Below are 57671 nucleotides of genomic sequence, written 5' to 3'. Positions count from 1 at the left end.
ACCGCCCCCACCGGCCGCTTCGCGACCCAGCTGGCCCACCTCGCGGCGGCGGGCCGATGAGCGGCGCCCCGGAGCTGACCGCACGGATCGGACGCCAGCCGGCCCCCGGCACAGCACACGCCCGACCGGCCGGGCAGACGGACGGCTCCCCATCGGACACGCGACCGCCGACCCCCGGCACCGACGCCGAGGCGGCGAGCGGCCCCATGGCCCTCCGAAGGCCGGCCGCGGAGACCGACGGCTCCGGCTCAGGCACCGACGCCCCGTGGCGCCACGCACCGAGCCCCGCCACAGTCCGCCCGCGCCCCGGCGCCGTCCCTCCGGCACCACTCGCCCCCGCGGACGACGGCACCTGGTCCGCCGACCCCTATGCCTACGCCCTGCGCACCGGCCGCGGCCCGCTGTTCCTGCGCCGGGCCGACGGCTGGCTGCTCCTGCTGGAGGTCGAGCGGTGGTGTGCGGAGGCCGACGCGGTGGATCTGGAGGTGTTGCGGCGGTGTGAGGGGGCGGTGCTCGACGTGGGGTGCGGGCCCGGTCGGCTGGTTGTCGCGCTGGGTGCGCGGGGGCTGCCGGTGCTCGGCATCGACGTCAGTGAGGCGGCCGTCGCGCGGACGGTCGCGCTCGGCGGGCAGGCCCTGCGCCGCTCCGTCTTCGAGCCACTGCCCGCCGAGGGCCGCTGGGGCACCGCACTCCTGCTCGACGGCAACGTCGGCATCGGCGGCGACCCGCGCGCCCTGCTCGACCGGATGGCCGGGCTCCTCGCCCCCGGCGGCCTGTTGATCGCCGAGACGGTCCCGGACCCGGACCTCGACGAACGGGTCCGGGTCCATGTCACCGACGCGCGCGGAGCCGCCGGCAGCCCCTTTCCGTGGGCCCGGCTCGGCACGCCGGCCCTGCTGCGGCACGCGCGCCGCGCGGGCTGGCGTGCCGTCGATCAGTGGACCGCCGGGGGCCGCTGCTTCGTCGCCCTGCGCAGCCGCAGCACGAACAGCACCGCCGAGCCGCCGAAGAGTACGGCCGTCAGCAGCAGCCAGCGGGACAGGAAGCGGTCCGCGGACAGGCCGGTGGCGGACGCGTAACCCGCCGTCACCTGCCCGCCGATCAGCGGGAACCAGACCAGCAGAAGCAGCAGGGACAGGGCGGCCGGCACCCGGACGTACCCCACCCACCTCCGCCGTGGGCCCGCCGCCTTCACGAGGGCGCGGTCCGCCGCCGCGTACAGCGGCAGCAGCACCAGGTCGTGCAGCAGCGCCGCCCCCACGAACCACACCGCGACCCCGAACCAGTCCCCCGCGAGCAGCTGCACCCCCGCATAGGCGGCGAGCGCGAACGAGCAGGTCAGCAGCAGGATCTGGAGCGGGCTGCCGACCGGCAGCGCGAACCGCGGGCGCCTCATCACAGGTCTCCGAAGGTCATCCGGGCCACCCACTTGGTGTTGAGCACACCGGGCGCCGCGGGCACGATGACCCGTGCCGGATGGCCGTGGTCGGGGGTCAGCTCCTCGCCGTTGACGAACAGGGCGAGCAGGGAACGCGGGTCGGCGACCTGGTTGGCGCGCAGGGCGGCCCGCCGGAACGCGCCGTGCCGTTGCAGCGACTCCACGAAGACGTCCGGCGTATCGCCGTCGTACCCGACGAGGGCCGCGAGGTCCCGGAGCCGCACGCCACGCCACCACTGGTCGGAGGTCGACCAGCCCTCGACGCAGGCGATGGGCAACGCCGAGCTGTGCAGGGGCAGTCGGAGCAGGTCGGCGCGGCTGAGCCGGACGGTGCCGGACCGTCCGCTGACGGTCAGCCGCCACGCCTCCTCGCTCCGCTCCGCCGCACCGACGCCGGCGTACGCGGCGGTCTTGTTGATCTGGAACCCGCCCGGCCCGCTGCCCGGATCGGCGCCCCCGTGCGGGGCGAGAACGGCGGACCACCGCAGCCCGTCGAAGTCCTGCCCGACCGTCGTGCCGAACAGCAGCAGCGAGCCGCCCCCGACCAGTCCGAGGGCACCCCGCCGGGAGACGGTGGGCGGATCGGGGTCGGGTGCCACCAACTCGCGCTCTTCCTCCGCCACTTGGGGCGGCTGACGCAGACCGCGCAGGTTGCGCAGGGCCGCCGGGGTCTTCAGCACCGCGTGCGCGACGAACGCGGCGAAGAACACCCACGCGCCGTAGAAGTGCAGCGGGTAGAAGGAGCCGGGGAAGACGTAGTCGAGCTGGACGTTCAGCACGCCGGTGGCGAACTCGAACAGGCCGCCGCCGACCAGCAGCAGCAACGAGATCCGCTCCAGCGCGTGCGCGAGGGAGCGGGCGGGCGGCAGCGTGAACAGCTTCGGCACCACCGACCACAGCTTGGCCAGCAGCACGGGGATCAGGGTGATCCCGAGGGTGACGTGGACGCCCTGCGTCAGGCGGTACAGCCAGTGCGGATCGGTCGGCCAGGAGAAGAGGTAGAAGCCGAGGATCCCCTTGTCCGGGGTCTGGTCGTTCACCGGCGACAGGTCCGGGTTGTAGGCGGCGTACGACAGCAGTCCCGTCACGAACAGCACGGTGATGCCGCCGAGCAGGACGACGCCGAGGACCGAGGTGAACCAGGGGCCGCGCAAGGGGCTGCGCCAGAAGGAGGGCGAGAAGGGAGTCCGTCTCATGCTCCGACCGTAGGTCCGGACCGGCCCAGGACCGGGTCCGCGAACCATGACGAAACTCTGACGTCTACGCATGTCAGCCGTCCGGCGGAGGTTCCCCGGCCTAGCGTTTCCGCCGTGAACCGCGACCTCCGCCGAGACCTGTACGCCGCCGCGGCAGCCGCCCTGCTCGTTGTGACGGCCGCCGTCGTCGGCACCGGCATCGAGCACCGCGACCGCTCCCTCTACGTCCCCTGGCCCCCGCTGCTGGCGAAATGGGAACCTCACGTCGGCCCCGGCACCCCGGCGGCGATCGCCGTCGCGGTGGCCGTCGTGATCTACGGCCCCACTCTCGCGGCCCGCCTGCCCTGGCGCCCCCTGCTGTTCGCCGCGTGGGGAGCGGGCATGGCCTGGACGTGGTCCCTCGCCCTGGTCGACGGCTGGTACCGGGGCGTTGCCCAGCGGCTCACAACCGGCAACGAGTACCTCCAGGTCATCGGCCGCTTTCACGACATCCCGCACACCCTGCGGGACTTCACCCAGCACATCGTGAGCGGCCCCCACGACTGGCCGGCCCATGTAGCCGGGCACCCGGCGGGAGCGAGCGTCACCTTCGTCCTCCTCGACCGGATCGGCCTCGGCGGGGGAGGTTGGGCCGGTGCCTTCGTCATCACCGTCGGTACGACCGCGGCGGCCGCGGTCCTGGTCGCCGTACGGGCGCTCGCCGACGAGCAGCTGGCCCGCCGTGCCGCGCCCTTCCTGGTCCTGTTGCCGGGCGCGGTGTGGGTGGGTGCCTCGGCGGACGGCTACTTCACGGGCGTCGCCGCCTGGGCCGTCGCGTTCCTGGCCCTGGCGGTGACGGGACACCGCCCGCGGGCGACGGGCTTCGTCTCGGGCCTGCTCCTCGGTCTGACGGCCTATCTCTCCTACGGCCTCACGCTCTTCGCCCTCATCGCCGCCGCCGTCCTCCTGCTGGGCTCCCGCCGCGCCCGCCCGCTGCCCTTCCTGCTGGCCGGACTGGCCGTCGTCCCGGCCGTGTTCACCGCGCTGGGTTTCAACTGGTGGACGGCCTACCACCTGTTGGTCACCCGCTACTACCAAGGGGTGGGCGGCGTACGGCCGTACTCCTACTGGGTGTGGGCGAACCTCGCCTGCACGGTGTTCATCGTGGGCCCGGCGACGGCGGCGGGGCTGCGGCGCACCGGAGCGACCCTCGTCGGACGCTCCCCAAGTCCCGCCCTACGCCTGGCTGTTCTCACGACCGCCGCTCTCATCGCCATCCTGGTGGCGGACGCCTCCGGCATGAGCAAGGCGGAGACGGAGCGCATCTGGCTGCCGTTCGCGGTGTGGCTGCTCCCGGCCTGTGCCTTCCTGACCCGGCCGCGCGCCTGGCTCGCCGCACAGGCGGTGCTGGCGCTGCTCGTCAATCACCTGCTGCTGACCTGGTGGTGAGCTCGGGGAAGCGGCTGTTCCGTCCAGATCACCTTGCCGTAAGGCGTATACCGGGTCCCCCACCGCTCGGTGAGCTGAGCCACCAGGAACAACCCACGCCCACCCTCGTCCTCCGTGAGAGCGCGCCGCAGCCGCGGCGAGGTGCTGCTCCCGTCGGACACCTCGCACAGCAGCGCACGATCACGCAGCAGACGCAGCTGGACAGGCCCGGTGGCGTGACGGATCGCGTTGGTGACGAGTTCGCTGGCGACCAGTTCGGTGGTGAAGGCGAGTTCGTCCAGCCCCCACGCGGTGAGCTGTCCGGTGACCGCGGTACGGGCGCGGGAGACGACCGCCGGGTCGCTGGGCAGGACCCACTCGGCCACCCGTTCCTCGCCGAGGACGTGAGTGCGGGCGACCAGCAGCGCCACGTCGTCGCTCGGCCGCTCCGACAGCAGGGCGTCGAGGACCGCCTCGCAGGTGTCCTCCGGGGCCCGGTCGGGGACGGCCAGGACGGTGCCGAGCCGGTCCAGGCCGGAGTCCATGTCGCGCAGCCTGCCCTCGATCAACCCGTCGGTGTAGAGCACCAGTTGGCTGCCTTCGGCGAGTTCCAGCTCGACGGTCTCGAAGGGCATGCCGCCGAGGCCCAGGGGCTGGCCGGGCGGCAGGTCGACGAACTCGACCGTGCCGTCCGGGGCGACGACCGCGGGCAGGGGGTGCCCGGCGCGGGTGAGGGTGCAGCGCCGGGACACCGGATCGTAGACGGCGTAGAGGCAGGTCGCTCCGACTATGCCGGAGTCGGCCTGGGTGCTCTCCACCTCCCAGCCCTCGCCCCGGTCGAGGCGTCCGACCAGGTCGTCGAGGTGGGCGAGGAGGTCGTCCGGGGGCAGGTCGAGGGCACAGAAGTTGTGTACGGCGGTGCGCAGCCGGCCCATGGTGGCGGCGGCGTGCAGACCGTGGCCGACGACGTCCCCGACGACCAGGGCGACACGGGCGCCGGACAGCGGGATGACGTCGAACCAGTCTCCGCCGACCCCGGCCTGCGCGGGCAGATAGCGGTAGGCGACCTCGACGGCGCTCTGCTCGGGGCGGCCCTTGGGCAGCAGGCTGCGCTGCAGGGCGAGGGCGGTGTTGTGCTCGCGGGTGTAGCGGCGAGCGTTGTCGATGCAGGTCGCGGCGCGCAGGACCAGCTCCTGGGCGAGGGAGAGGTCGTCGTCCTCGAAGGGGGCGGGCCGCTCGGAGCGGTAGAAGCTGACCACGCCGAGCGTGGTGCCGCGGGCCCGCAGCGGCACCGTGATCAGGGAGTGGACGCCCGCCGCGAGCACCTGTCCCATCCGCTCGGGGTCCTGTGCGATCCAGCCGCCCGCCTCCGCCAGGACGGGTTCCATGACGGACTGCGTGAGTTCCAGGCAGCGGGCCTGCGGCGTGGACGGGACGTACTCGACGGTGTCGCCGACGTCGTACAGCTTGGCGGGCTGCTTGCGTACGGCGCGGATGGCGACCCGGCGCAGCGCCGTACGGCCGCCGAGGGCCACCGGCTCCTCGCCGCGCAGCACCGCGTCGGGCAGGTCGACGGCGACGAAGTCGGCGAACCGGGGCACGGTCACCTCGGCCAGTTCCTCCGCGGTGCGGGTGACGTCGAGGGTGGTGCCGATCCGCAACCCCGCGTCATGCAGCAACTCCAGCCGCCTGCGCGCGAGTACGGCCAGTCGTCCGACGCCGGGCTCGCCGACGAGCAGCAGCCGGCTCTCGGCACCGTCGAGGATGTCGCCGACGGTTTCGGCGGGCTGCGCCACCGGTGGCGGCGGGGGCAAGACGGCTCGCACGACGACGGCGGGCGGGGTCACCGTCGGGGCCGTCGCCTCGCGCGCGGCCGGCGGCGGCCCGCCGGCCCCCGGGGTCGCCACCGGCACCGGCCCGGCGACCGGTGGCGACGTCGGCAGCCCGAGCCCGGTCAGCCGCGGCCCGCCCAGGATGCGCGCCTCCACCGCGACGCCCGTCTCCCCGGCCTCGCCCATGACCTGACGCCGCAGCAGCGTGGCGATACGGCCGCCCGACAGGGGAACCTCGTCGAGGGTGCGGCCCGGCGAGGCGATGAGTTCCTCGGCCCGCTCGCGTAGTACGGCCAGGTCGATCCGGCCGAGACCGTCGCCGTTGTGCCCGTCGCCGTCGTGCCCGTCGCCGTCGCCCGGCAGCGGACGGACGGTGGGCCGTGCCGCTCCGCCCACGTCGAGGGCGGCCCGCCGGTAGGCGGCGAGGAGTGCGCGTTCCCGTTCCGTGGCCTGTTCGAGGAGGCGGCTCTCGATGTCCCGGGCGGCTGCCCGGACCAGCCGCAGCATGGTGGGATCGCCGTCGTCGCGCAGGCAGGTGAGGTCCAGGACGGCCTCGATCCGGCCGCTGAGCGGATTGCGGACGGGCGAGCCCGCGCAGGCGAAGGGCTGCAGACAGTCGGCGAAGTGCTCACGGCCGACGACGTAGACCGGGCCGCGCGCGGCGAGTGCGGTGCCGACGCCGTTGGTACCGACCACCGGCTCGGAGGCGTCGAACCCCGGCGCGAAGTTCACCTCGTCCAGCCGGTCGCGCAGCCGCAGGTCGGCGTCGAGGCGCCGCACCATGCGGCCCCGCGCGTCGCACAGCGCGATCGACGTGCCCATTTCCGCCAGGGAGGCGCTCAGCCTCGTCAGCACCGGGTCGGCCGCGCTCAGGAACCGTTCGTCCAGGGTCAGGCCCTGCTCGTAGGGGACGAGCAGATGGCCGGGTTCGAGCCCTGCGGAGCGGCAGCGCTTCCAGGATTCGAGCACCGAACCCCGGACGTCCGCCTCGACCCGTGCACCTGCCAGGAAACGTTCGTGGGCATCGACGAGACCGCCGATGTCGTCCCAGGCGACGGACACCGATATCACTTCCTCACCTGGAGCAGGCCCGGTCGCGCACCGCCGATCGGTACGCCCGGGCGTGGTTCTCCAAGCGCTTTCACCCTAGCTCCGCTGTGACCCACACCACAACATCAAGCACTTATGGGACGGCGGACGCCCGGACGCCACGGCGGTGTCCGCACTCCGACGACCGCAGGGCAACCGCAGCGGAGACCGGGCGCCCCATTGAATGATGCATTCAGCATCTCTAGCATCACGCGGTGGATGCATTCACCCTTGGCTCAGGAGAATCCATGTTCCCAGCCAGACGTCCATGGCGTTTCACCGCCGCCGCGCTCCTGCTGACCGCCGCCCTCACCGCCCCCACGGCGGCCACGGCGACGGCCGCCCCGACCGCACGACCACCCCAGGTATGGCCGACGCCCCAGCAGATCCAGAGGACGGCCTCGGGCCAACTCACCGTCCCGGCAAGGGTGGTCGAGGTCGTCGGCCCCGGCACCGACCCCTCCGCCCGGCATCTCGTCGAGTCCGTCCTCCGCGGCGCCGGCGCCACGCACATCACCACCGTTCGGTCCGACGGCAGGCCTCCGAAGGCCGGTCTCACCGTCTATCTCGGCGGCCCCACCGAAAACCCGGCCACAGCAGGCGTTCTCAAGCACCTGCACACCAAGTCCCCCACCGGCCTTCCCTCCGGCGGTTACGCCCTCACATCGGGCCGCGCGGACGGCCGCGCCCTTCTCGCCCTCTCCGGCGTCGACACCACGGGCACGTTCTACGCGGCCCAGACCCTGCGCCAACTGGTCACGAAGAAGGGCGGGTTGCCACCGGTCACCGTCCGCGACTGGCCCACCGCCGCCCTCCGCGGAGTCGTCGAGGGCTTCTACGGCACCCCCTGGACACAGACCGAGCGCCTCACCCAGCTCGACTTCTACGGCCGTACGAAACAGAACGCCTACGTCTACTCCCCCAAGGACGACGCCTACCTGCGCGCCCGGTGGCGCGACGAGTACCCGGCCGCCGAGCTGGCCCGGCTCAGGGAACTGGTCGACCGTGCCGACGCCAACCACGTCCGCTTCACCTACGCCCTCTCCCCCGGCCTGTCGGTCTGCTACTCCTCGGCGTCCGACATCGCGGCCCTCACCCGCAAGTTCGCCTCGCTGTACGACATCGGCGTGCGGTCCTTCGCGATCCCGCTGGACGACATCAGCTACACCAAGTGGAACTGCGACGCCGACGAGAAGGAGTTCGGCACGGGCGGAGGAGCGGCGGGGACCGCTCAAGCCCACCTCCTCAACCGGGTCTGGCAGGACTTCTCCGCCCACCACACCGGCCTCCGGCCCCTGGAGATGGTCCCCACCGAGTACTCCGACCTCGCCGACTCCCCGTACAAGAAGGCACTGCGCGACAAGCTGGACCCGTCCGTCGTCGTCGAGTGGACCGGTGTCGGCGTGATCGCGCCGACCATCACCACCGAGCAGCTGAAGCAGGCCCGCACGGTGTACGGTCACCCGATCCTGGTCTGGGACAACTATCCGGTGAACGACTACGTCACCAGCCGTCTCCTCCTCGGCCCCTACACCGGCCGCGAACCCGGAGTCGCGAGCGAGGCGGCCGGTGTGACCGCCAACCCGATGATCCAGGGCGAGGCCGGCCGGATAGCCCTGTTCACCTCCGCCGCGTACCTCTGGAACCCGGACGCCTACGACTCCCACGCGGCCTTCCTCGCCTCCGTCCGCGACCTCGCCGGGCCCTCGGCGGCGGATTGGCTGCGCGTCTTCGCCGAGAACAACTACTCCTCCCAGCTGGACGCGACCGAGTCGCCCACCCTCACCGGGCTCATCGCCGCGTTCCGCACGGCCTACGACCACGACAGCGGCCTCGACCGGGCCGCCGCCGCGCTGACGGCGTACTTCACGGACATGGCAGCCACGCCCGCCGAGCTGCGCGCCCACCTCCCCAACTCCGCCTTCCTGGACGAGACTTCGGCCTGGCTGGACAAGCTCGGCCGCTACGGCGCGGCGGGCCGGACCGCCGTGGCCCTGCTGCTGGCCGACAAGAAGGGCGACTCGGACGCCGTCACCACGTACTGGAACCGGCTCAGGGCCGAGCGCAAGGAACTCGACGCGATCCCGCAGCAGGTTTCGCCGGGTGTGATGGACCAGTTCCTCTACACGACGATGCTGGAGACGGCCCCCGACCCGGGCGTCGACGCGGCCTTCGTCCCGGGTTCGCTGAGCCTGGAGCCGGGCGCGACCGGGACGGTCACGCTCGACCTCACAGACAAGCGCTCCACCGCCTCCCGCACGGTCACCTGGAAGCTCGCCGTACCCGACGGCGTCACCGTCTCACCGTCCGAGGGCAGTGCCACCGTCCCGGCCGGGGGCAGTGCCTCGGCGACCGTCAAGGTCACCGCCGGGACGGCACAAGGGGTCCGCTCGCTCGTGGTGTCCGGCACCGGAATCCTCACCCGGGCACTCCCGGTCCGGGTCACCGACGGGACGGCCACGTCCAGGGCGCTGACCGCCAACTTCAGTGGTGCTTCGGTGAGTTCGATCGACCTCTCCTCGGGGAAGAGCACCGACATCGCCGTGGGCGCCAACCCCGGTGAGGTGGTCGTGAGCGCCGACGGGCGCACCGCCTACGCCGCCGATCAAGGCTCGAACACGGTCAGCGTGATCGACGTGACCGCCGGCAAGGTCACCGCCACGGTCCCCGTGGGCCGGGTCCCGGCCGGCCTCGCCCTCACCCCTGGCGGCCGTACGCTCTGGGTCGCCAACTACACGGACGGCACGGTCCAGCCCGTGGACACGACCACGCTGACGGCGGGCACGCCCGTCCCGGTCGGTTCCGGGCCGGAGAACATGGCGATCACACCCGACGGCAGGACCCTGTACGTCGCCGACATCCACGACAACACGGTCTCGCCCGTCGATCTCACCACAGGCAAGGCCGACACCGCCGTACCGGTCGGCCCGAGCCCCTTCAACGTGGTCGCCGCGCCCGACGGGAGGACGGTGTATGTGTCCGACTCCGGCGGCTCCACGATCACTCCGATCGACACCACGACGAACGACACCGAACCGACCCTCCTGGTCACGGGCCAGGCCTACGGCCTCGCCCTCTCCCCGGACGGCCGCACACTCTGGGTCAGCCCCAGCAACGGCGACTCCGTGACCCCCGTCGACACGGTGACCGGCACCCCCGGCAAGCAGATCGCAGTCGGCAAGTCGGCCTTCGACGTCGCCCTGAACTGGAACGGCACCAAGGCCTACGTCACAACAGCCGACGGAAACGCCCTGATACCGATCGACACAACCTCCGGAACAGCAGGGCCACCCCTCCCCACCGGCGCATATCCCCTGGCGGTAGCACTAGCTCCCTAAGGGGCGCGGGGAACTGCGCGACCAGCCCCCACCGGACCGCAGACAAATCACCGCCCAACGGAGTCAACTCGCGGTACGCCGAATCCTCCCGGCGTACCGCTTCTCCAACTCCAGGTTCCCCTCGAACCCACCGGGCACGTTGGCCGAGACATAGACAGGCGGCCGCTCACCGGAATCGAGCAGCAGCTTCGAAGCCTCGGCGACGGCCATCTGGACCAACATCACCCCGGTGAGGGTGGACAGCGCACAAACAGCCCCACCCCCGGGAAGCTCCAACAACGCATCCCCCCGCGGCGCCCGGTTGTCGAGCACGACATCGGCCAGATCGGCGAGCTTCTTCCCGCTCGGATGCCCGGCGGGGACGGCCCGCGTATGGGTGAGGGAGGTGACGGCGAGGACCCGGTGCCCCCGCTCCTTCGCGTGCAGCGCCATCTCGACGATCACATTGTTGACACCGGAGTTGGAGATGATCACAAAGAGGTCCTGGGGGCTCGCCCCGGCGAGGCGGTAGAGCCGCTCGGCCACCCCCTCGCTGCGCTCCAGGAGCGGGTCGTCGAGGACGCTCGGATCGTCACCGCCGTGAAGAACGAGGTCGGCGATGCTCAGCCGGTTCGTCGGCACCAAGCCACCCGCCCGGCCGGCGAGTTCGAGGACGATGGCCTGGGAGTGGCCGGTGCCGAAGGCCTGGATCACGCCGTCCGAACGGACGCAGTCGGCAATCAGCCCGGCGGCCCCCGCCACCTCTTCGCGTGCGGACTCGGTGATGTTCGCCAGGACGGCCAGGCTCTCCCGTGCGAAGCCCTCGGCGCTCACAGACTCGACGGACACACGACACTCCCCACTGGTGGATTGAACCACCCCATCCGACTCCACAGGTGAATCAATAAATCACATGGGTCATGCAGCGAGCAATGCGACGACACAACGTGCGAACAAGCCTCACTTCTCTGGTACTGGTATTCAATCCGCACCCCGACGGGTGGCTGATACCTTCTCCTCATGCCCTCGACGGACGTCACCACACTGATCCGCACCGAGCTCCCCCGGCTGGCCGGATCCCTTCGCAAGGTCGGCGAGCTGGTCCTGGAGGATCCGGCCGCCGTAACCCACTGCTCGGCCGCCGAACTGGGCCGCCGCACCGGCACCTCGCAGGCGACGGTGACCCGCTTCTGCCGGGCCATCGGGCTCGACTCCTACCAGCATCTGCTGATCGAGCTGGCCCAGGAGCGCGGCCGCGGCGAGGTCTCCGACTGGGGCTCCGCCGAGATCGGGCCGGACATCTCGCCGGACGACAGCCTGGAGCGGGTCGTCCAGGTCGTCGGCAGCGCCGACCTGCGCGCGATCCAGCAGACCATCGACCGGATCGACCTCGACGCGGTCGAGCGCGCGGCCCAGGCGCTGGCCAAGGCCCGGCGGATCGATGTGTACGGCGTCGGCGGCAGCGGCACGGTGGCCCAGGAGACCGAGACCCGGCTGTTCCGCATCGGCTGCGCGGTCCGCGGCTGGACCGAGGTGCACGGGGCGGCCACCTCCGCGGCCCTGCTCACCCCGGCCGACGTGGCCATCGGCATCTCCCACTCCGGTGCCACCCGCGAGACCCTCGAACCGTTCGAGATGGCCAAGGAGCGCGGCGCCACCACCGTCGCCGTCACCACCGACCCGCGTTCGCCGCTCGCCAGGGCCGCAGACATCCGGCTCATCTCGGCCACCTCGGAGACCAGCTTCCGCACCGGCAGCATCGGCGGCCGCCACTCGGTCCTGATGATCGTCGACTGCCTCTACGTCCGGGTCGGCCAGCTCTCCTACCAGCGCGCCAGCGCCTCCCTCGCCCTCACCGACCACATCGCCCCGCAGCACGCGGTGAAGTCACGCCGGACGAGGTGAGATCCGGCCTCGGTTGCATGGATGAACCACCGAGAATGCGTCAAGGTGGTTGTTTGAATCATCCCGGCGATGCCAGGATGGGGCTCCCCCGAGCATCCTCGTAGGAGACCCATGCGCGTCACCTCTGCCGAGTCGACCGAGCTCTTCGTCGGGACGACCGAGCATCCGCACCAGGTGATGGCCGTCGAGCTGAGCCACACTCCGGGCCGCACGGTCCGCATCGCCGTCGACGGCCCGGGCGTGTCAGGCACGGCGGTCGCGGCCTCGGGCGACGACGGCACGGTCCACGCCGAGATACCCGTGACGACCGACCTGGCCCCCGGCGACGGCACCCATGTCACCGTCACCGCCGAGGATGCCGAGGACCCCGCGCACACCACGCAGCGCACCGTCCCCTTCACGGCCGCCGAGCCCGGCTGGACCATGTTCATGGTCAGCCACTTCCACTACGACCCCGTGTGGTGGAACACCCAGGCCGCCTACACCGAGACCTGGGACGTCGCCGACGACCCGGCCACCACCGGTCTGCCGGCCCGGACCTTCGACTCGCGCGGCCAGTCCGGGATGAGCCTGGTCCGCGCGCACTGCGACCTGGCCCGCCGGGACTCCGCATACACCTTCGTGCTCGCAGAGGTCGACTACCTCAAGCCGTACTGGGACGCCTTCCCGGAGGAGCGGGCCTTCCTGCGCGAGCTGATCCGCACCGGCCGCGTCGAGATCATGGGCGGCACCTACAACGAGCCCAACACCAACCTGACCGGCGCCGAGGCCACCGTACGCAACGCTCTGTACGGAGACGGGTTCCAGCGCGGGATCATGGGCTCGTCGCCGGAAACCGCCTGGCAGCTGGACGCGTTCGGGCACGATCCGCAGTTCCCGGGGCTGATGGCGGACGCGGGGATCAGCTCCAGCTCGTGGGCGCGCGGCCCGTTCCACCAGTGGGGGCCGACTCTCTCCGTCTTCGGCGAGGAGCCGCGCGATCCCGGGCGGATGCAGTTCCCGGCCGAGTTCAGCTGGATCGCCCCGTCGGGGCGCGGGCTGCTGACGGCCTACATGGTCAACCACTACGGCGCCGGCTGGGCGATCGACAACGCGTCCACCCTGCCGGCGGCGGAGGCGGCCGCCCTCAAGCTGTTCCGGGGCCTGAGGTCGGTCGCCCTCACCCGCAACGTCCTGCTCCCGGTCGGCGGCGACTACGCGCCGCCGTGCCGCTGGGTGATGGACATCCACCGGGACTGGAACGCCCGTTACGTCTGGCCGCGCTTCATCAGCGGCACACCGCGCGACTTCTTCGCCGCCGTGCGCGCGCAGCTCGACGCGGAGGGCCGCAAGGCGTCCCCGCAGACACGGGACATGAACCCGGTCTACACCGGCAAGGACGTCTCCTACATCGACACCAAGCAGGCCCAGCGGTACGGCGAGACGCTGCTCGTCGACGCGGAGGCCTGGGCGACGCTCGCCTCGCTGGTCACCGGGCACCCGTACCCGGACGCGGCGCTCGACAAGGCCTGGCGGCAGCTGATCTACGGCGCCCACCACGACGCCATCACGGGCTCCGAGTCCGACCAGGTCTACATCGACCTGATGACCGGCTGGCGCGAGCTGGCCGACCTGGCCGAGACCGTGCACGCCGATGCCACACGGGCACTGGCCGACCGGGTCACCCCGGGCGACGGCGCCGACCTCGTCGTCTTCAACTCCGCGACCTGGCAACGGCGGGACGTCCTGACGGTCGACGACCCGGGACTCGTCCCCGTCGGCCTCCCCGCCGTCCGCGAGAACGGTCAACTGCATGTCGTCGTACCGGAGTTGCCCGGCATGGGGTTCAAGGCCCTGCCCCTCACCGAGGGCTCCGTCCCCGGGTGGGCGCCCGGCGAGGGCACCACCATCCGCAACGAGTTCTACGAGGTCACGGTCGACCCGGCGCGCGGCGGCGGCGTCCGCAGCCTGCGCGCGCTCGCCGAGGGCGGCCGGGAGCTGCTGCGCACCGGGGACATCGGCAACGAGCTCGTCGTGCAGGAGGAGTACCCGAGGCACCCGCGTTTCGGCGAGGGCCCCTGGCACCTCACGCCGACCGGGACCACCGCCGCCCGCAGCCGTGACGTGGTGGCGGAGACCGAGGTCGAGCACTCCCCCGCCGGTGCACGGATCACCGTCCGCGCCGACCTCGGGCTGTTCCGCTACACACAGCGTCTGACGCTGTGGACAGGCGTTCCGCGCGTCGACGTGACGACGACCATCGACGGCCACGACGGCGCCGACCGGCTGATCCGCGTCCGCTGGCCCTCCGACGTGCAGGGCGGACTGCCGGTGCACGAGGTGGCGGACGCGGTGATCGGTCGCGGGTTCGGGTTCGTGGACGTGGACAGCGAGCAGTTCCCGTGGACCCTGGACAACCCGGCCAACACCTGGTTCGGGCTCGGGTCGACGGCACGGGTCGAACTGCGGGACGACACCGGCACGTTGCTCGGCCGGCGGTCGATCGGGGTCGCCGAGCTGGTGTACGCCTCCTGGGACGAGGCCGGTGAGCTGGGCACACCGCTCGCGGCCGCCCTGGTGCGCGCCGGGGTCACGGCGACCTCCACGATCGCCGACGGCCCGCGCTACGGCGACCTGGAGGTCGACTCCAACCTGCCCGACATCCGGATCGCCGTCGGCGGCCCGGACCGCAACTCCCTCGTCGCCGAGGCGCTGGGCTGGGACCCGGCCGCCGGGCGCGAACTGCAGCGACAGCTGGCCGAGGGCGGCGTGGCGGCCGTCTGGGTCGCGCCGCGCGCCTCGTTGCGCGAGGAGTGGGTGCCCGGGGCCGACCTGCGCGACCTCGAACGGCTGCCGCTGCTGGTGGTGGCGGGCACCGACGCCGAAGGTGACGCGAAGGCGGTCGACGCGCTGATCGCCGACCTGGACGACGCGACCGTCACGGCCACGGCGGCGGGTGGCGGCGAGGCCCTCCCACCGGGCGACGCCTGGGACGGACGCGGCTTCGCCGTCCTCAACCGCGGCACCCCGGGCTGTGTCGTCACCTCCTCCGGGGACCTCTACATGTCGCTGATGCGCTCCTGCACGGGCTGGCCGTCCGGAGTCTGGGTCGACCCGCCCCGCCGCACCGCTCCCGACGGCTCGGGGTTCCAGCTCCAACGCTGGTCCCACACCTTCGAGTACGCGGTGGTCGGCGGCGAGGGCGACTGGCGCGAGCAGCGACTGCCCCGCGCCGGCCATGAGTTCAACCACCCACTGAGCGCGCGGCTGCGGGAGGGTTCGGACGCGGCCTCCCTGCCCCGGGAGTTGAGCCTGCTGCGTCTCGAACCGGAGGGCGAGGTCCTGCTCGACGCCCTCAAGCCGGCCGGTTCGCCGCTCGCCCGTGGAAGCGTGGCGCCGGCGGATCCGGAGCGCGCGGTCGTCGTGCGGATGCACGAGGTCAACGGGCGTCCGGTACGGGCCCGCGTGCACGGGCCACGGGCGTGGACACGGGGCGCCCGCACCGACGTACTCGAAACGCCCGGAGAGAAGCTGGCGCCGGACGAACAAGGCGTCCTCGGAATCGGGCTGACCGGGTTCGAGGTCGCCACGCTCCTGGCCGCGCCCTTGGAGGGCCCCCGGCGCCCGTACGACCCCGGCGTCGCCGCCCACGAGCCCGCCCAGCCGGTCCACACCCGCTACTGGCTCCACAACTCCGGCCCCGCGCCCCGCGGCAACATGCCGGTCGCGGTGTACATCTCCCCGACGACGCTCACCGCCTCCGGCGGCCCCTTCAACGCGACGGTCCGCGTCTCCTCGGAACTCACCGACGCGCCCGTCTCGGGCACGGTGACCGTCGAGGCACCGCCCGGCTGGTCCGCCGAGCCGCCCGCACTGCCGTACGCCCTGGGCCCCGGCGGCTTCACCCTCACCGAGGTCACGGTGACGCCCCCGCCCGACGCGTCGCCCGGCCGACACTGGCTGGCCGCACGCCTGTCGTACGAGGGGCAGACGTACGAGGACGTGGTGGCCGTCGACGTGCCGGGCGAGCCGGCTGGGCCAACTCTGCTGACAGAACTGGGAGTTGAACGGATCACCGTCAGGACCGGCGAGCGCGTCCGCATCCCGGTGACACTGCGCAACACCACCCAAGGCCCCCTCAACGGCACCCTGTGGGCAGTCTCCTCGTGGGGCACCTGGCCGGGCGTCACCCCCGGCTGCCAGGGCTTCACGGTCGCGGCCGGGCAGCAACTGGCCCACGGCATCGAGGTGGACGGCAGCGCGGTACCGCCAGGCTCGTACTGGCTGCTGGCAAAGACCGCCTGGCACGGCCGGGTGGCCTACACGAAGGCCGTCGAGCTGGAGGTAACGCCATGACGGACCACGCTGCGGTCGTACACGGCGAACCAGTCCCGAAGGAGCGCGTGAACGCCTTTCTCCGGACGGTGCCGGAGCGCCCCGTCAGGGGCGCGGGGCTGTACTCATCAGCGGCTGCGCCGCAGGGCGCGACCAGCCACAACGACACAGCAGACGGCCACCGACATGACGAGGCACTGTCCGCCCCGGCCCGCGCGGAGCGCCAACGCAGGCGCTGGGCGACGCAGGTCGTGGTCGCGGACGAGCTGGCCCGAAGGGCCTGCACGGACCGCGGCCTCGCACCGCCCGCGGAGGTATCGCCGGCCCGGCTGCTGGCCGTACCCGAAAAAGACGTCGCAGACCTCGGCAGCATCGTCGCCGCGGCCCTCGCCCACTCCCCCGCCGCCCGCGCCCTCCTCGCCGAATTGGAGACCGAGCAGGACGTGCCCGAGGAAGCCGTACGGGACTACTACGAGCGCAACCGGGACCGCTTCCTCACCCCGGACGCGCTCCGGCGCGGAGTCGACCCGTTCGGGCAGGCGGCGCCCACGGACTTCCTGCCGTTCGCGCAGGTCCGACAGGGTGTCGCGGGCGAACTGCGGCGCGCTGCGGGCCGGCGTGCCTTCTTCGCCTGGTTCGACCGGGCGCGGGCCGACGTGGCGTACGCCGCCGGGCACGAGCATCCCGGCGACCCCTCGCACCCGGACCACGAGCACCGCCACTGAGTCACGGGCGGAACCGAAACGCAACACGGCAAACCATTGACCTCCGATGAATTCTGGTCCACCTTTTCATCAATCGGAGTCGAAGTTGGTTGATTGAACCAGCCATCGGCTGGTCCCAGGAGGGTGGACATGCGCGCTGGAAGACTCACCGCATCCGTGGCGGGAATCATCGCCCTGACGCTGACGGCGGCCGGCTGCGGCCTGTCCGGCGGCTCCGGCGGCGGGGACGGCACCGCCGGGGGCTGCAAGGTGGACAAGGGCAACGTCGGCTCCGGAAAGCTGACGGGCGACGTCAAGGGACAGATCACCTTCCAGACCACGAACCTGAAGAAAGACTTCGGGGCCTTCTTCAACGGGGTGATCGCCTCCTTCGAGAAGGCCCACCCCGGCGCCAAGGTCAAGTGGATCGACGACCCGGGCGACAACACCTTCACCCAGCGGACCGTCGCCGACGCCCAGGCCTGCACGATGCCGGACGTCATCAACGTCAACGCCCCGACCGCGACCGCCCTCACCAAGGCCGGCTACCTGCTGAACCTGAGCGTGAAGGACCCGGAGGTCGCCAAGCCGTTCGTGCCGTCGTTCTGGAAGTCCGCGACGTTCAAGGACGCCTCCGGCTCGGCGGTCCACACCACGCTTCCCTGGTACACCGGCGGCGTCCTGCTGACGTACAACAAGGACCTGCTGGAGAAGGCCGGGGTCGACCCGGCGAAGCCGCCGACGACCCTGTTCGGGCTGTTCGCGGACTACGAGAAGATCGCCAAGGCGGGCAAGGGCACGTTCTACGCGACGATGGCCAACCCGGTCTGGCGGATCCCGTCGGACTTCGACCAGATGAACATCAAGACGCTCTCCGCCGACGGCAGGTCCGCCGTCTTCGCCAATGATCCGAGGACTACCCAGTGGGTGGCCTGGATGGCGAAGCTGTACAAGGAGGGCGCCATGCCGAAGGACTCGCTGTCCTCCAGCAACGACCCGTCCACGCTGTACAGCCAGGGCAAGGTCGCCTACGGCTCGACGAACCCGAGTTTCGTGCGCTTCGTGAAGCAGAACAGCCCCTCGGTCTACGACAAGACGGCCGTGGGCCAGCAGCCCTACGACGCGCTGGGCCGCGCCTCCGCCGGCGCCCCGCAGTACATATCGGTCGCCGCGACCAGCAAGCACGCACCCGTGGCGCTCGCCTTCGCCGAGTTCCTCACCGACGCCGAGAACCAGACGGCCTGGTGCAAGGACCCGGACGTGGTGATCTTCCCGACCACCACGGACTCGCTGAACGACCCGTTCTTCCAGAAGGTCACCGGCAGCGACCCGTTCTCGCAGGCCCGCAAGCTCGTCGCCGACCAGCTCAAGACGGCCGACACCAACCAGACGAACCTCTCCCCGGCCGTGCAGAACGCGATCGTGGGGCAGGTGCAGCTGGCCATGCAGGGCAAGAAGAGCCCCGCGCAGGCCGTCAAGGACGCCCAGGCCAAGGCGAACGACCTGCTGAAGCAGGCGGGCTGAGCGTGGCGACCGAGACCGCTGAGCCGGTGTTCGTGCCTGGTACGGAGCGCACCGCCTCCGTACCGGGCACGGCCCCGTCCCGTATCCGCCGCATCGTCCGGGCCGTGCTGCCCGGCCCGGCTCCCGGCGCCAACGGAGCGGCGCTGTACCGCCGTTGGTGGCTGCCCTGGCTGTGGACCGCGCCCGCGATCGTGTGCGCGGTGGTGTTCGGGGTGTTCCCGTTCCTCAACACCGTCATCCTGTCGTTCACGAACGCCAAGCCGCTGGGCGGCGCCGCGAGCTTCGTCGGGCTGGACAACTACACCCGGATGCTGGACGACTCGGACTTCTGGCTGGCCACCCGCAACAGCATCCTGTACGCCGTCATCGTCGTCCCGCTGATGGTGCTGCTGCCGCTGATGCTGGCCGTGCTGGTGGAGAGGAACCTGCCCGGCATCGGCTTCTTCCGCTCGGCCTTCTACACGCCGGTGCTCGCCTCCAGCGTGGTCGTGGGCCTGAGCTGGCAGTGGCTGCTGGCGGACGACGGGCTGGTCAACACCTGGCTGGAGAAAGCCCACTTGATCAGGTCGGCCATCCCGTTCCTGTCCGACTCCTGGCTGATCCTGCTGTCGGCGATGGGTCTGACGCTGTGGAAGGGCCTCGGCTGGTACATGGTCTTCTACCTGGCCGCGCTCGGGAACGTGCCGCAGGAGCTGCACGAGGCGGCGCAGATGGACGGCGCCGGCGCGGTCCGCCGCTTCTGGCACATCACCGTGCCGGGCGTGCGCCAGGCGATGATGCTGGTCGGAACCCTCACCGGCATCGGCTGTCTCAGGGTGTTCACGGAGATCTTCATGCTGGGCAGCTCCACCGGCGGGCCGGGCGGCGCCGACCGCACCCTGCCCTTCTACATCCGCGACGTCGGTCTGGACCCGATCACCGGCAACGCCGGCTACGGCTCCGCGGTCAGCGTCGCCCTGTTCGTACTCACCCTCGGCCTGACCCTGCTGGCGCAGCGGCTGACGAAGGAGGACGAGGCATGACGACCGCCGTCGACAAGCCCCGGCGGCTGATGCCGCGCTGGCGGGAGTACGGCCGCCCCCGCGAACTGGTCGTCCGCTACCTGCTGTTGCTCTTCGTACTGGGCATCACGGTCGGCCCGCTGCTCTGGCAGTTCCTCGCGTCGCTCAAGGGCGTCGGCGAGGACGTCTTCGGCGCGGACGCGTCCCTGCTGCCGCACCACCCCACCCTGCGGGCCTACCGTGAGGTCTTCTCCCAGGTGCCGGTGGCGACGTACATCCGCAACAGCCTGATCGTGGTGGTCCTGTCGATCGTCAGCCAGCTCGTCTTCTCCACGACGGCCGGCTACATGCTCTCCAAGCCCGGCTGGAAGGGCCGCAAGGCGGTCTGGGTGGTGCTGGTCGCCTCCATGATGTTCCCCTTCGAGTCGATCATGGTGTCGCTGTTCCTGAGCATCCGCGACCTGGGTCTGATCGACAACCTGGCGGGCGTGTGGCTGCCCGGGTTCGTCGGCGCCATCAACGTCCTGCTGATGCGCGGCGCGTTCCTCGCCGTACCCCGGGAGATCGAGGACTCGGCGATGCTCGACGGCGCGAACGAGTGGCAGCGGTTCCGGTACCTGTACCTGCCGTCCGCGTGGGGCGCGATCATGGTGGTCACCATCAACACCTTCATCAGCGCCTGGGACGACTTCCTCTGGCCGCTGATCGTGCTCCGCTCGGAGAACCACATGACGCTGACGCTGGGGCTCTCCCGGCTGCAGAGCTCGTCGTTCGGCTACGACCAGCGGGTGGTCATGGCCGGTTCGGTGATCTCCGTGATCCCGGTGCTGGTGCTGTTCGTGATCACCCAGCGCTGGTTCTACAAGGGCGTCTCCGCGGGGGCGGTCAAGCTCTGACGGCCCGGCAGGTCCAGCACTGCGGGTACGGCGCTGAGCGCGGCCCGCGCGGACTCGGCGACCCGGATCTCCACGGACCTGGTCCCGGCGAGTCGGTCCCTGTCGAGCGGCAAGGTGACCGAACGGCACTCGCCGGGTACCAGGTCGACACCCTCGAACGCGAACAGTTCGAGGGTGCGCGGCCAGGTGGGCGTGATCAGGCGCCGCAGATAGACCTGCACGACCGTACGGCCCTGCCGCGGACCGGTGTTGGTGACATCGACCGTGACGCTCTGCCCGTCGGTGCGCGGCGGGCCGTACGCGAAGCTCGTGTACGACAGCCCGTGCCCGAAGGAGTGCAGCGGCTCGGCGCTCTCGTCGACGTAGCCGCCGTACTCGGTGTCCTTGTGGTTGTAGTGGACGGGGAGCTGGGCCGCCGAGCGGGGCAGCGAGACGGGGAGCCGGCCGACGGGTTCCGCGTGTCCCAGCAGTACCTCGGCGATGGCGTCGCCGCCCCACGGGCCCGGATACCAGGCGGTGAGCAGGGCGGCCGCGGTCTCGGGCACGACGTGCGGGCGGCCCTGGACCAGGACGACGGCGGTCGGCGTGCCCGTCGCCACCACGGCGTCCAGGAGGACGTACTGGGCGCTGCCCAGCCGTAGTCCGGCGAGGTCGACGCCTTCGCCGCAGGTCATCTCCGAAACGGCAGTGAGCGCGGCCCCGTTGGCGGCGAAGTCCGTCTCGGGGCTGCGGGCGCTGCTGCCGCCCAGCACCAGCACGGCGACGTCGGAGGCGGCGGCCGCGGCGACCGCCTCGGGGATGCCGGAGAGGTCCCCGCCGGTGAGCGCGCAGCCGCGGGCGTGCCGGATGTCCGTGCCGGGCGGGGCGAGCTCGCGGAGCCCGTCGAGGACACTGCTGCCGGTGCGCTGCGGGGCCGTGTAGTCGCCCGACTGATGGGCGGAGGTGGCGGACTGGGGCCCCAGGACGGCGATACGGGAGACGCTCGCCGGGATCGGGAGGGCGCCGCCGTTGTTGTGGAGGAGCGTGACCGAGGCCCGGGCGAGGGCGGTGCTGAGGGCGCGGCCTTGCTCGGCGGAGGGCAACCCGGGCCCTCCGTAGGGGCGTTCGAAGAGGCCGAGACGGAACTTCAGGCGCAGGACGCGGGCGACGGCGGCGTCGAGGACGGACTCGTCGACGAGCCCCTTCTCCACGGCCTCCTCCAGATGCGTGAAGCCCTCGTCCCACAGGCTCAGGTCGACACCGCAGTGGAGGGCGAGGGCGCCCGCGGAGACCTTGTCGCCGGTGATGCGGGCCAGCCGGTCCACGGCCAGCCCGTCGGCCATGACCAGCCCGTCGAACCCCCAGCTCTCGCGCAGGAGCCCGGTGAGCAGCGCGCGGTTGCCGGAGCAGGGCATCCCGTCGACCTCGTTGTACGCGGCCATGACGGCGGCGGCCCCGGCGCGGACGCCCGCGCGGGCGGCGAGGAGGTGGATCTCGTCCAGCTCCCGCCGGCCGAGCTCCGACTCGGCGGAGTTGCGGCCACCGACGGTGGCGCCCTGCCCGGCGAAGTGCTTGAGGACGACGGGGGCCCGGTCGGCGGCGAAGAACTCGGCGGGCTCCCCCTGCATGCCGCGCACGAGCGCCTCCGTCAGACGGGCGGCGAGGTACGGGTCCTCGCCGAAGCACTCCTCGGTGCGGCCCCAGCGGGGGTCGCGGACGATGTCGAGCGCCGAGACCAGGGCCAGGTGGCCGCCACGGGCGCGGAGTTCGGCGGCGGCGTGCGCGGCGGCGCGCTGGTACAGCGCGGGGTCCCAGGTGGCGCCGACGGCCAGGTTGACGGGGAGGACGGTGCCGTCCAGGGCCATGTGGCCGTGCGGCACCTCCTCCACGAACAGCGCGGGGACACCGAGCCGGCTGCGCTGGAGAACGTGCCGCTGCACCAGCTCCGCGAGGGCCGCGCTGTCCTGGGCGCCGGGCCCACTGCCGTGGTCGACACCGGACCAGGCGTCGGCACGCATCAGCCCGTAGAGAGCGCCGAGCCCCTCGAATCGGTCGGTCTCGGCGTACAGGGCGTCGGTGAGTTCGTAGCCACCGTCGTCGGTCCGGCGGTAGGCGTCCCAGCCGTACATGCGCTGGTTGAGCTGCCCGGCCTTCTCGCGGAGGGTCATACGGGCGAGGAGGTCACGGACGCGGGCGTCGAGGGGGGCGGTGGGGTCGCGGTAGAGGGGGCGGTCCCGGTGGGTGCGTTCGGCGCGGTCGGCCGCTGGTTCCGGAGTCGGCATGCGGCCGTTCCTTTCGCGTGGGCAGTCAGACGAGGAGGCGGGCGAGGGCTACGGAGCCTGCACAGCCGTCGGCCACCCAGTCGAGGGTGAGACCGAGGTCCTGGAGGCGGGTGGTGAGAGGGGCGGTGAGAGGGCCGCCGGGGCCCAGGAGGCCGCCGGTCGCGACCACGCGCTCACCCGGCTGCGGCGCCAAGGCCTTTACGGTGCCGGTCAGTTGACCGGCGGCTTCGTGGAGGATGGCCTCGGCCACCGGGTCCTTCTCCCGGGCCGCCTCGGCGACCAGTGGGGCGAGCCGGGCCAGCCGGGTCGGGGGTTCGGCCATGACGACGGGGAGCAGGTGCATGCGGTATGCCTCGCGGTCGGCGAGTGACCAGACGGCGGAGCCGCCCTCCGGCACTGCGGGGGTACGCGGCGTGCGCCCAGGGTCAGCGTGGCGTCCACCGGAGGCCTCTCCCAGCGCATCGGAGCCGCCCTCCGGCACTGCGGGGGCCCTACGCGGCGTGCCGCCCGGGTGCTCGTGCCGTCCACCCGAGCCGGCGCCGGGCGGGCCGGAACGGCCGGCATTCACGCCGGGGCCACCATGGGGTGCCGCCGGGGCGGGCCCGCCGAGGGGCGCCCCCGGCGCCCTTCCCCCCGGCAGCACCTCCCGCGGCAGCCCCAGAGTCCGCCCCACCGCCCAGGCCAGCACGGTCGCCCCACCCCGCCCGTCCGCCATGCGCAGGGCGGCTCTGACCGCCTCCCGGCCGATCCAGAAACCGCTGCCGTCGTCGCCGAGGAGCCAGCCGTCGCCGTCGACGGTGGCCGTGCAGCGGCGGCCGGTGATGCGCATCGCGACCGCGCCCGTGCCGGCGACCAGGGCGAGGCCGTCGGCCGGGGTGCCGGGGGCGGAGGCGAAGGCCGCCTCGATGTCGCTGCTGATGCCGATCGAGCCGGTGGTGATGCCGAGGCGGCGGAGGGCAGCGGTCAGGGCGGTGAGCGCGTTGAGGCGGCCGGGGTCGTCCTCCGTCGCTCCGGTGGCGCCAGCGAAACCGCCGGCCACCGCCACGACCCGGCCCCGCGCGGACTCCGGCACCGCCTGGGCGAGGGCCTCGGCGAGGTGGTCGGTGAGCCGCGGCGGCGGCACGGTGAGGGCGTTGCCCGGACCGGCGGCGCCCTCGCCGAGCACGCGGCCGTCCGACGCGGCGGCCAGGACCGCGCGGGTGCGGGTGCCGCCGGCGTCGAGGCCGACCACCAGTTCCGGTTCACCGGAGTCCCGAGCGCCACCGGACTCTTGGTTGAAATCGTTATTCATCATCGACCATGGTGGTTGATACATTCAGCGAGGACAAGCCCCCGACCCCGAGGGGTCGGCGACCCGAGGAGGATCCCATCCCTATGCTCCGCTTCGGCGTCAACTACACGCCCCGCCGCGGCTGGTTCCACGCCTGGCACGACTTCGACCCGCGGCACGCCCGCGAGGACCTGGCCCAGATCGCCGGGCTGGGCCTCGACCACATCCGGGTCTTCCACCTCTGGCCGCTGCTCCAGCCCAACCGCACCCTGATCCGCACCGCCGCCGTCGACCAGCTGGCACAGCTCGTGGACCTGGCGGCCGAGGCCGGCCTCGACGTCATGGTGGACGGCGTGCAGGGCCATCTGTCCAGCTTCGACTTCTACCCGGAGTGGACCCGCAGCTGGCACCACCGCAACGTCTTCACCGACCCGGAAGCCGTCGAGGCGCAGGCGGCCCTGCTGCGCACGCTGGCCCACGCCCTCGCCGACCGCCCGAACCTGATCGGACTCCAGCTCGGCAACGAGCTCAACAACCTGGTCGAGCACAACCCCGTGACGGCTGCCGAGGTCGACCACTACCTCGACACGCTGCTGGCCGCCGCCCGCGAGGGCCTGCGCCCCGGCCAGCTGGCCACGCACTCCGCCTACGACGCCGCCTGGTACGGCGACGACCACCCGTTCACACCCGAGGCCTCGGCCCGCAAGGGCGATCTGACGACCGTCCACCCATGGGTCTTCTCCGCCGACTGCGCCCGCCGCTACGGTCCCGGCTCCTTCGAGGTGCAGCACCTCGCCGAGTACGGCACGGAACTCGCGAAGGCCTACGCCGACGATCCGTCCCGCCCCGTCTGGGTCCAGGAGACGGGCGCTCCCGAACCGCACATCCCGGCGGCCGACGCCCCGGGCTTCGCCCGCGCCACGGTCCTCAACGCGGCCGACTGCCAAGGGCTTTGGGGCGTGACATGGTGGTGCTCCCACGACGTGGACCGCTCACTGGCCGACTATCCGGAGCTGGAGTACACCCTGGGCCTGTTCGACTCCACGGGCCGCCCCAAGCCGATCGCCACCGCCCTCGCGGACGCGATCACCGAACTGCGCGCGAAGCCCGTCTCCCCCGAACAGCGCGCCACCGCCCTGGTGCTGGACTGCACGCCCGGCACCCGTTCCGTCTCCGGTCCGGGGGGCACGTACTTCGATGCTTGGATGCACCTGCGCAGGGAGGGCGAACGCGTGGCGGTGCTGCTGGCGGAACGGGCGGACGACACGGGGTACTTGGCGTCGCGGGGCATCAAGCAGACCGTACGAGTCGCGCCCTGAAGGGGCGCGGGGCTGTGCTGGATCCTCGGCTACCGCCGCGTGGGCGCGACCAGCCACAACGGCGCCGCGGACAACCGACGACCCATCATCCCGGCGCTCACAGCGGAGCGCCCAGCACCTCCGCCACCGCCCGCAGATTGACCCGCCCCCGTCCGAACGAGCACAGGTCGCCGCCCTCCGGCAGCCCGGTGTCCACACGCAAGGCATCCGGACGCCGGGCCAGCAGGGCGTCCCGGAAGTCCCCCTGCCAGGGATGGATCCCCGCGTCACACGTGGCGACAACCAGCGGCGAGCCCGCGGACAGCCGCAGGATGCCGTCGACCAGGGCGTCCTGATCACAGGGCTCACCGCTCACCGCCGTACCGCTCGCCGCGGGGTCGAGGGGCCGCAGCTCGGCCAGGAGGTCCTCGCCGCCCCAGTTGAGGGCGGGGTGCGGGGGCGGGAAGAGGTCGACGACGTGGGCGCCGCGCACGGCGGGCGGCAAGGCCCGGCTGCGTACGGCGCGTCGCGCCGCCTCCAGACCGGCCCCGGCGTCCCAGGCGGCCACCGCCCCGACGGGGGTCGCGTACCGCTCGGCGAGCCGCCGCACCCGCCCGGCCGCCTCCCACACCCGTTCCTCGGACAGCCGGCCGGAGTCCACCGCGTCGAGCACCTCGTCCCGGCAGGCCAGCGTGACCTCCAGGTCGGGTACGCCGACGATGACCTGGTCCGCGCCCGCGGCGAGGGCTATGCGCGCGCCGGCCGCCTCGCCGTAGCGGTCGGCGATGGCCTTCATCTCCAGGGCGTCGCTGACCAGGACGCCGTCGAACCCGATCTCGTGGCGGAGCAGGTCGCCCAGGATGCGGCGGCTGAGGGTGGCGGGACGGTTGGCGTCCAGCGCCGGGTAGACGACGTGCGCGCTCATCAGCATGGGCACGCCCGCTGCGACGGCCGCGCGGAACGGTTCCAGGTCGGCCCGGAGCTCGCCGGCCGGCCGTGGGTCGACCGCGAGGTCGTGGTGGCTGTCGGTCTCGGTGCCGCCGTGGCCGGGGAAGTGCTTGGCGCACGAGGCGATGCCACGGGCCTCGGTGGCGGTGATCCAGGCGTGCAGATGGCGGGCGGCGAGCTCGGGGTCGGCGCCGAAGGAGCGGGTCCGCACGATCGGGTTGTCCGCCCGCCGCTGGAGGTCGGCGACGGGGGCGTACGAGGCGGTGATGCCGAGGGTGGCCAGATGGCCGGCGAGGGCGTCGGCGCAGCGGGCGGTCAGGTTCGGGTCGTCGGCGACGCCGAGGGCGTAGGAGCCGGGTACCTCGGGGGCGCCCGCGGCGACCAGGTGGCCGATGCCGCCGCCCTCGTTGTCGATGGCCACCAGCAGATCGGGCCGGATGGCCCGCAGCGCGTCGGTGAGCTCACGGACCTGCTCCGCGTCGCGCACGTTCCGGGTGAACAGGATGACGCCGCCCAGCCCGCGGTCGATGAGCCGTTTGAGGGTGTCGGGGAAGGCCGTCGTGCCCTCGAAGCCCGCGACGAGACAGCGGTGGACCGCCTCGTCCAGGTCGGTGGAGAGGGAGGACAGGGCCGGGCCCGCGTACAGCTGCTCGGAGGTCACTCATGGATGGTGCTGGTTTATTCATCCGGAAGTCAACACTTCACTGGATGAACGATTCATCGACCGGGTAGCCGTCGCCCGCTCGTCCGCACCCTGTCGGCTCCCGGACACCACGGCGTCACGCCCGGCGGGAACGGTTCCGCCGTGTCCCTGCTCCCGCTCGACGACGCCCCCGGGCGGCTCCCCGCCGCCGTCCCCCTCCCGTCCCCGATCCGTTTCGGCGCCCCGCGCCTGCTCCGCGGCGCCCTGGTCCTGCTCCCCCTGCTTCTGATCGGTGTCTGGGCGGTGCTCGACTGGCGGACCGTGTACGACGGCACCGCCCGGCTGGGTGCCGCCGACCCCTGGTGGCTGCTGGTCGCGCTGCTCTTCACCTGCCTGGGATGGCCGGCCGCCGCCTGCATCCGGCAGGGCGCGCTGCCGGAGCGGCTTCCGGTGGGGCTGCTGGTCGCCTCGCAGTTCGCCGCCGGCGCCGCGAACCACGTACTGCCGGCCGGCTTCGGCGCCCACGCCGTCACCCTGCGCTTCCTGCAGGGCCGCGGCATCCCCCTGGCCCGGGCCACCGCCTCGCTCGCCCTGTACTCGGCGGTCAGGCCGATCGCGAAGACGCTGGTGCTGCTCGCCTTCCTGGCGGCCTTCCCCGGCCTGCTGCCGATCGGCGACCTCCTGCCCGACGAGCGGACGTCGCTCGTGGTCGCCGGAGTCGCGACCCTCGCCCTCACCGGCACGGCCCTGCTCGTGACGACCGTACGGCCGCTGCGCCGCCCCCTCCTCGACGCCCTGCGCTGCGCCCTCACCGACGTACGGCTGCTGCACACCCGGCCCGCGCGGATCCTCGCCCTGTGGGGCGGGGCGGTCGCCGCCCCACTGCTCCAGGCGAGCGTGATCTTCGCGGTAGGGGTGGCGGTCGGCGTGTCGCTGTCCTGGGTGCAGGTCACGTTCGCGTTCCTGGCCGCGAGTACGGCGGTCGGGGCCGTGCCCGCCCCGGGAGGCATCGGGCCGGTGGACGCGGCGGTCGTGTTCGCCATGGTCACGCTCGGAGCACCGATGGACCTGTCGGCGGCGGCCGTCATCGGCTACCGCGTCCTGACGGTCTGGCTGCCCCTGCTGCCGGGGGCGCTGGTGCTGTCGGCGCTGGTACAGCGAAAGGCGCTGTGAGGACACCGTCGGACTTCGGCCGTTCTGGCTGTTGCGTGCGCCTGTCCGGCTGGTCGAACGGGCGGGGTGACAGCGGACCCGTCGCCCCTCCCCCGTGATCGCGTTCTTCGACGTGGACGAGACCCTGCTCACCACCCGCCCGCCCGGTACGACTTCCTCCGCTACCGCCTCGGCGAGACGCGGTACGCCTACGAAATGGACCAGTTGGGCGCCATGGCCGGACTCGGCATCGACCCTCCCGACCTGCTGCGGACCTACTACCGCCTCTACGCGGGAGCCCCGTCGGCCGAGCTGGCGGAACAGGGGCGCCACTGGTACGAGCAGGTCCGGCTGGGCCGCCGCACGGGCCCGCCGTTCATCGCCCGGGCCCTCGCCGCGCTCCGCGCCCACCAGGACGCCGGACACCTCACCGCCCTGGTCTCCGAGGCGTTCGCGCCCTGCCTGGCCCCGCTGCGCAAGGATCTGGGCGCCGACCTCGTCCTGTGCACCGAACCCCTCGTGGACACCGAGGGATGCCTGACCGGCGAGGTGCGCCACCCGATGACGGCGGCGGCCAAGACCCGGGCCGTCGTCCGCGCCGCGGCCGAGCACGGCGCGGGGCCCCTGGACTGCTTCGGCTACGGCACCCGCACCGACGGCCTCGGGCTGCTCTCCTCAGTCGGCAACCCCACCGTCATCGACGTCCGTACCGCCCTCGTGTCCCTCGTGTAGCGGCCCGTCCCGCGGCCCCGGACAGGGAACCCACAGCGCCGAGCCCCCCTCTACAAGGATGACGGGGTGGTACCCGCGACCTCGGCTGCCCCGACGCCGGGCGCGGGCAGAGGGGGAGGACGGAAGTTGCGGAAGCGGAGGACGGTGGCAGCCGTGCCCGGGGACGGGGCGCGGGTCGGCCGCATCGGCCGCTACCCGGTGCGCTGGCACAACGCACTGCTGGCCCTGTGGACGGTCGCCTGGTTCTTCGTGGCCGAACGCCACGGAGCCGTGTCCTGGCACTATCTCGTACAGGGCCAGCAGTTGCTCTTCCAGCAGATCCCCGGTGGCGGCCTCGCCCTCTACGCCAACCACCCCGACCTGCAGATCGGCCCGGTCAGCTTCCTGGTCGCGGGGCTGTTCGCCCCCTTCTCCGCCGAGCTCGGCGAGAAACTCGCCGACGCGTTCATGTCCGGCCTGGGTCTGTACATGCTGGTGCTGGTCGGCCGTGCCGCCGCCGACCACTACCGGGGCACGGGACTCAACCACAAACGCCTCCAGCAGCGCGTGCTGATCGCCGGGGCGGCCTTCATCCCGATGTGGGTGGAGGTCTCGGTGCGTTTCGCGCACCTGGACGACGTCCTGGCCCTGTTCTTCACCACCCTCGCCGTACGGGCGCTGGTGCGCGGCAACGCGACGGCCGTGGGCGTCTTCCTGGCCCTGGCGGTGGACTCCAAACCCTGGGCGGTCGGCTTCCTGCCCCTGCTGCTGGCCCTGCCACGCCCCGCCCGGCTGCGCTCCGCCGGCTGGACGGTCGGCCTGGTGGCCGTCGCCTGGCTGCCCTTCTACCTCACGCATCTGGACACCCTGGCCGCCGCCCGCTTCACGATCCCGAACCAGGCCGCCTCGGCCCTGCGCTGGTTCGGTGTGCACGACGCCGCCACCCCCTGGTGGGACCGGCCGGCCCAGATGGCCCTCGGTATCGCCCTGGGCGCCCTGGCGGTCCGCCGGCACCGCTGGCCGGCGGTCGTGCTGCTCGCCGCCGACGCCCGTATCGTCCTGGACCCGAGCGTGTACACGTACTACAACGCCTCGGTCCTCCTCGGCACCCTGATCTGGGACTCGATCGGCCAGCGCCGTCTGGTCCCCTGGGTCAGCTGGCTCGCCCTCATCTCCCTGTACGGCAGCGCCCTGCTCGTCCCCTCGGACTCCGTCCAGGGCCTCATCCGCCTGGCCTTCGCGGCCGGTTCCGCCGCCTACGTCCTCTGCTGGCCCCAGCGCCCGCCCCGCAGCAGACGCCACGGCCGCAGGACACAGGGGCAGCCGAACCCCGTGCTCCCGCAAAGCCGTCGTGCGGAGTCGGACGCACCACAGAGCCGTTGACGCGGTACCGCTGAACGGAAGCGGTGACTCCGCGCCGCGGGCGGGCAGAACTCCCCGAAGGCGGACAGCGACGCCTCAACACCGTGACGGGGGTGCTGACTTGACGGTCATCGTCGGCCTGGTCAATCGCAAGCGAGTACATCTGGCCGCAGACTCCGCAGGCAGTGACGGATATCGGCTCACCATCTGCCGCGACCCGAAGGTGTTCACCAACGGGCCCTACGTCCTCGGGTACACCACGTCCTTCCGCATGGGGCAGTTGCTGCACTACGCACTTGAGGCCCCGCACCCGGAAGGTGCCCTCTACCGCTTCATGGCCACGACCTTCGTCAACGCGGTCCGCACCTGCCTCAAGGACGGTGGCTGGGCGCGCAAGGACTCCGAGCAGGAACAGGCCGGCAGCTTCCTCGTGGGCGTCCAGGGCCGGCTCTTCGCCATCCACGGCGACTACCAGGTCAGCGAGTCGGCCGACGGGTACGCCGCGGTCGGCTGCGGCGACGAGTACGCCCTCGGCGCCCTCCACGCCACCGCCGGCCTCGGCATGAAACCACGCGAACGCCTCACGGCCGCCCTGCGCGCGGCCGATCACCACAGTGGCGCGGTCGCCGCCCCCTACACGTACACCAAGACCGCGGACTAGGACGGTCAGCCCTCGTCAGGGGTCAGGCGAAGGGAGATCGAGTTGATGCAGTACCGCTGGTCCGTGGGCGTCGGATACCCCTCACCCTCGAACACGTGCCCGAGGTGCGATCCGCACCGCGCGCACCGCACCTCGGTCCGCACCATGCCGTGCGTGCGGTCCTCGATCAGCTCGACCGCGTCGGTGTCCTTCGGGTCGTAGAAGGACGGCCAGCCGCAGTGCGACTCGAACTTCGTGGTGGAGGTGAACAGTTCGGCGCCGCAGGCGCGGCACGAGTACACGCCCGTCGTCTTGGTGCCGGTGTACTCACCCGTGAAGGCGGGCTCGGTCGCGGCCTGGCGCAGCACGGCGTACTCGGCCGGGGTCAGCTCCGCACGCCACTGCTCGTCCGGCTTTTCGACGTCGTACGACATGAAGCTCAGCCCCTTACTTCGCGAGACGGTCCAGGATGCGCGGTCCGAGGTCGGTGACGTCGCCCGCGCCCATGGTGAGAACGAGATCACCCGCCTTCGCCATTCCCGCCACGACCTCAGGCACCTCCGCCTTGTCGTGGACGGGCGTCACGTCCGCGCCCGCGGCCCGCGCCGCCTCGATGATCAGCTCGCTCGTCACACCGGGGATCGGGTCCTCGCGGGCCGGGTAGATGTCGAGGACGACCGACGCGTCCGCCAGGGCCAGCGACTGTCCCATCTCCTTGCCGAGCTCCTGCGTCCGCGAGAACAGGTGCGGCTGGAAGACGACCAGGATCCGGGCCTCGCCCGCCGCGGCGCGCATCGCCTCCAGGTCGGCGGTCATCTCCGTCGGGTGGTGGGCGTAGGAGTCGATGACCTGGACACCGGCCGCCTCGCCCTTCAGCTGCAGGCGGCGCTTCACCCCGGTGTACGAGGCGAGGGCCGACGCCAGCTCGGCCGCGGGGACGCCCAGCGCGACGCCCGCCGCGAGCGCGGCCACGGCGTTGTGCGCGTAGTGACGGCCGGGCACGGAGACGGCGAAGGTGAGCTCCTGCCCGTCCAGCAGGACCGTGACCTCGCTCTTCAGCCCCTGCGGTACGACCGACAGGACCCGTACGTCGGCGTCCTCGGCCTCCCCGTACGTCACCGTCCGCACCGAACCGGCCAGTCGCCGGGTCAGCTCGCGCGCACCCTCGTGGTCGGAGGAGATCACCAGCGAGCCGCCCGGCACGATCCGTCCGGCGAACGTCTCGAAGGACTCGTAGATCTCGTCCATGGACGCGTAGTTGGCGTGGTGGTCGAGCTCGACGTTGAGGACGATCGCGACCTCGGGCGCGTACTTGTGGAAGCTGCGGTCCGATTCGTCGGCCTCGGCGACGAAGATGTCACCCTCGCCGTGCAGGGCGTTGGAGCCGGGCGCGTCCAGGTCGCCGCCGATCGCGTACGACGGCTTCAGCCCCAGCTCGCTCAGCGAGACGGCCAGCATCGACGTCGTGGTCGTCTTCCCGTGCGTACCGGCGACCGCGATCGGCCGCAACCCGTCCATCAGCGCGGCGAGGGCGTCGGACCGGTGCACCACCGGAATCCCCAGCTCGGCGGCCCGGGCCAGCTCCGGGTTGTCCTTCCGGATCGCCGACGACACGACGACACAGCTGGCGTCGTCGGCGAGATGCTCCGCCGCATGCCCGATGTGCACGGTCACACCCAGCGCCCGCAGCGCCTCGGCGGTGGCGGACTCCTTCGCGTCACTGCCCGCCACCTTGCCACCGCGCTGAGCAAGGATCTTCGCGATCCCCGACATCCCGGCGCCACCGATCCCGATGAAATGCGGTCGCTCCATGGCGGTGGGAAGGCCGGGTGCCATGCGTGTCTCCCTGTGCGTACTGGTATTACGGATGTTCAGCGCCCCAGCCTATTGCCTACGGTGAGGGCACCCCCGCCAAGGGGCGCGGGGCTGTATCAATGTGCGGCTCCGCCGCGGGGGCGCGACCGGCCCCCACCCACGCGCAGCCGCAAACGCACCCCACCCCCCGACGGCGCCTGCTAGGCCTTACTGTGCGAAAACAGCTTCAGCACGGGCACACCCACCTTGTGCCGAGCCCGAGACGCCCAGTCCCGATGAAAGAACTCCTCCACGTAGTGGGGATCGGTCAGCACGATCACCTCGTCCGCCCCCACCTCGTCCACGAGACCCTTCAACGCGTCCAGCGGATGATCCTCGATCAGCCGCCCCTCAGCAGAGCTGCCCGCAACCTGCAACGCCTGCAGCGACACCTCCAACGCCCGCTCCCCGAAGGGCCTCGCGGCCTCCCCCTCGGGGACGTCCCGTTCACGCGGGACCTCGTCCAGCTCGCCGAGCGCGACGTCGTCGATGGCCCGCAGCAGGCGGTCCGCCTGGTCGCCGCGGGGCTGGAGCAGCACATGGAAGGAGACCTCCTCGTCCCCGTGCAAGCTGGTGACGAACTCCACGTCTGCGGACGTCAGGGCCTTCTCGATCATCAATACGCTTGTGAACACCGGGCGCCCCTTCTGCGGAAGCCATCCTGCCCCGTGATGTCACGGGGACTGCGTGATTCAGTGTGCCCGCCCCGAACCAAGCGGAACGGTAGGTTCCGTCGATTTCGGGACCGGCGGTACCGCTGAACGATTCTCAGGGCCGCTGGTAGCGGGTGAAGAGAAACCCTTCCTCCTCCAGCAGCGACGCGAGGACGAAGCGCTGCGGAACCGCGACCGGCGGCCCGCCCGCGATGCGCTGCGCGTCACCGGCGGTGAGCATCGGGGAGACGGCGAGGCAGAGCTCGTCGAGCACTCCGGCGGCGACGAGCTGGCCGAGCAGCCGGGGACCGCCCTCGGTGAGCAGCCGGGTGTACCCGAGGTCACCCAGGGCGCGTACCGCGCGGGCGGGCTCCACGCCGACGCCGTCGCCGGCGATCACCACCCGGGCGCCGGCCTTCTCGGCGGCGGCGACCCGTTCCGGGGCCGCCGCGGCGCCCGTGAGGATCAGGGTCGGCACCACCGGTGCGGCGAACAGCGGAAGGGAGAAGTCCAGGTCCAGGCCGGCGCTGACCACCGCGATCGCCGGCGCCGGCGACTGCCCGGCCGCCTCCCGCAGCTCCGCGAACTCCGCTCGCGCGCGTGCGGGCCGGTACCCCTCCTGACGTACCGTTTCCGCACCGACGATCACGACGTCCGCCAGCCCGCGCAGGGTGCCGAAGATCCGCATGTCGGCCGCGCTGGAGATCGGCTGCGACCGCCCGTCGTGCTGGGCGGCCCCGTCGAGCGTGGACACCATGTTCGCCCTCAGCCACGGGACGGGCCGTCCGCCGGCGGTGGGCTCGGGGTAGGCGTAGGCGGCGGCGAGCTCCGCGAGGCTCCACTCGCGGTCGGCCGGGGCTTCCAGAACACCGGCCCCACCCTCCTCACCGGGACTTCCCGGAGCTTTCGGCACTGTCTCGTCGGTCACAGGGAACAGGCGTCGCATGTCGTGCAGTGTGGCACGGCCCTTAGCATGGGGAACCGTGTCGTCCTCCCCTTCCGCCCCCGGCCTCAGTCCGATAGCCGACGCGGCCCCGCTGTCCCTGTGCGCCCGTGCGCCGCATGTCCCCGCGGACCGCCTGGTCGCCGAGATGGTGCCGCCGCCCCGCTTCGACTCGGTGCGCTTCAGCACCTACATACCGGACCCGAACCAGCCCAGCCAGACCGAGGCCGTCCGGGCCCTCGAGGGCTTCGCGGGCGGGCTCGGCGGGGCGCACGCCGTCGGCGGCGGAAAGCGCGGCTTCTTCGGGTTCGGGAAGCCGAAGGCGCCGAAGCTCCCGGCCGGCCCCCGCGGCGTCTACCTCGACGGCGGTTACGGCGTCGGCAAGACCCACCTCCTCGCCTCCCTCTGGCACGCCACCCCGGCAGAGCCCGCGCTCAAGGCGTTCGGCACGTTCGTCGAACTCACCAACCTGGTCGGCGCCCTGGGCTTCCAACAGACCGTGCAGACGCTCAGCGGCCACCGCCTGCTGTGCATCGACGAGTTCGAGCTCGACGACCCGGGCGACACGGTCCTCGTGTCGACCCTGCTCGGCAGGCTCGTCGACGCCGGTGTGGCCCTCGCCGCCACCTCCAACACCCTTCCCGGCAAGCTCGGCGAGGGCCGTTTCGCGGCGGCCGACTTCCTGCGCGAGATCCAGGGCCTGTCCGCCCACTTCCGCGCCCTGCGCATCGACGGCGAGGACTTCCGCCACCGCGGTCTGCCCGAGGCACCGGCGCCCTTCTCGGACGAGCAGGTGACCAAGGCGGCGTACGCCTCCCCGGGCGCCTCGCTCGACGACTTCCCGCACCTCCTGCACCACCTCGCCAAGGTCCACCCCAGCCGGTACGGCGCACTGACCGACGGCCTGAGGGCGGTCTGCCTCACCGACGTCCGTCCCGTCCCCGACCAGTCGACGGCCCTGCGGCTCGTGGTGCTCGCGGACCGGCTCTACGACCGCGAGGTGCCGGTCCTGGCCTCCGGGGCGCCCTTCGACCGGCTGTTCAGCGAGGACATGCTGAACGGCGGCTACCGCAAGAAGTACTTCCGGGCGATCTCCCGACTCACCGCGCTGGCGCGAGATGGCAAGGGACTCGCCGAGAGCGACTAGTTCGCGCCACCCCACCAGCGCATTTCAGGCTCTCTTCAGCTGGAAACGTTAAGTTAACCCTGCAAACAACTTTGCAGGGTTAATGTGTTTCTTGACCGACGATTGACCATTCCTTGGTCGGTACGAGAAGCGTGAACGGCAGGAAGGGGGGCTCATGTTCCGAGGTACGGCAGTCCGCACCGGCCTGGCTCTCCTCACCGCCGCCCTGCTTGCCCTCACCTTCTTCGCACCCACCGCGTCCTTCGCAGCCGCGCACACGGTCCGTCATGCCGTAGCCAAAGCTCTGCCCGGAACCGAACTCTCGGGCAAGGCGCTGCATGACGAGTCCGCAACACACCGCGACTGCGGGCGCTCCGGGGAGCCGACCGGCCCCCTGCGCCCCCGCGACCGTCATGTGAACACCGGATGCACGCCGGAGGAGCCCGAGCGCCAACTGCTGGCGCAGGACCCTGCCTCCGTCCACGAACCGGTCGCGAACCGCGCCCATCACCTGTCGAGACACTCGACATCCCACTCTCCGGCGGCACTTCAGGTCTTCCGCTGCTGAGAGAGAAGCAGAACAGCGCAGTTCCCCCACATCTGTCCTGCCCACACCGACGCGCCTTCGCTGCGCGCCAGGAGGAGTCATCACATCATGCAGCCCCTCATCGACAACGCCCGTACGTTCGGACAGCGCCCTGAGGAGTTCGCCAAACTCGCCGAAGGCCAGTCCCCGCAGGTGCTGTTCATCACCTGCTCCGACTCCAGGGTCGTCCCGGCCCTGATCACCGGCGCACGCCCGGGCGAGCTCTTCGAGCTGCGCACCGCGGGCAACATCGTCCCGCCGTTCGCCTCGCAGCACCCCACCAGCGAGGCGGCCACCATCGAGTACGCGGTGGAGGTGCTCGGGGTCGACGACATCGTCGTCTGCGGCCACTCGCACTGCGGCGCCGTCGGCGCACTCGTGCGCGGCGACGACCTGACCGCCGTCCCCGCCGTGCGCGACTGGCTCGCGCACGCCACCCCGCGCCCGGCAGGCGCGATCGAGGACCCGGCCGTCACCGAGGGCGTGCAGAGCCACGTCCTGACGCAGCTGCTGCGGCTGCGCTCGTACCCGTTCATCGAGAAGAAGCTGAAGGACCGCCAACTGTCCCTGCACGCCTGGTACTACGAGGTCCACACCGGCGCCGTCCTGGCGCACGACGCCACCTCCGACCTCTTCAAGGCCCTGTGAGCGCCGTGATGACCGCGATATCGAGGAACCCTCATCTGCGGCAGGACTTCGCCGCCTCCCTGGTCGTCTTCCTGGTCGCGCTCCCGCTGTGTGTGGGCGTGGCCGTCGCCTCCGGTGTCCCGGCCGAACTCGGCCTGGTCACCGGCATCGTGGGCGGCATCGTCACGGGCCTGATGCGCGGCAGCAGCCTTCAGGTCTCCGGGCCCGCGGCGGGTCTGACCGTGCTGGTCTTCGAGGCCGTGCGGGAGTTCGGGCTGCCGGCCCTCGGCGTGGTCGTCCTCGCCACCGGCGCCCTTCAGATCCTCATGGGCACCCTGAAGCTGGGGCGCTACTTCCGGGCCATCTCGGTCTCGGTCGTCGAGGGCATGCTGGCCGGCATCGGGCTCGTGCTGATCGCCGGACAGCTCTACTCGATGTCGGACGCCAAGGCGCCCGCCTCCGGTCTGGCGAAGATAGCCGAGCTTCCCGGCGCGCTCTTCGGCGCCGTCGGGAAGACGGACGCGCTCGCCTCGCTCCTCCTCGGCGCCGGCACCATCGCCGTGCTCGTGCTGTGGAAGCGGATGCCGAAGCAGGTGCGCACGGTCCCCGGTCCGCTCGCCGCGGTCGGACTCGCGACCGTCGTGGCGCTGGTGTTCTCGCTGCCGGTCGCCACCGTGGAGGTGCAGGGTCTGCTGGGCTCCATCCAGCCGCCCCCGCTGAGCGCCTTCGCCGACCTCGCGAGCATCGGTCTGCTCGGCACGGTCGTCGCCTTCACCCTGATCGCGTCCGCCGAGTCGCTGTTCAGCGCGGCGGCCGTGGACCGGCTGCACGACGGGCCGCGCACCGAGTACGACAAGGAACTGATCGCGCAGGGCGCGGGCAACGCGCTGTGCGGTGTGCTCGGCGCACTGCCGATGACCGCGGTCATCGTCCGCAGCGCGGCCAACGTCCAGGCGGGCGCGCGGACGAAGGCGTCCCGTGTCATGCACGGAGTGTGGCTGCTGCTGTTCGCCGCCCTGCTGCCGAACGTCCTCGGCTACATCCCGATCCCGGCCCTCGCGGGGATCCTGGTCTACTCCGGCGCCAAGCTGATCCCCGTGCGCGAGATCGTGTCGCTGTGGCGCGAGCACCGCGGCGAGGCGCTGATCCTGGTCGTCACGGCCGTGTCGATCGTCGCGGTCAGCATGTTCGAGGGCGTGCTCATCGGTCTGGCCCTCGCGGTCGCCAAGACGGCCTGGGAGGCCTCGCACATCAAGCTGGAGGTCGTCGACAAGGGCGCGGGCCCCGTCCAGGCGCACCTCTCGGGCAACGCGACGTTCCTGCGCCTGCCGAAGATCCTCGACAGCCTGGAGGCGCTGCCCCAGGACCGCCCGGTCGAGCTGGACCTGTCCGGGCTGCACCACCTCGACCACGCCTGCCGTACGGCCCTGGAGAACTGGGCCGAGCGGCACAGCGCGGTCGGTACCGAACCCGTGCGGGTCACGGCCGCATAGCTCGCCGGTGGCTGGTCCCGGGTCCGTCGTGGCCCGGGACCAGCCACCGGGCATATCGTTACAGGAGCAGACATACCGGACCTCTGACAGAGGGGGTCGTGATGGTTCCTGAGCTGGTGACGGCGGCCGTGGTGGCCGGTTCCGCGGGGATCGTCTATCTCGCCGCGGCGGCGAAGGTCGTCAAGCAGTACGAGCGCGGAGTGATCTTCCGCCTCGGGCGGCTCGCCGGTGCCGTACGGGAGCCCGGATTCACGATGATCATCCCGTTCGTGGACCGGCTCAGCAAGGTGAACATGCAGATCGTCACGATGCCGGTGCCGGCCCAGGAGGGCATCACCCGGGACAACGTGACGGTGCGCGTGGACGCCGTCGTCTACTTCAGGGTGGTCGACGCGGCGAACGCGCTCGTCACGGTCGAGGACTACAAGTTCGCGGTCTCGCAGATGGCACAGACGTCCCTGCGGTCGATCATCGGCAAGAGCGAGCTGGACGACCTGCTCTCCAACCGCGAGAAGCTCAACGAGGGTCTGGAGCTGATGATCGACAGCCCGGCCGTCGGCTGGGGCGTGCAGGTCGACCGGGTCGAGATCAAGGACGTGTCCCTGCCGGACGCGATGAAGCGCTCCATGGCCCGCCAGGCCGAGGCCGACCGCGAGCGGCGGGCCCGCATCATCAACGCGGACGCCGAACTCCAGGCTTCCAAGAAGCTGGCCGAGGCCGCCGAGCAGATGGCCGATCAGCCCGCCGCGCTCCAACTGCGGCTGCTGCAGACAGTGGTCGCGGTGGCCGCCGAGAAGAACTCGACGCTCGTGCTCCCCTTCCCCGTGGAGCTGCTGCGGTTCCTGGAGAGGGCGCAGGAACACCAGCCGCCACAGCCGCCGGCACCCTCGCCCTCACCCTCGCCCGACCACCAGATCGAGAAGTGACACGTGTTATGCGCGTGGTTCCCGCGCCGCGCACCGGGTGACAGACACAGCGACGTCACGGTTCCTGTCCACCAACAGGAAGGTTGCACCCTTCATGTCTGCAACGCGACGTCAGATCCCTGCCCGCTCCGGTGCCCTGGGAGCGGGCATCGCCTTCACCGGGGCCCTGTCCGAACTGTTCGCGGGAACAGCCGCCGCCCAGGACCTGGGCCACATCGGTTACGGCCCCCTGGTCCCCGGCCCCGACGGCCCGCTAGACCTACCGGAGGGCTTCCGCTACCAGGTCATCTCCCGCGAGGGCGGCCAACTCCGCTCCGGCGAGGGCCCGGTGCCCTCCCACCACGACGGCATGACCGCACTGCCCGCAAGAGGCGGCCGGGTCCACCTGGTCCGCAACCACGAGAACCACCCCACCGCGCAGCACGTCTTCGGAGTGACGAGGCAGGGCGAGGTGTACGCGATGGCCCGTGGGTGACGGGGCCCTGGCGCAGGTAGCGGGGGCGCGGGGCCGCCACTAGCGTTTCGTACATGCACCGCAGGCTCGTGATCGTCGCCGCCGCGGCGGCAGTGGGGCTCGCCTCGGGGTGCGGGGACGGCGGCAGTGGTCCGGCCGCGCCCGCACCCTCCGCCGCGCGGCGGATCACCGTGACGAGCAGCGCCTTCTCCGAGGGCGGCACGATCCCCCGCCGGTACACGTGCGACGGCGAGGACGTCTCGCCACCGCTCGACATGTCCGGGGTTCCGGGCAGCGCCGCCGAACTGGTCGTGCTGGCCGAGGACCCGGACGCCCCGCACGGCACCTTCGTGCACTGGCTGATGTGGGGAATCGACCCGCATGACAACCACTGGGCCGCGGGCCAGGTGCCCAAGGGCGCCACCCAGGGCCGCAACGGCTTCAAGAAGGACGCGTACGGCGGCCCCTGCCCGCCCCAGGGCAAGCCCCACCGCTATGTCTTCTCGGTCTACGCCACCGACAGGACTCTGGCCCTCTCCAGCGATGCCACGGCCGACGACGTCAAGCGCGCACTGACCGGCCACACCACGGCCTCCGGCACCCTGACCGGCCGCTACGGGCGCTGATCGGCGGGCGCTCACGACGGCACGGTGCGGCGATACGCGATTCGCCCGTTTTATCGCTTTATGTTCATACGATGATCCGTCGAGTACGACCTGTACGCGTACGCGATGCAGCCGCCGCCTGTGCACTCGGCGCCGTGCTCACCGCCTGTGGCGCCCCCGACGCGCCCCACGCCGTCCGCCCAGCCCCCTCCGCGGCCTCCGCCGCCCCGTCCGGGCCCCCGACCCTCGCGCCCGGCCCCACCGGTCTCACCCCCGTCTTCAAGAACGGCCCCCGCACCCAGGGCAGAACGGTCGCTCTCACCTTCGATGCCGACATGACCGCCGACCAGGGGGCGCGGGCCGCGGCCGGCGAGCGGTTCGACAATCCGGAGCTGATCGCGACGCTGCGGACGCTGAAGGTGCCGGCGACCGTGTTCATGACCGGGCGGTGGGCGGACGAGTACCCGGCGCAGGCGCGGTCCATCGGGCGGGACCCGCTCTTCGAAATCGCCAATCACTCCTACAGCCACTACAGCTTCACCGGGAACTGCTATGGCCTGCCGACCGTCTCCGCGGACCGGATGCGATCGGACGTGGAGCGCGCGTACGCCGCGTTCCGCAAGGCCGGCGTGCCGGACGCGATGCCGTACTTCCGCTTCCCTGGCGGGTGTTACGACCGGCAGGCATTGAAGGCGCTGGCCGCGACCGGCGTCACCGCCGTGCAGTGGGACGTGGTGAGCGGGGACGCGTTCGCCACGGACGCGGACGCCGTGGCCCGGCAGGTGCTGGAGGGGGTGCGGCCGGGGTCGGTCGTCGTCATGCACTGCACGCGCAGCGCCGCCCCGGCGACCGAGCGGGCGGTCCGCCAGATCGTGCCGGAACTGCGCAAGCAGGGCTACCGGTTCGTCAAGGTGTCCCAGCTGATCGGGGCCACGAGGGGGCGGCAGTGAGCGGCTTACGCTGGAGGGGTGAGCGAGGACTACTGCACCATCCGCGACGCGACGAAGCCGCCCGAGGCCGACGGACCGCCGTACGCCGAGTGCGTGCTGTGTCGCGAGCCGACGGAGTACCCGGAGTCGTACAAGGGGATCACCCTGTGTCCCGTGTGCGAGTGGCAGGAGGCTCAGCGCACCGCCTGCTCCGGGTGACGATCGGGCGTGAGGCACCCCCAGCCGAGCGCCGGCTCAAGGTGACCGTCGGGACGCGAGGGCGCAGGCCGCCGCCATCGCCGCTGCCGCGAGGGCGGCTGCCGCGGCCAGTGGGAGCAGCGGGACGGGGACCCTGCCCGACTGCGAACCGGCTACCAGGCCGCTGACCGCCGCCTGCGCCGGTGAGCCCGTCGTCACCGCCGACAGCAGCGCCGTGAGCAGCATCGCCGGGACCGCCCGGCCGGGTGCGCGCAGCACCGGCCAGTTGGTGATCGCGCCGACGGCCGTGCCGAGCAGGGCGCAGGCCTGTGCGGCGAGGAGTCCGGCCGCTGCGGCCGGGAGCAGTGCGATCCGGGTCCGGTTGTCCGTGCTCACGGGGGCGCTGATCAGCGTCACCACGAGGGTCGCGGCGGTACCGAGCGCCGCCGCCGCGATCAGGGCCACCAGCAGCCGGGCCAGATGGGCCCGCCCCGGCCCGGAGGCCGCGGCCACGCACGCGCGTGCCGCGGGCGGTTCGACGGTGACGCAGATCCGTACCAGCCAGGCGGCGACGGGCAGCAGGGCCGCGGCCGTGTAACCGAGCGAGTCGAGGACCGGCTGCCCGCTCTGCACACCGATGCCGAGGAACGCCGCGTACAGGATGACCGGCGGCAGCCAGCGCTGCGAGCGCAGGAGAAGGGCGGCCTGGTAGCGCAGGAGGGCGGTCATCGGCGGCTGTCCTTGTCGGGGCGGCTGTCCAGGGGGTGCACGCTGACCACGTGCCACGGCGGGCGGGCCGTCAGCACGGTCCGCAGCACGACGTCCGAATGGGAGGCGGGGACGGTGAGGCGGTAGGTGCCCGGCGCGGCCTCCTCGGCCGAGACGAGGGCGCCCAGAGCGTCCACGGGCGGCCGCCCGCCCTGCGGGCCCTGCACCTCGACCACGACCTGCGGGCCGCCGGCCGGTGCGTCGGTCTCGCACGTACGGCGTTCGAGGGCGCCGTCGCGCACCCTGTACGTGATGTCGGGCGCCCCCGCCAGGCGGCTCGGGTCGTGGTCGACGAAGACCACGGCGCCGCCCGCGGCGGTGCGCTCGGCGACGGCCCGCTCCAGCTCGGTGCGGGCGGCGGCGTCCAGGCCGGTCCAGGCCTCGTCGAGGACGAGCAGCTCGGGCTCGGCGAGCAGCGCCTGCGCGACGGCGACCTTCTGGCTGCTGCCCTTCGACAGCTGGGCCATGGGGGTGCGGGCGTAGGCGCCCGCACCGAAGCGGTCCAGCCATTCGCCCGCGGCGCGGGTGGCGGTGCGGCGGGAGAGGCCGTGGATCGTGCCGAGGTGGGTGAGATAGCCGTGCGGGGTGAAGGGGAGGGCCGACGGGAAGCGTTCGGGGACGTAGGCCGTGCGGGGGCGGCCGGTGATGCGGCCCTCGGTGGGGGCGTCCAGGCCGGCCAGCAGGCGCAGCAGGGTGGACTTGCCGGTGCCGTTCGGTCCTTCGACGCGGGTCAGTGTGCCCGGCGCCACGGCGAGGTGGACGCCGCGTAAGATCCAGGGGCCGCGGATGCCGTAGCGGCGGCCGACGTTGTCGAGCCGAAGATCACGTCGCATGCGGGCATCTTCGCAAAGTGGCACGGTCCGGCGCCCCTCTAAAGTTGGCCGGTGTGAGCCAAGATGTGACGTCCACCAGCGACAGCCCGTTCCGGTCCGAGCCCAACGAGCGCGATCAGGCGCCGCAGTTCGTGCTGCCTCTCGTCGTGCACATGGAGAAGGCGGCGCCGCCCGCCCGTACCGACGCGCTGGAGACCGCCGCCCGCGCCGTACTGGTGATGCTCAGCGACGAGCGGTCCCTCGGGGACGGCGAGTGGGCCCAGGTCATGCGGGACTGGCAGGACGCCCGGATCCGGAAAGTGGTGCGGCGCGCGCGGGGCGCCGAGTGGCGGCGGGCCGAGGCACTGCCCGGCATCACGGTGAGCGGGAAGTCGGCGGAGGTGAGGGTGTTTCCGCCCGTACCGCTCGACGGATGGCCCAAGGACCTGGCCAGGCTGCAGGTCTCCGGCACCGATCTCGACGATCCGGAACCGCCGGCGGGAGCCGATCCCGCGGTGCCCGTGCTGTGGCTGAACCCCGACCTCGACATGTCCGCCGGCAAGGCGATGGCACAAGCGGGACACGGTGCCCAACTCGCCTGGTGGGAGCTGTCGAACGAGCAGCGGGCGGCTTGGCAGGACGCCGGCTTCCCGCTCGCCGTCCGCAGCGCCGACCCGGATCGCTGGGGTGAACTGACCACGAGCGGGCTTCCGTTGGTGCGGGACGCGGGCTTCACGGAGATCGCACCCGGCTCCTGCACGGTGGTGGCCGACCATCCGGCACTGCGCTGACCCGTGGACGTGCGGCGCCCCACTGCGACTTCGCCAGCCGTTCAGCTTTTTCCTTTCGCTCGAACAACGCGGGTTCCCGCGCGTACCCCCCGGCATGCGGATCAACGGCAGCCGGCCTCGGACACCAACCAGACGGTCCTCGACCACATCACGGTGCTGGATGTCAACACGAACCGGCCGGATCCGCAGGACTCCGAGGGTGTGCTGCGGTGAGCCGAGCCGGCCGGAGCGAACCTCAAATGTTGCTCTGAAGGTGCAGGCGACGGGATTCGTGTCCGAGCGGCGGGGCCATACCCCCGTCACGTTCTTCGAGGGACGGCTGGGAGGGGACGGACCATGGAGCGACTGGGAACGGGCATCGGGTGGCGGCCGGAGATCGCCGACGCTGTGGAGCGCATGCCGGGCATCGACTGGGTCGAGGCCGTGGCCGAGAACATCTGCCCCGGGCACCTCCCCGAGTCGCTGCGGCGGCTGCGCGCCCGTGGGGTGACCGTGATCCCGCACGGCGTCTCGCTCGGCCTCGGCGGCGCCGACCGGCCCGACGAGGACCGGCTCACCGCCCTCGCCGAGCGGGCCCAGGCGCTGGGCGCGCCGCTGGTCACCGAGCACATCGCGTTCGTACGGGCCGGCGGCCCTCTGACGGCGTCGCCGCTGCTGGAGGCCGGGCATCTGCTGCCCGTGCCGCGCACCCGGGGCGCCCTCGACGTGCTGTGCGAGAACGTCCGCATCGCCCAGGACGCGCTGCCGGTGCCGCTCGCCGTGGAGAACATCGCCGCGCTGGTCTCCTGGCCCGGTGAGGAGATGACCGAGGGGCAGTTCCTGTACGAGCTCGCCGACCGGACCGGCGTACGGCTCCTGATCGACGTTGCCAACCTGCACACCAACCACGTCAACGGCGGAGAGGACCCGGCCAAGGCGCTCGCGGAGCTTCCCCTGGAGGCCATCGCCTACGTCCATGTCGCGGGCGGCTTCGAACGCGACGGTGTCTGGCACGACAGCCACGCCCACCCGGTGCCGGAGCCGGTCCTCGACATCCTGACCGACCTCGCCGCTCGGGTCTCGCCGCCCGGGGTGCTGCTGGAGCGGGACGAGAACTTTCCCGAACCGGCCGTACTGGAGAGGGAGTTGGAGGCGATACGGGCAGCCGTGGAGAAGGGAGGGGCGATACGGGAGGAGACCGCGGCGGAGGCGGCAGCGACGGCGACGGTGGGCGCCGTCGCCCCTGCCCCTGCCACCGCCACCGCCACCGCCGCCGCCGCCCGGCAGCGGCTCGGGCTCGCTCAGGCCGCCCTGCTGTCCGCGCTCGTCGCCGGGACGCCCGTGCCGGAGGGGTTCGACCGGGTGCGGCTGGGGGTGCAGGCGCGGGCGCTCGCCGGGAAGCGGGCGGATGTGGTGGCGAAGGTCGCGCCCGAGCTGCCGGAGATCCTCGGGGACGCGTACCGGCCGGCCTTCCTCGCGTACGCCCACCGGCACCCGATGACCGGCGGCTACCGCCGGGACGCCCTGGACTTCGCCGGACAGCTGCTGCTCGACGGGCGGCTGGAGGAGGGCCGGGCCCGGCGGGAGCTGAGGGAGTGGTGGCTGGAACGCTCGGGGCCCGCGCCGCGGTCGCAGCGGCCGGCGGTTCGGATGGCCAGGGCGGCGCGGCGGGTGCTGCTGCGGCGCTGACCGTGCCGGAGGTAACAGGCCGCGAGACCGGGCGCAGCCGAACCCCGCAGTAATATGCGGTGCCGTAGGAGGCACCATGCGACCGCGACCACCCGTCACCGGCAGAGGCATATTCAGCGGCACCGGGGTCATCATCATCGGCCTGACGGCCACCCTGTTGGCACTGATCTTCCCGATCTGGTCGTACGCCGACCGGTCCGGGACCGGCGTCGACGTACTGAGCGCCGAGACCGTCTCGACGCAGTACGGGCCGTTGTCCGCCCTCGACCGCGACTTCATCACCAAGGTCCGGCTGGCCGGCCTGTGGGAGCTGCCCGCCGGACAGCAGGCCGAGCAGAAGGGCACCACCCAGGCCGTACGGACGGCGGGTCAGCATCTCGTCCTGGGGCACACCTTCCTCGACCAGCGGGTACGGGACGTGGCGGCCCAGCTCGGCCTGCAGCTGCCCAACGAGCCGAGCGACCAGCAGAAGCAGTGGCTGGCGACGCTGAACGCGGCGCAGGGCACCGACTACGACGGCAAGTTCGCCAACATCCTGCGGCTGGCGCACGGCAAGGTGTTCTCCCTCGTCGCCCAGGTCCGGGCGAGCACCCAGAACTCGCTGGTGCGCGCGCTCGCCGACGACGCGAACACGACCGTGCTGGACCACATCAAGGTCCTGGAGGCCACGGGGTACATCGACTGGGACGCGCTCGCCCAGGACATGGCCGCCGCGAGCACGCCGCCGCCCACCGGCTTCCCCGGCGCGACCGCGGATCCGGGCCAGGTCGTCCCGCTCACGCCGTCCGGCACCGGTGGCTACACGCTCCCGCCGCCCGCCTCCAGCCCGCCCCCGCAGTAGCGAAGGTCCACTTCCGGACAAACGGAACGTCACATACAGGCAACGCTCCGTCCGGATTGTGAACAGACCATGGCGTTCCTCTGAGCCTTTGGCATAGAAACGCGGCATGTTCTGGGTACTTCTCCTCATGCTGGCCTGGGCCGTCGCCGGCACGGCGTGTACGCGGCTGTGCCTGGCCGCCGTACGCGCGGCGGCCGTCGACGAGGACTCCCGGGATCACGATCTGACGCTGTACGAGGCCGCGTTCCTGTCCGGCGGGCCCAGGCGCGTCGCCGATCTGACCATGGTCTCCATGGCCCGGCAGCGGCGGCTGCTGCTCGCCCACACCGGGTGGGCGACGGTGGTCGATCCGCGCGGGCGCGACGACATCGAGCGGTCGGTCATAGGGGCCATCGGGCCCGAGGGGCAGAACCGCATAGAACCCGTGCGGGCCGCCGCGGCCTCCGCGGACGCGGTCGCGGGGCTCGGCGACCGGCTCGTCGACGCGGGCCTGGCCGTGCCCGCCGGTGCCCGGACCACCGTCGCGGCCGGAGTGCGCCAGGTGCAGCTCGCCACGGTGGCCGTGCTCGTGCTGGGCGCGATCGCACTGCTGGCGCCCGCCCGGCCGGACATGCCGCGCGGCCTGGTCGCCCTGTGGTTCGCCCTGCCGCTCGCACTGACACTCAGCTGTCTGGCCATCGCCCGGGTGGAGGCCCATCCGTACTCCCGCTGGGCCTCCCCGGCCGGGCAGCGGCTGCTGGGCACCCTGCCCCGGCGCGTCTCGTACGGCGACGACCGCACGTACCTCACCACCGTCGCCGTACGAGGTGTCCGCGCGATCGGTGAACCGGACCTGCGCGCGGCCTTCGCACACCGCGAACAGTCCTGGCGCGAACCGCACGCCAGGGGCGCATAGGGGGCATTGAGGCCGACACCGCCGGGGCGGTGCTTGCCTTCTGCATGCACCGAACGAAACATCCCTTTTGTCGCTGCCATGCTCCGAAGGGATACGTCATGAGAGCTGCCGCCCTCTACTCGGCCGCCGGATCCTTGCTCCTGACCGCCCTCGCGGCCGCCCCGGCCGGCAGCACACCCGTCGTCCCGGACGCGGCCGAGCTGCACGGCACGGCGGTGGCCGCCGCGCGCGCCCGGGCGGCCGGCATCGATTTCGGGAAGTGCGCCGCCGCGCAGGACATGCCGGGCACGATGGAGTGCGGCACGGTGTCCGTCCCGCTCGACTACGCGCATCCCCGCGGCAAGCAGATCAAGCTGACCGTCAGCCGGGTGACGGCCACCCACAAGGACCCCCAGAACAGCAAGCGCCGGGTGCCCCGGCAGGGCGCCCTGGTCTACAACCCCGGCGGGCCCGGCGGCGACGGCCTCTACTTCCCGCTCGTCGGGATGCTTCCGGAGTGGAAGCGCCTCGCGGCGGCCTACGACCTGGTCGGCTACTCCCCGCGCGGCGTCGGCAAGTCCTCGCCGCTGTCCTGCGAGGAGCCCAAGCTCTTCTTCAAGGCGCCCTCGCAGGCACCGACGTACCCCTCGGAGGCGTACAAGCAGGAACGCATCAAGCAGGCGAGGGCCTACGCGACGGGCTGCGCCAAGCGGTCCGGCAGCGGGCTCCAGTACTTCAACTCGCTCAACAACGCCCGTGACCTGGACGTGGTGCGGGCGGCGCTGGGCGAGAGGCAGCTGACGTTCATGGGGGCGTCGTACGGCACCTACTTCGGGGCGCTCTACGCGACGCTGTTCCCCTCGCATGTGCGGCGGATGGTGTTCGACTCGGCGGTGAACCCGGCTCCCGAGCAGGTCTGGTACCGCAACAACCTCGACCAGTCGGCCGCGTTCGAGAACCGGTGGTCGGACTTCCGGGAGTGGATCGCCAAGCACGACGACGTGTACGGCCTCGGCAACACGGCCGACGAGGTGCAGGCCGGCTACGAGAAGGCGAGCAGGCAGCTCGCGGCGAAGCCGGCGGGCGGCAGGGTGGGGCCGGCCGAACTACAGGCGGCGTTCCTGTCGGCCGGGTACTACGACGACTACTGGCCGACGCGGGCGAAGGCGCTGTCGGCGTATCTGAAGGGCGACGAGAAGCCGCTGGTCGAGCAGGCCGGTCCGGCCACCGAGACGGCCGCCGAGGCGGAGAACACCAACGCGGTGTACACGACCGTCGAGTGCAACGACGCGCCCTGGCCGACGGACTGGAAGGTCTGGGACGAGGACAACACGCGGCTCGCGCGCCAGGCGCCGTTCGAGACCTGGGACAACGCGTGGATGAACCTGCCGTGCGCCTACTGGCCGGCGCCCCGGCAGCAGCCCCTCGATGTCCGGACCGCGCCGGGTGAGCTGCCGCCGACGCTGATCCTGGCCGCCGAACGGGACGCGGCGACGCCCTACGACGGCGCCGTGGAGTTGCACCGGCGGCTGAGCGACTCGGTCCTGGTGACCGAGCGGGAGGCCGGCACGCACGGCATCGCGGGCGGCCCGAACCGGTGCGTCAACGGCTATCTGGACGCGTACCTGCTGGAGGGCCGGCTGCCGGTGCAGCAGGCGTCCTGCGCCCCGCACGCGGAGCCGAACCCGGCCACGACGGACGGCCGCTCCCACCCGGCCCCGCTGAAGGAGACCCTGAAGGGGAAGACCGCCCGGCGCTGACCAGGCGACAACCGGGCGCCGACTACGCCAGACCCGCGACGAGTTCCGCGATGTCCTTGCGGCGCCCGGTGTAGAACGGGACCTCCTCGCGGACGTGCCTCCGGGCCTCGGAGGCACGCAGGTGGCGCATGAGGTCGACGATGCGGTAGAGCTCGTCGGCCTCGAAGGCCAGGATCCACTCGTAGTCGCCGAGGGAGAACGAGGCGACCGTGTTGGCCCGCACGTCCGGGTAGCCGCGGGCCATCTTTCCGTGGTCGGCGAGCATGCGGCGGCGGTCCTCGTCGGGCAGCAGGTACCAGTCGTAGCTGCGCACGAAGGGGTAGACGCTGACGTAGTTGCGGGGCGTCTCGTCGGCGAGGAAGGCCGGGATGTGCGAGCGGTTGAACTCGGCGGGGCGGTGCAGCGCCATGTTCGACCAGACCGGCTCCAGGGCGCGGCCCAGCTTGGTGCGCCGGAAGAGGTTGTACGCCTCCTGCAGCTGGTCGCTGGTCTCCGCGTGCCACCAGATCATGAGGTCGGCGTCGGCGCGCAGGCCCGACACGTCGTACGTGCCGCGGATCGTCACGTCCTTGGCGGCGAGCTGGTCGAACAGCTCCTGGACCTCGTCGGCGTAGCCCGCGCGGTCCTCGGGCAGCACGTCCTTCAGCTTGAAGACGGACCACAGGGTGTAGCGGATGACCTCGTTGAGGTCCTTGGCCAGCTTGCCCTTGTTCGCGATCCGGTCCGGGGCAGTGGTGGGGGCGTCGTCACTCATGTGGCTATTCTCCCGCTCCGCCGTGCAGACTCTGCACCGGGTGGGCGGTCAGCTCCTCCACGCCCGCCCGTCGCCCACCACCGCCCTCAACCGAAGCGCTTCGCGCTGCACCTTTTGATTCCAGGTCGCCGCCGATCTGGTCGACGGCCGCGTACGCGCTCGCGATGCAGGCCGGGATGCCGACGCCGTCGTACTGCGCGCCGCAGACGGCGAGGCCCGGCAGCTTGGCGACGTGCTCGCGGATGCGGGCCACGCGCGCGTGGTGGCCGACGGGGTACTGGGGCAGGCCGTCGGTCCAGCGGGTGACCCGGGTTTCGAGGGGGGCGGCGTCCAGTCCGGTGGCCTCGCGCAGGTCGTGCCGGGAGACGTCCACCAGGCCGGCGTCCTCGCGCTGGAGGATCTCGGTCTCGCCGTACCGGCCGACGGAGGTGCGCAGCACTGCCGTGTCCGGGTTCTCGTCGGCGATCCAGCCCCACTTCTGGGAGGCGAACGTCGACGCCTTGATGGTGCGTCCGTCGACCGGCGGGACGAGGAAGCCGCTGCCCTGCGGGAGGGCGGTGTCGGTGCGGCGGTAGGCGAGGGTGACCAGGGCCATGGAGGCGTACTCGACGGCGGCGAGCTCGGTGGCGGCCTCCGGGGCCTCCGGGCGCAGGAGGCCGGCCGCCGCGGGGGCCGGGACGGCCACGACGACGGCGTCCGCGTGCAGCACACGGTCACCGGCGACGACCCGCCAGCCACCGGCTGTCTCGCGGCGCAGCCCGGTCACCGGCGTCCCGGTCAGGATCTCGCCGCCGCGCGCGCGGACCGAGTCCGCCACCGCGAGCGGGAGGCTGCCGACGCCGCCCTGGATGCCCATGAAGACGGGGCCGGTCTGCTGGGCGGCGGCCATCCTGGCCTGGAGCTCGCGGACGCCTTCGGTGAGCGAGTCGTGCGTCTTGGCGACCTGGTAGAGCTGCGGGACCGCGGAGCGCATCGAGATGCGGTAGGCGTCCCCCGCGTAGACGCCGCCGAGGAGGGGTTCCACCAGGCGGTCGACGACCTCGCGGCCGAGCCGGGCCGCCACGTACTCCCCGACCGCCGCGTCGTCGCCGACCTCCGTGCGCGGCAGGTCCGCGTCGCGTTCGATACGGGCCAGGCCCTGGTCGGACAGGACTCCGGTCAGCGCGGCGGCGGTTCCGGGGACGCCCATGACGTGGCCCTTGGGCATGGGCCGCAGGGCGCCGCGGGTCCAGATCGAGGCCGTCGCGGTGGCCGGCGGCTGCAGCCGGTCGTCGAGGCCCACCTCGCGGGCGAGGGCGACCGCTTCCGGTCTGCGCGCCAGCAGCGACTCGGCGCCGAAGTCCACGCGCGCGCCCGCGATCTCACCGGGCAGCAGCTTGCCGCCGACGCGGTCCGACGCCTCCAGCACGGTCACCCGCGCGCCGCGCTGCAACAACCGGTGGGCCGCGGCCAGTCCGGCGATCCCGGCTCCGATGACGACGACCTGCCCCATACCCGTACGACTCTCCACTTCGCGCATGTCCTCAAGCGTCTCAGACCCCTCTGACAGCCGGCCCGCGGCCCGGTGTCCTTCACGAGTCCTGACCGTGACCGCATCGGGACCGTCCAGGTCCAACGCCCCGGCCCGTCCGGGCGTCGAAGGACCGTCAGTCGTCACGACCCTCGGGGGTACACCCACATGTGCACAACACGTCCCGTACGACCTGTTCCGGCCCTGGCCGCGATCCTGCTCGCCGCCGCACTCGCGCTCACCGGATGCAGCGGGAGCGGCTCCGATTCCGGCGGCGGAAGCGCCGCCGGCAAGGCCGTCCGGAGCGACGGGAAGGCCGCCGCCCCGGGCGGCGAGAGGAACGCGAGCGGCGCCGGGGCCGAGCGGGCGCCCAGGCTCACCGCGAGCGACATCATCCGCACCGCCTCGTTGACCGTGCAGGTCAAGGACGTACCGAAGGCCCTCGACGAGGCCCGCACGACGACCGAGAACGCGGGCGGCTATGTCGGCGACGAGACCACCGGCCGGGACGGGAACGGCCATGAGCGCACCCGTGTCGTGCTGCGTGTGCCGGTCGACAAGTACGACGAGGTCCTCGCCGGCCTCCAGGGCGCGGGCAAGCTCCTCGACCGCACCGCCAAGGCCGAGGACGTCACCGACCAGGTCGTCGACGTGGACAGCCGCATCAAGTCGCAGCGGGCCAGCGTGGCGCGGGTCCGGGAGCTGATGGACCGCGCCACCAAGCTCAGCGACGTGGTGGAGCTGGAGGGCGAGCTGAGCACCTGGGAGGCCGACCTGGAGGCGCTGCTCGCGCAGCAGGCGTCTCTCAAGGACCGCACCAGTCTCGCGACGATCACCCTGTCCCTTTCGGAGTCACCGGTGACGGCGGCGGCGAAGGAGGACAGGCCCGGGTTCGTGGACGCGCTGGCAGGCGGCTGGGGCGCGTTCGTGACGATGCTGCGCTGGCTGGCGGTGGCGTTCGGCGCGGTACTGCCGTTCGCCGCGGTGGCGGCCCTGATCGCACTGGCCTGGCTGCGGCTCGTCCGGCCCCGGCTGCCGCACCGCGCGGTCCTGCGGGCCCCGGGCACACGGGCAGGCGGCGAGAACCAGGACTGACGGGCACGGGCCTGAAATGCCGCGCCCCCGTAGCGTGTTCGCATGGACATGAGCGCTGCGAGGGAACGACTGGTCGTGATCGGCGGCGACGCCACGGGAATGTCCGCGGCGTCGCAGGCACGCCGCCTGAAGGGCCCCGACGAGCTGGAGATCGTGGCGTTCGAGCGCGGCCACTTCACCTCCTTCTCGGCGTGCGGCATCCCGTACTGGGTGGGCGGCGACGTCGACGATCGGGACGATCTGATCGCCCGTACGCCCGAGGAGCACCGCGCGCGGGACATCGATCTGCGCCTGCGGACGGAGGTCACGGAGATCGACGTGGCGGGCGGCCGGGTACGCGCGCGTGACGTCGATTCCGGCGCCGAGTCGTGGACGTCGTACGACAAACTCGTGATCGCCACCGGTGCCGGCCCCATCCGCCCGGACATGCCGGGGTCCGACGCCGACGGGGTCCACGGGGTGCAGACACTGGACGACGGGCAGGCGCTCATCGACTCGCTCACGCGCACGCGTGGCCGTCACGCGGTGGTCGTCGGGGCGGGCTACATCGGCGTGGAGATGGCCGAGGCCCTCATCAAGCGCGGCTACGAGGTGACGGTCGTCAACCGCGGCAGCGAACCCATGTCCACGCTCGACCCCGACATGGGCCGCCTGGTGCGCGAGGCCATGGAGGGCATGGGCATCACCATGGTCGACGACGCCGAGGTGACCAAGGTGCACACCGGCGGGGACGGCCGGGTGCGGGCCGTGGCCACGCAGGACGCGGAGTACCCGGCGGACGTGGTCGTCCTGGGCATCGGCGTACGCCCGCAGACGGAACTGGCCAGGGCGGCCGGACTCCCCCTGGGCAGCCATGGCGGACTGCTCACGGACCTGGCCATGCGGGTACGCGGGCACGAGAACATCTGGGCCGGCGGGGACTGCGTCGAGGTCCTCGACCTGGTCTCGGGCCAGGAACGCCACATCGCCCTCGGCACCCACGCCAACAAGCACGGCCAGGTCATCGGCACCAATGTCGGCGGCGGCTACGCCACCTTCCCGGGCGTCGTCGGCACCGCGGTGTCCAAGGTCTGCGACCTGGAGATCGCCCGCACGGGCCTCCGGGAGAAGGACGCCCGCCGGGCCGGCCTCCAGTTCGAGGCGGTCACCATCGAGTCCACCAGCCGCGCCGGTTACTACCCGAACCCCTCCCCCATGACCGTCAAGATGCTCGCCGAGCGGCGGACGGGCCGCCTGCTCGGCGTGCAGATCGTCGGCAGGGAGGGCGCCGGCAAGCGAGTCGACATCGCAGCGGTCGCCCTCACGGCCGGAATGACGGTGGAACAGATGACAGCCCTGGACCTGGGTTACGCACCCCCGTTCAGCCCTGTATGGGACCCAGTGCTGGTCGCCGCTCGCAAGGCGACGGCAGCCGTGCGGAAGGGCTCCTCGTAACGGGCGTGCGGGAAGCGCCCCCAGGGGGGCGGGGCTGTGTCAGTCCGCGGCTCCGCCGCGTGGGCGCGACCAGCCACAACGGACCCGCAGCCGGCAATCAACCCGCACCCCTGCGGCGAACCTTTCACGCGCTCCCATTGATCCGCTCGATCGCCTGCCGCGCCTGCTCCGCCGGAGGCCTCGGCGGCAACGACGACACCGACGCCGTGGCCGTCACAGCCGCCGGCTGCTCCCCCGCCGGCTTCGCATGCGCAGCACTCCGTACGGACCGCAGCCGGTGACTCACCGCCTCGTCCAGCGTCACCGGCCGCTGCATCTGCGAAGCCAGCCGTCCGGCCTCCTGGCCGAGCCGGGCGACGTCCTCCCACGGCAACTTCACCACCAGGGAGATCTCCGCCTCCCCGTCGGGCGTGGCGTGCATCGGAGGAGTAACTCGGTCGTTCATCGCCTGTTCCTCACGTCGTCCCCGCGACCCGCCTTCCCCGTGCCGCGGGCGGTTGACGAGACATACGCACGCGCGCGTGGCCGCGTTCACCGATTCGGCCGGTCCACCGAGGGCACTAATTCCTTGTGGTCATACCCGTCCATGACGTGAACCCGGTGCGCCGCACCCCCTGGGTGACGTACGCGCTGATCGCCGCGAACGTGTACGTCTTCCTGTCCACGCCCGGCCTCGCCGGTTCCGTGGCGGGCGACAGCAGCCTGTCCCAGCTGTGCCACCTGCAGGCGTTCCTCGACCACTACGCAGCCGTACCACGGGAGTTGATCCACCATCAGATGCCCCGGCTGGTCCCCACGGGCGCCACGGGGGTGGGCACGCACGGAGCGGGCTGCGTGGTGGCCCCGCCGGGCTACCACAAGTCACCCGCCGTGTCCGTCCTCACCGCGATGTTCCTGCACGGCGGCTGGCTGCACCTGCTCGGCAACATGCTCTTCCTGCTGATCTTCGGCAACAACGTCGAGGACCGCATGGGGCACATCAGGTACGCCCTGTTCTACGTCGTCTGCGGCTACGCGGCGTCGTACGGCTTCGCGCTGCTCAACGCCGACTCGTCCGACCCGCTGATCGGCGCGTCGGGAGCCATCGCCGGCGTCCTGGGCGCCTATCTGGTGCTGTATCCGAAGGCCAGGGTCTGGGTCCTGGTGCCGTTCCTGGTCTTCCTGCCGCTGAGGCTGCCGGCCTGGCTGGTGCTGGGCTTCTGGTTCGTGCTGCAGGCCCTGTACTCGTCCGGGGAGGGCGTCTCCACCGCGGGGACGGTGGCGTACGCGGCGCACGTCGTCGGCTTCCTCGTCGGCATGCTGCTCGCCTGGCCGCTCAAGCGGGGCACGCCCCCGCCGCCGGAACCGCGCGGCCTGCTGTTCGGCAGGAGGGCGCGGCCCCGGCACACGTGGTGAGCCGTGGAAAAGAGATCTAGCGGGCCGTCTGCGTGTGGACGTACTCCACGAGCCGGGTCAGCGCGTCCGGGTCGGTGGACGGCATGACGCCGTGGCCGAGGTTGAAGATGTGGCCCTCCAGGCCCGCGGCCGAGTCGAGGACCTCGCGGGTCTTGGCCTCGACGGCTTCCCTGGAGGCGAACAGGACGGTCGAGTCGAGGTTGCCCTGGAGCGCCTTGCCGGGGCCGACCCGGCGGGCCGCCTCGTCGAGCGGGACGCGCCAGTCGACGCCCACGACATCCGCGCCCGCCTCGCCCATCAGCCGCAGCAGCTCGCCCGTGCCGACACCGAAGTGGATGCGCGGGACGCCGTACCCGGCGACGGCGTCGAGGACCTTCGCGGAGGCGGGGAGCACCGAGCGGCGGTAGTCGACGGGGGCGAGAGCGCCGGCCCACGAGTCGAACAGCTGGACCGCCGAGGCGCCCGCCTCGATCTGCACCTTCAGGAACGCGGACGTGATCTCCGCCAGGCGGTCGAGCAGGTCGGCCCAGAGCTCGGGGTCGCCGTACATCATCGCCTTGGCGTTCTCGTACGTGCGCGACGGGCCTCCCTCGACGAGGTAGCTCGCAAGGGTGAAAGGCGCTCCGGCGAAACCGATGAGGGGGGTCGAGCCGAGCTCGCGCGTCAGCAGGCCGATCGCCTCGGTGACGTACGAGACGTCCTCGGGGGTGAGGTCGCGCAGTTGCGCGAGGTCGGCGCGGGTGCGGATCGGGTGCGCGACGACCGGGCCGACGCCGGGCCTGATGTCGAGGTCGACGCCGATGGCCTTGAGCGGGACGACGATGTCGCTGAAGTAGATCGCCGCGTCCACGCCGTGCCGGCGCACCGGCTGGAGCGTGATCTCGGTGACCAGTTCGGGCCGCGTGCAGGACTCGAGCATCGGGATGCCCTCGCGCACCTTGCGGTACTCCGGCAGGGAGCGCCCGGCCTGCCGCATGAACCACACGGGCGTGTGCGGCACGGGTTCGCGCCTGCACGCCTTGAGGAAGGCCGATTCGTACGTGGCTGTCGGCTGCGTCTGGACCTGGCCCGCGGGGCTCTCGTTCGCACTCACGACCGCAAGTCTCGCACGGCCCCCGAGGCCCGACGGCCGGGGTTCACGGGGCACTATCCGGACATGCGGCCCCCCGCACGGGTGTCCCTCCCTGCGCGAAGCCCCCGTTCCCTTTAATCTTCCCCGCATGGCTGCGGCTCAGGGACGACTGTCGGACGGCGCTGACGGAATGGACGACACCAAGGAGGGTGATCGGAATGGCGGCGGTACGCCTCCGTTGCCCTTCCGGGCTGCCGTCGACGCGCTGAGGACCGCGCGGCTGCGGCCGCAGATCGAGATCGAGCCGGCGCCGGCGCCCAAGCGGCTCGCGCCCTTCGCCTACGCGTTGGAGGCCACGGTCGTCGACGGCGACCAGGACCTGGCCGACGGCCGCCTGGTGCTGCTGTACGACCCGGACGGGCACGACGCCTGGCGGGGCTCCTTCCGGCTGGTGACGCTGGTGCGCGCGGAACTGGAGCCGGAGATGGCCGCCGACCCGCTGCTGCCGGACGTGTGCTGGTCCTGGCTGACCGGCGCGCTGCAGGCGCGCAGCCTGTCGTACGGCGAAGCGAGCGGCACCGTCACCCGTGCGAGCTCCCACTACTTCGGCGGCCTGGCGGAGCGTCCGGCCGCCTCGCAGATCGAGATCCGTGCCTCCTGGACGCCTCGCGAGGGCCTGGGCGGGGTCCCGGACACGGCGTCGCACCTGGCCTCCTGGTGCGATCTGCTGGCCCAGGTCGCGGGCCTGCCTCCGGCCGGGCCGGGTGATGCGTCGATCGTGACCTTGCCACAGCGGCGGGATCCGCAGTCGCGCTGACCGGCGGACCATCCATCACTTTGTCGATACGGCCACTTTCGGTCACGAACAGAGCCGCGAACGAACCGAATCGTTCATCAGGCGATCGATCGCGTGTCCGAATTGCACTAATTGATACTCACTAAATCGTGATCTTTCCCTAAAGGACTTCGGGTTTGGTGCCGAAGACGACTGTGACCTTGAAAGCCGTCCCGCACCCCAGGAGGCCTGGTGTCCGTTCTCCTCGAGCAGCCCGCAAGCCTGGTCGCCTACCGCCCGAACAAGCCGACCGCCATGGTGGTCGTGGCCGATCCCCGCGTCCGCTCCACCGTCACCCGCCACCTGTGGGCGCTCGGTGTGCGCGACGTCATCGAGGCCTCGTCCATCGCGGAGGCTCGTCCCCGCATCGGCAACCCCCGCGACATCTGCGTCGCCGACGTCCACCTGCCCGACGGCTCCGGCCTCACCATCCTCTCGGAGACCCGCGCGGCGGGCTGGCCCAACGGCCTCGCCCTGTCGGCCGCCGACGACATCGGCGCCGTACGCAACGCCCTCGCGGGCGGCGTCAAGGGCTACGTCGTCACCGGCACCCGTACCAACGTCGGGCTCCCCACCCGGCCGGGCGCCGCCCCCATCGGATCCGCCGCCGCGCGTATGCACCGCCGCCCCCCGGGTGCCCCGAGTCACCCGGGTGGCTACCGCGAGCTCTCCGGCCGTGAGGTCGAGGTGCTGCGACTGGTCGCGGAGGGCCAGTCGAACAAGGCGATCGGCGTTTCGATGGGCCTGTCCGCGCTGACCG

The 57671-nt window shown here is 72.1% G+C and carries 49 protein-coding genes and 2 pseudogenes (2 of these 51 running past the window's edge); 34 read left to right on the top strand and 17 right to left on the bottom strand.

The window, feature by feature from the left end:
- On the top strand, positions 1–60 hold the 3' portion of the coding sequence (locus tag LJ657_RS05210) for a TIGR04282 family arsenosugar biosynthesis glycosyltransferase (RefSeq protein ID WP_232647404.1). Its footprint begins 549 nt before the window's first position; the window shows 60 of its 609 coding nt (coding positions 550–609); the start codon falls outside the window, past its left edge; it ends in the stop codon at positions 58–60.
- Positions 57–758, top strand: a pseudogene (locus tag LJ657_RS05205) (class I SAM-dependent methyltransferase); the annotation flags it as partial. The gene LJ657_RS05210 and the pseudogene LJ657_RS05205, both read left to right, overlap by 4 nt.
- Before the next feature lie 176 nt (positions 759–934).
- Here the strand turns inward: LJ657_RS05205 and LJ657_RS05200 are convergent.
- Positions 935–1396, bottom strand: coding sequence for a hypothetical protein (locus tag LJ657_RS05200; protein WP_232647026.1), 462 nt, complete (start codon positions 1394–1396; stop codon positions 935–937).
- Positions 1396–2634: a molybdopterin-dependent oxidoreductase gene (locus tag LJ657_RS05195; protein WP_232647025.1), complete on the bottom strand. Its 1239-nt coding sequence runs from the start codon at positions 2632–2634 to the stop codon at positions 1396–1398. The genes LJ657_RS05200 and LJ657_RS05195 overlap by 1 nt, the downstream gene beginning before the upstream one ends.
- A gap of 114 nt (positions 2635–2748) precedes the next feature.
- Here LJ657_RS05195 and LJ657_RS05190 point away from each other — a divergent pair, with 114 nt between their 5' ends.
- A complete protein-coding gene (locus tag LJ657_RS05190) occupies positions 2749–4062 on the top strand; it encodes a hypothetical protein (RefSeq protein WP_232647024.1) in 1314 nt (437 codons plus the stop codon).
- Here LJ657_RS05190 and LJ657_RS05185 read toward each other — a convergent pair.
- Complete coding sequence (locus LJ657_RS05185) at positions 4038–6944, bottom strand: SpoIIE family protein phosphatase (RefSeq protein WP_232647023.1); 2907 nt, start codon at positions 6942–6944, stop codon at positions 4038–4040. The two genes, LJ657_RS05190 and LJ657_RS05185, sit on opposite strands and share 25 nt — an antisense overlap.
- Positions 6945–7210: 266 nt before the next feature.
- On the opposite strand from LJ657_RS05185, the gene LJ657_RS05180 reads away from it, so the two are divergent.
- Positions 7211–10300: a beta-N-acetylglucosaminidase domain-containing protein gene (locus LJ657_RS05180; protein ID WP_232647022.1), complete on the top strand. Its 3090-nt coding sequence runs from the start codon at positions 7211–7213 to the stop codon at positions 10298–10300.
- A 63-nt stretch (positions 10301–10363) separates the two neighbouring features.
- Here LJ657_RS05180 and LJ657_RS05175 read toward each other — a convergent pair whose 3' ends face one another.
- Positions 10364–11128 (bottom strand): sugar isomerase domain-containing protein, encoded by a 765-nt coding sequence (locus LJ657_RS05175; RefSeq protein ID WP_232647021.1) that lies wholly within the window; start codon positions 11126–11128, stop codon positions 10364–10366.
- Positions 11129–11299: 171 nt separating this feature from the next.
- Between LJ657_RS05175 and LJ657_RS05170 the strand changes: the two genes are divergently transcribed.
- From LJ657_RS05170 to LJ657_RS05145, 6 genes are all read left to right on the top strand, one after another.
- Entirely contained in the window at positions 11300–12184 is an 885-nt protein-coding gene (locus tag LJ657_RS05170; protein WP_232647020.1) for a MurR/RpiR family transcriptional regulator, read from the top strand.
- A 111-nt stretch (positions 12185–12295) separates the two neighbouring features.
- Entirely contained in the window at positions 12296–16519 is a 4224-nt protein-coding gene (locus LJ657_RS05165; protein WP_232647019.1) for a glycoside hydrolase family 38 N-terminal domain-containing protein, read from the top strand.
- Positions 16516–17223 carry a peptidyl-prolyl cis-trans isomerase gene (locus tag LJ657_RS05160; RefSeq protein ID WP_232647018.1) on the top strand — a complete coding sequence of 236 codons (708 nt, stop codon included), beginning with the start codon at positions 16516–16518 and terminating at the stop codon, positions 17221–17223. The genes LJ657_RS05165 and LJ657_RS05160 overlap by 4 nt, the downstream gene beginning before the upstream one ends.
- Positions 17224–17352: 129 nt before the next feature.
- Complete coding sequence (locus LJ657_RS05155) at positions 17353–18726, top strand: extracellular solute-binding protein (protein WP_232647017.1); 1374 nt, start codon at positions 17353–17355, stop codon at positions 18724–18726.
- Between the two features lie 2 nt (positions 18727–18728).
- Positions 18729–19748 carry a carbohydrate ABC transporter permease gene (locus tag LJ657_RS05150; protein ID WP_372487805.1) on the top strand — a complete coding sequence of 340 codons (1020 nt, stop codon included), beginning with the start codon at positions 18729–18731 and terminating at the stop codon, positions 19746–19748.
- The gene (locus LJ657_RS05145) at positions 19745–20623 is read left to right on the top strand and encodes a carbohydrate ABC transporter permease (RefSeq protein ID WP_232647016.1); all 879 of its coding nucleotides are present in this window, start codon (positions 19745–19747) and stop codon (positions 20621–20623) included. The genes LJ657_RS05150 and LJ657_RS05145 overlap by 4 nt, the downstream gene beginning before the upstream one ends.
- Here the strand turns inward: LJ657_RS05145 and LJ657_RS05140 are convergent.
- Complete coding sequence (locus tag LJ657_RS05140; RefSeq protein WP_232647015.1) at positions 20587–22884, bottom strand: glycoside hydrolase family 3 N-terminal domain-containing protein; 2298 nt, start codon at positions 22882–22884, stop codon at positions 20587–20589. The genes LJ657_RS05145 and LJ657_RS05140 overlap by 37 nt on opposite strands.
- A 25-nt stretch (positions 22885–22909) precedes the next feature.
- Positions 22910–24175 carry an N-acetylglucosamine kinase gene (locus LJ657_RS05135; RefSeq protein WP_232647014.1) on the bottom strand — a complete coding sequence of 422 codons (1266 nt, stop codon included), beginning with the start codon at positions 24173–24175 and terminating at the stop codon, positions 22910–22912.
- A gap of 8 nt (positions 24176–24183) precedes the next feature.
- Here LJ657_RS05135 and LJ657_RS05130 point away from each other — a divergent pair, with 8 nt between their 5' ends.
- On the top strand, positions 24184–25473 hold the full coding sequence (locus LJ657_RS05130; RefSeq protein WP_232647013.1) for a glycoside hydrolase 5 family protein: 1290 nt from the start codon (positions 24184–24186) through the stop codon (positions 25471–25473).
- A 97-nt stretch (positions 25474–25570) separates the two neighbouring features.
- Here LJ657_RS05130 and nagZ read toward each other — a convergent pair whose 3' ends face one another.
- Positions 25571–27061, bottom strand: coding sequence for a beta-N-acetylhexosaminidase (gene nagZ, locus LJ657_RS05125; RefSeq protein WP_232647012.1), 1491 nt, complete (start codon positions 27059–27061; stop codon positions 25571–25573).
- Positions 27062–27205: 144 nt separating this feature from the next.
- Between nagZ and LJ657_RS05120 the strand changes: the two genes are divergently transcribed.
- The 4 genes from LJ657_RS05120 (at position 27206) to LJ657_RS05105 (ending at position 30929) form a co-directional block, all read left to right on the top strand.
- Complete coding sequence (locus LJ657_RS05120) at positions 27206–28216, top strand: lysylphosphatidylglycerol synthase transmembrane domain-containing protein (RefSeq protein ID WP_232647011.1); 1011 nt, start codon at positions 27206–27208, stop codon at positions 28214–28216.
- Between the two features lie 195 nt (positions 28217–28411).
- A complete protein-coding gene (locus tag LJ657_RS05115; RefSeq protein ID WP_232647010.1) occupies positions 28412–28927 on the top strand; it encodes an HAD family hydrolase in 516 nt (171 codons plus the stop codon).
- 153 nt (positions 28928–29080) lie between these two features.
- Positions 29081–30289 carry a hypothetical protein gene (locus LJ657_RS05110; RefSeq protein ID WP_372487819.1) on the top strand — a complete coding sequence of 403 codons (1209 nt, stop codon included), beginning with the start codon at positions 29081–29083 and terminating at the stop codon, positions 30287–30289.
- 100 nt (positions 30290–30389) lie between these two features.
- Positions 30390–30929: a hypothetical protein gene (locus LJ657_RS05105; RefSeq protein ID WP_232647009.1), complete on the top strand. Its 540-nt coding sequence runs from the start codon at positions 30390–30392 to the stop codon at positions 30927–30929.
- Positions 30930–30934: 5 nt separating this feature from the next.
- Here LJ657_RS05105 and msrB read toward each other — a convergent pair whose 3' ends face one another.
- From msrB to LJ657_RS05085, 4 genes are all read right to left on the bottom strand, one after another.
- Complete coding sequence (msrB, locus tag LJ657_RS05100; RefSeq protein WP_232647008.1) at positions 30935–31342, bottom strand: peptide-methionine (R)-S-oxide reductase MsrB; 408 nt, start codon at positions 31340–31342, stop codon at positions 30935–30937.
- A gap of 13 nt (positions 31343–31355) precedes the next feature.
- Entirely contained in the window at positions 31356–32744 is a 1389-nt protein-coding gene (gene murC / locus LJ657_RS05095) for a UDP-N-acetylmuramate--L-alanine ligase (RefSeq protein ID WP_232647007.1), read from the bottom strand.
- Positions 32745–32923: 179 nt separating this feature from the next.
- On the bottom strand, positions 32924–33397 hold the full coding sequence (locus tag LJ657_RS05090; RefSeq protein WP_232647006.1) for an indole-3-glycerol phosphate synthase: 474 nt from the start codon (positions 33395–33397) through the stop codon (positions 32924–32926).
- A gap of 133 nt (positions 33398–33530) precedes the next feature.
- Positions 33531–34361 carry a pyrimidine reductase family protein gene (locus LJ657_RS05085; protein ID WP_232647005.1) on the bottom strand — a complete coding sequence of 277 codons (831 nt, stop codon included), beginning with the start codon at positions 34359–34361 and terminating at the stop codon, positions 33531–33533.
- Between the two features lie 37 nt (positions 34362–34398).
- Between LJ657_RS05085 and zapE the strand changes: the two genes are divergently transcribed.
- The 9 genes and pseudogenes from zapE (at position 34399) to LJ657_RS05040 (ending at position 41323) form a co-directional block, all read left to right on the top strand.
- Entirely contained in the window at positions 34399–35505 is a 1107-nt protein-coding gene (gene zapE, locus LJ657_RS05080; RefSeq protein ID WP_232647004.1) for a cell division protein ZapE, read from the top strand.
- A gap of 154 nt (positions 35506–35659) precedes the next feature.
- Positions 35660–36052, top strand: coding sequence for a hypothetical protein (locus LJ657_RS05075; protein WP_232647003.1), 393 nt, complete (start codon positions 35660–35662; stop codon positions 36050–36052).
- Positions 36053–36139: 87 nt separating this feature from the next.
- The gene (locus LJ657_RS05070) at positions 36140–36718 is read left to right on the top strand and encodes a carbonic anhydrase (protein ID WP_232647002.1); all 579 of its coding nucleotides are present in this window, start codon (positions 36140–36142) and stop codon (positions 36716–36718) included.
- Positions 36719–36726: 8 nt separating this feature from the next.
- Positions 36727–38190, top strand: a complete 1464-nt coding sequence (locus tag LJ657_RS05065; protein ID WP_232647001.1) for a SulP family inorganic anion transporter — start codon at positions 36727–36729, stop codon at positions 38188–38190.
- A 101-nt stretch (positions 38191–38291) separates the two neighbouring features.
- Positions 38292–39116: a slipin family protein gene (locus tag LJ657_RS05060; protein WP_232647000.1), complete on the top strand. Its 825-nt coding sequence runs from the start codon at positions 38292–38294 to the stop codon at positions 39114–39116.
- Between the two features lie 94 nt (positions 39117–39210).
- Positions 39211–39534 (top strand): annotated as a pseudogene (locus LJ657_RS05055) (alkaline phosphatase PhoX); the annotation flags it as partial.
- A 110-nt stretch (positions 39535–39644) separates the two neighbouring features.
- Positions 39645–40196 carry a YbhB/YbcL family Raf kinase inhibitor-like protein gene (locus tag LJ657_RS05050; RefSeq protein ID WP_232646999.1) on the top strand — a complete coding sequence of 184 codons (552 nt, stop codon included), beginning with the start codon at positions 39645–39647 and terminating at the stop codon, positions 40194–40196.
- A gap of 71 nt (positions 40197–40267) precedes the next feature.
- The gene (locus tag LJ657_RS05045) at positions 40268–41125 is read left to right on the top strand and encodes a polysaccharide deacetylase family protein (RefSeq protein ID WP_232646998.1); all 858 of its coding nucleotides are present in this window, start codon (positions 40268–40270) and stop codon (positions 41123–41125) included.
- Positions 41126–41143: 18 nt separating this feature from the next.
- The gene (locus tag LJ657_RS05040) at positions 41144–41323 is read left to right on the top strand and encodes a hypothetical protein (RefSeq protein WP_232646997.1); all 180 of its coding nucleotides are present in this window, start codon (positions 41144–41146) and stop codon (positions 41321–41323) included.
- 36 nt (positions 41324–41359) lie between these two features.
- Here LJ657_RS05040 and LJ657_RS05035 read toward each other — a convergent pair whose 3' ends face one another.
- Together LJ657_RS05035 and LJ657_RS05030 are read right to left on the bottom strand one after the other, a co-directional pair.
- On the bottom strand, positions 41360–42031 hold the full coding sequence (locus tag LJ657_RS05035; RefSeq protein ID WP_232646996.1) for an ABC transporter: 672 nt from the start codon (positions 42029–42031) through the stop codon (positions 41360–41362).
- Entirely contained in the window at positions 42028–42903 is an 876-nt protein-coding gene (locus tag LJ657_RS05030) for an ABC transporter ATP-binding protein (RefSeq protein WP_232646995.1), read from the bottom strand. Before LJ657_RS05030 ends, LJ657_RS05035 begins: the two co-directional genes overlap by 4 nt.
- Positions 42904–42956: 53 nt before the next feature.
- Here LJ657_RS05030 and LJ657_RS05025 point away from each other — a divergent pair, with 53 nt between their 5' ends.
- From LJ657_RS05025 to LJ657_RS05005, 5 genes are all read left to right on the top strand, one after another.
- The gene (locus LJ657_RS05025) at positions 42957–43673 is read left to right on the top strand and encodes a peptidyl-tRNA hydrolase (protein WP_232646994.1); all 717 of its coding nucleotides are present in this window, start codon (positions 42957–42959) and stop codon (positions 43671–43673) included.
- Between the two features lie 336 nt (positions 43674–44009).
- A complete protein-coding gene (locus LJ657_RS05020) occupies positions 44010–45341 on the top strand; it encodes an MbnB/TglH/ChrH family RiPP precursor modification enzyme (protein ID WP_232646993.1) in 1332 nt (443 codons plus the stop codon).
- A gap of 76 nt (positions 45342–45417) precedes the next feature.
- Positions 45418–46182, top strand: a complete 765-nt coding sequence (locus LJ657_RS05015; RefSeq protein WP_232646992.1) for a DUF4142 domain-containing protein — start codon at positions 45418–45420, stop codon at positions 46180–46182.
- A 106-nt stretch (positions 46183–46288) separates the two neighbouring features.
- Positions 46289–47077 (top strand): TIGR04222 domain-containing membrane protein, encoded by a 789-nt coding sequence (locus tag LJ657_RS05010; RefSeq protein WP_232646991.1) that lies wholly within the window; start codon positions 46289–46291, stop codon positions 47075–47077.
- 98 nt (positions 47078–47175) lie between these two features.
- Complete coding sequence (locus LJ657_RS05005; RefSeq protein WP_232646990.1) at positions 47176–48816, top strand: alpha/beta hydrolase; 1641 nt, start codon at positions 47176–47178, stop codon at positions 48814–48816.
- Between the two features lie 22 nt (positions 48817–48838).
- Here LJ657_RS05005 and hemQ read toward each other — a convergent pair whose 3' ends face one another.
- Together hemQ and hemG are read right to left on the bottom strand one after the other, a co-directional pair.
- A complete protein-coding gene (gene hemQ / locus LJ657_RS05000; protein WP_232646989.1) occupies positions 48839–49570 on the bottom strand; it encodes a hydrogen peroxide-dependent heme synthase in 732 nt (243 codons plus the stop codon).
- Between the two features lie 4 nt (positions 49571–49574).
- Complete coding sequence (hemG, locus tag LJ657_RS04995) at positions 49575–51089, bottom strand: protoporphyrinogen oxidase (protein WP_232646988.1); 1515 nt, start codon at positions 51087–51089, stop codon at positions 49575–49577.
- A gap of 159 nt (positions 51090–51248) precedes the next feature.
- On the opposite strand from hemG, the gene LJ657_RS04990 reads away from it, so the two are divergent.
- A complete protein-coding gene (locus tag LJ657_RS04990) occupies positions 51249–52175 on the top strand; it encodes a DUF4349 domain-containing protein (RefSeq protein WP_232646987.1) in 927 nt (308 codons plus the stop codon).
- 42 nt (positions 52176–52217) lie between these two features.
- The gene (locus LJ657_RS04985) at positions 52218–53609 is read left to right on the top strand and encodes an FAD-dependent oxidoreductase (RefSeq protein WP_232646986.1); all 1392 of its coding nucleotides are present in this window, start codon (positions 52218–52220) and stop codon (positions 53607–53609) included.
- A 124-nt stretch (positions 53610–53733) separates the two neighbouring features.
- On the opposite strand, the gene LJ657_RS04980 is transcribed toward LJ657_RS04985, so the two are convergent.
- Positions 53734–54054, bottom strand: a complete 321-nt coding sequence (locus tag LJ657_RS04980; protein WP_232646985.1) for a hypothetical protein — start codon at positions 54052–54054, stop codon at positions 53734–53736.
- Positions 54055–54179: 125 nt separating this feature from the next.
- On the opposite strand from LJ657_RS04980, the gene LJ657_RS04975 reads away from it, so the two are divergent.
- A complete protein-coding gene (locus LJ657_RS04975) occupies positions 54180–55004 on the top strand; it encodes a rhomboid family intramembrane serine protease (RefSeq protein WP_232646984.1) in 825 nt (274 codons plus the stop codon).
- A gap of 16 nt (positions 55005–55020) precedes the next feature.
- Here the strand turns inward: LJ657_RS04975 and hemE are convergent, their stop codons facing one another.
- Positions 55021–56097, bottom strand: coding sequence for a uroporphyrinogen decarboxylase (hemE, locus tag LJ657_RS04970; protein ID WP_232646983.1), 1077 nt, complete (start codon positions 56095–56097; stop codon positions 55021–55023).
- A 127-nt stretch (positions 56098–56224) separates the two neighbouring features.
- Here hemE and LJ657_RS04965 point away from each other — a divergent pair, with 127 nt between their 5' ends.
- Both LJ657_RS04965 and LJ657_RS04960 read left to right on the top strand, forming a co-directional pair.
- Entirely contained in the window at positions 56225–56893 is a 669-nt protein-coding gene (locus tag LJ657_RS04965; RefSeq protein ID WP_232646982.1) for a DUF3000 domain-containing protein, read from the top strand.
- 210 nt (positions 56894–57103) lie between these two features.
- On the top strand, positions 57104–57671 hold the 5' portion of the coding sequence (locus LJ657_RS04960; RefSeq protein ID WP_030939825.1) for a response regulator transcription factor. 95 nt of this gene lie beyond the right edge of the window; 568 of the gene's 663 nt are visible here — the first part of the coding sequence; its start codon is at positions 57104–57106; its stop codon lies off the right edge, out of view.

It is taken from the genome of Streptomyces guryensis (assembly GCF_021261325.1).
Lineage (GTDB): Bacteria > Actinomycetota > Actinomycetes > Streptomycetales > Streptomycetaceae > Streptomyces > Streptomyces guryensis.
The sequence above is the reverse complement of the archived record's forward strand: the minus strand, read 5'-3'. Positions and strand labels throughout refer to the sequence as shown.

What these genes read in the sequence shown, in the direction of transcription:
- LJ657_RS05200 (WP_232647026.1), bottom strand. Translation starts at nt 1,396, where the DNA reads ATGAGGCGCCCGCGGTTCGCGCTGCCGGTCGGCAGCCCGCTCCAGATC.
- LJ657_RS05195 (WP_232647025.1), bottom strand. Translation starts at nt 2,634, where the DNA reads ATGAGACGGACTCCCTTCTCGCCCTCCTTCTGGCGCAGCCCCTTGCGC.
- LJ657_RS05180 (WP_232647022.1), top strand. Translation starts at nt 7,211, where the DNA reads ATGTTCCCAGCCAGACGTCCATGGCGTTTCACCGCCGCCGCGCTCCTG.
- LJ657_RS05170 (WP_232647020.1), top strand. Translation starts at nt 11,300, where the DNA reads ATGCCCTCGACGGACGTCACCACACTGATCCGCACCGAGCTCCCCCGG.
- LJ657_RS05165 (WP_232647019.1), top strand. Translation starts at nt 12,296, where the DNA reads ATGCGCGTCACCTCTGCCGAGTCGACCGAGCTCTTCGTCGGGACGACC.
- LJ657_RS05160 (WP_232647018.1), top strand. Translation starts at nt 16,516, where the DNA reads ATGACGGACCACGCTGCGGTCGTACACGGCGAACCAGTCCCGAAGGAG.
- LJ657_RS05155 (WP_232647017.1), top strand. Translation starts at nt 17,353, where the DNA reads ATGCGCGCTGGAAGACTCACCGCATCCGTGGCGGGAATCATCGCCCTG.
- LJ657_RS05145 (WP_232647016.1), top strand. Translation starts at nt 19,745, where the DNA reads ATGACGACCGCCGTCGACAAGCCCCGGCGGCTGATGCCGCGCTGGCGG.
- LJ657_RS05140 (WP_232647015.1), bottom strand. Translation starts at nt 22,884, where the DNA reads ATGCCGACTCCGGAACCAGCGGCCGACCGCGCCGAACGCACCCACCGG.
- LJ657_RS05135 (WP_232647014.1), bottom strand. Translation starts at nt 24,175, where the DNA reads ATGAATAACGATTTCAACCAAGAGTCCGGTGGCGCTCGGGACTCCGGT.
- LJ657_RS05130 (WP_232647013.1), top strand. Translation starts at nt 24,184, where the DNA reads ATGGTGGTTGATACATTCAGCGAGGACAAGCCCCCGACCCCGAGGGGT.
- LJ657_RS05115 (WP_232647010.1), top strand. Translation starts at nt 28,412, where the DNA reads ATGGACCAGTTGGGCGCCATGGCCGGACTCGGCATCGACCCTCCCGAC.
- msrB (WP_232647008.1), bottom strand. Translation starts at nt 31,342, where the DNA reads ATGTCGTACGACGTCGAAAAGCCGGACGAGCAGTGGCGTGCGGAGCTG.
- murC (WP_232647007.1), bottom strand. Translation starts at nt 32,744, where the DNA reads ATGGCACCCGGCCTTCCCACCGCCATGGAGCGACCGCATTTCATCGGG.
- LJ657_RS05085 (WP_232647005.1), bottom strand. Translation starts at nt 34,361, where the DNA reads ATGCGACGCCTGTTCCCTGTGACCGACGAGACAGTGCCGAAAGCTCCG.
- LJ657_RS05075 (WP_232647003.1), top strand. Translation starts at nt 35,660, where the DNA reads ATGTTCCGAGGTACGGCAGTCCGCACCGGCCTGGCTCTCCTCACCGCC.
- LJ657_RS05070 (WP_232647002.1), top strand. Translation starts at nt 36,140, where the DNA reads ATGCAGCCCCTCATCGACAACGCCCGTACGTTCGGACAGCGCCCTGAG.
- LJ657_RS05065 (WP_232647001.1), top strand. Translation starts at nt 36,727, where the DNA reads ATGACCGCGATATCGAGGAACCCTCATCTGCGGCAGGACTTCGCCGCC.
- LJ657_RS05060 (WP_232647000.1), top strand. Translation starts at nt 38,292, where the DNA reads ATGGTTCCTGAGCTGGTGACGGCGGCCGTGGTGGCCGGTTCCGCGGGG.
- LJ657_RS05050 (WP_232646999.1), top strand. Translation starts at nt 39,645, where the DNA reads ATGCACCGCAGGCTCGTGATCGTCGCCGCCGCGGCGGCAGTGGGGCTC.
- LJ657_RS05045 (WP_232646998.1), top strand. Translation starts at nt 40,268, where the DNA reads ATGATCCGTCGAGTACGACCTGTACGCGTACGCGATGCAGCCGCCGCC.
- LJ657_RS05035 (WP_232646996.1), bottom strand. Translation starts at nt 42,031, where the DNA reads ATGACCGCCCTCCTGCGCTACCAGGCCGCCCTTCTCCTGCGCTCGCAG.
- LJ657_RS05030 (WP_232646995.1), bottom strand. Translation starts at nt 42,903, where the DNA reads ATGCGACGTGATCTTCGGCTCGACAACGTCGGCCGCCGCTACGGCATC.
- LJ657_RS05020 (WP_232646993.1), top strand. Translation starts at nt 44,010, where the DNA reads ATGGAGCGACTGGGAACGGGCATCGGGTGGCGGCCGGAGATCGCCGAC.
- LJ657_RS05015 (WP_232646992.1), top strand. Translation starts at nt 45,418, where the DNA reads ATGCGACCGCGACCACCCGTCACCGGCAGAGGCATATTCAGCGGCACC.
- LJ657_RS05010 (WP_232646991.1), top strand. Translation starts at nt 46,289, where the DNA reads ATGTTCTGGGTACTTCTCCTCATGCTGGCCTGGGCCGTCGCCGGCACG.
- LJ657_RS05005 (WP_232646990.1), top strand. Translation starts at nt 47,176, where the DNA reads ATGAGAGCTGCCGCCCTCTACTCGGCCGCCGGATCCTTGCTCCTGACC.
- hemQ (WP_232646989.1), bottom strand. Translation starts at nt 49,570, where the DNA reads ATGAGTGACGACGCCCCCACCACTGCCCCGGACCGGATCGCGAACAAG.
- hemG (WP_232646988.1), bottom strand. Translation starts at nt 51,089, where the DNA reads ATGCGCGAAGTGGAGAGTCGTACGGGTATGGGGCAGGTCGTCGTCATC.
- LJ657_RS04990 (WP_232646987.1), top strand. Translation starts at nt 51,249, where the DNA reads ATGTGCACAACACGTCCCGTACGACCTGTTCCGGCCCTGGCCGCGATC.
- LJ657_RS04985 (WP_232646986.1), top strand. Translation starts at nt 52,218, where the DNA reads ATGGACATGAGCGCTGCGAGGGAACGACTGGTCGTGATCGGCGGCGAC.
- LJ657_RS04980 (WP_232646985.1), bottom strand. Translation starts at nt 54,054, where the DNA reads ATGAACGACCGAGTTACTCCTCCGATGCACGCCACGCCCGACGGGGAG.
- LJ657_RS04965 (WP_232646982.1), top strand. Translation starts at nt 56,225, where the DNA reads ATGGCTGCGGCTCAGGGACGACTGTCGGACGGCGCTGACGGAATGGAC.